Source organism: Streptomyces sp. NPDC031100, from assembly GCF_055570785.1.
In genome coordinates this window covers 1-55,438 of record NZ_JBVIGN010000025.1, presented here as the reverse complement: position 1 = coordinate 55,438, position 55,438 = coordinate 1, and the positions used below count along the sequence as shown (strand labels likewise).

49 protein-coding genes, 1 tRNA gene, 3 pseudogenes and 1 riboswitch (1 of these 54 cut by a window edge) are annotated in these 55,438 nt (G+C 71.0%); of the genes and pseudogenes, 19 read left to right on the top strand and 34 right to left on the bottom strand.

The window, feature by feature from the left end:
- Positions 1 to 624, top strand: partial view of an RNA polymerase sigma factor SigF gene (locus tag ACZ5DS_RS41680; RefSeq protein WP_468249498.1) — the 3' portion only. The gene continues 282 nt to the left of window position 1, outside the view; only the last 624 of its 906 coding nucleotides appear in the window; the start codon falls outside the window, past its left edge; its stop codon occupies positions 622 to 624.
- A gap of 275 nt (positions 625 to 899) precedes the next feature.
- The gene (locus ACZ5DS_RS41675; RefSeq protein WP_468249496.1) at positions 900 to 2,432 is read left to right on the top strand and encodes a ricin-type beta-trefoil lectin domain protein; all 1,533 of its coding nucleotides are present in this window, start codon (positions 900 to 902) and stop codon (positions 2,430 to 2,432) included.
- Positions 2,433 to 2,494: 62 nt separating this feature from the next.
- On the opposite strand, the gene hutI is transcribed toward ACZ5DS_RS41675, so the two are convergent.
- From hutI to hutU, 4 genes are read right to left on the bottom strand one after another with little or no spacing between them, the layout of a single operon-like run.
- Positions 2,495 to 3,670: an imidazolonepropionase gene (gene hutI / locus ACZ5DS_RS41670; RefSeq protein ID WP_468249494.1), complete on the bottom strand. Its 1,176-nt coding sequence runs from the start codon at positions 3,668 to 3,670 to the stop codon at positions 2,495 to 2,497.
- Between the two features lie 38 nt (positions 3,671 to 3,708).
- The gene (locus tag ACZ5DS_RS41665) at positions 3,709 to 5,046 is read right to left on the bottom strand and encodes a formimidoylglutamate deiminase (RefSeq protein ID WP_468249492.1); all 1,338 of its coding nucleotides are present in this window, start codon (positions 5,044 to 5,046) and stop codon (positions 3,709 to 3,711) included.
- On the bottom strand, positions 5,043 to 6,263 hold the full coding sequence (locus ACZ5DS_RS41660) for an allantoate amidohydrolase (protein WP_468249489.1): 1,221 nt from the start codon (positions 6,261 to 6,263) through the stop codon (positions 5,043 to 5,045). The genes ACZ5DS_RS41665 and ACZ5DS_RS41660 overlap by 4 nt, the downstream gene beginning before the upstream one ends.
- Complete coding sequence (hutU, locus tag ACZ5DS_RS41655) at positions 6,260 to 7,924, bottom strand: urocanate hydratase (protein ID WP_468249487.1); 1,665 nt, start codon at positions 7,922 to 7,924, stop codon at positions 6,260 to 6,262. Before hutU ends, ACZ5DS_RS41660 begins: the two co-directional genes overlap by 4 nt.
- 94 nt (positions 7,925 to 8,018) lie before the next feature.
- Here hutU and ACZ5DS_RS41650 point away from each other — a divergent pair, with 94 nt between their 5' ends.
- Positions 8,019 to 9,446: a type III PLP-dependent enzyme domain-containing protein gene (locus tag ACZ5DS_RS41650; protein WP_468249484.1), complete on the top strand. Its 1,428-nt coding sequence runs from the start codon at positions 8,019 to 8,021 to the stop codon at positions 9,444 to 9,446.
- 310 nt (positions 9,447 to 9,756) lie between these two features.
- Here the strand turns inward: ACZ5DS_RS41650 and ACZ5DS_RS41645 are convergent, their stop codons facing one another.
- Entirely contained in the window at positions 9,757 to 10,671 is a 915-nt protein-coding gene (locus tag ACZ5DS_RS41645; protein WP_468249481.1) for a MurR/RpiR family transcriptional regulator, read from the bottom strand.
- A gap of 14 nt (positions 10,672 to 10,685) precedes the next feature.
- Complete coding sequence (locus ACZ5DS_RS41640) at positions 10,686 to 12,194, bottom strand: aromatic amino acid ammonia-lyase (protein WP_468249479.1); 1,509 nt, start codon at positions 12,192 to 12,194, stop codon at positions 10,686 to 10,688.
- A 250-nt stretch (positions 12,195 to 12,444) separates the two neighbouring features.
- Here ACZ5DS_RS41640 and ACZ5DS_RS41635 point away from each other — a divergent pair, with 250 nt between their 5' ends.
- From ACZ5DS_RS41635 to ACZ5DS_RS41625, 3 genes are read left to right on the top strand one after another with little or no spacing between them, the layout of a single operon-like run.
- Entirely contained in the window at positions 12,445 to 13,110 is a 666-nt protein-coding gene (locus ACZ5DS_RS41635; protein WP_468249476.1) for a carbonic anhydrase, read from the top strand.
- A 32-nt stretch (positions 13,111 to 13,142) separates the two neighbouring features.
- Complete coding sequence (locus ACZ5DS_RS41630) at positions 13,143 to 14,747, top strand: SulP family inorganic anion transporter (RefSeq protein WP_468249474.1); 1,605 nt, start codon at positions 13,143 to 13,145, stop codon at positions 14,745 to 14,747.
- A 10-nt stretch (positions 14,748 to 14,757) separates the two neighbouring features.
- Positions 14,758 to 15,204 carry a hypothetical protein gene (locus tag ACZ5DS_RS41625; protein WP_468249472.1) on the top strand — a complete coding sequence of 149 codons (447 nt, stop codon included), beginning with the start codon at positions 14,758 to 14,760 and terminating at the stop codon, positions 15,202 to 15,204.
- Positions 15,205 to 15,576: 372 nt separating this feature from the next.
- On the opposite strand, the gene ACZ5DS_RS41620 is transcribed toward ACZ5DS_RS41625, so the two are convergent.
- A complete protein-coding gene (locus ACZ5DS_RS41620) occupies positions 15,577 to 16,968 on the bottom strand; it encodes a cystathionine beta-synthase (protein ID WP_468249470.1) in 1,392 nt (463 codons plus the stop codon).
- 161 nt (positions 16,969 to 17,129) lie between these two features.
- On the opposite strand from ACZ5DS_RS41620, the gene ACZ5DS_RS41615 reads away from it, so the two are divergent.
- The 3 genes from ACZ5DS_RS41615 to ACZ5DS_RS41605 all read left to right on the top strand — a co-directional run bounded on the left by ACZ5DS_RS41615 (position 17,130) and on the right by ACZ5DS_RS41605 (position 20,890).
- A complete protein-coding gene (locus tag ACZ5DS_RS41615; RefSeq protein WP_468249467.1) occupies positions 17,130 to 18,185 on the top strand; it encodes an SGNH/GDSL hydrolase family protein in 1,056 nt (351 codons plus the stop codon).
- A gap of 408 nt (positions 18,186 to 18,593) precedes the next feature.
- A complete protein-coding gene (locus ACZ5DS_RS41610; protein WP_468249465.1) occupies positions 18,594 to 19,814 on the top strand; it encodes an acetyl-CoA C-acetyltransferase in 1,221 nt (406 codons plus the stop codon).
- Positions 19,815 to 20,107: 293 nt separating this feature from the next.
- Positions 20,108 to 20,890 carry a hypothetical protein gene (locus tag ACZ5DS_RS41605; protein ID WP_468249555.1) on the top strand — a complete coding sequence of 261 codons (783 nt, stop codon included), beginning with the start codon at positions 20,108 to 20,110 and terminating at the stop codon, positions 20,888 to 20,890.
- Between the two features lie 9 nt (positions 20,891 to 20,899).
- Here the strand turns inward: ACZ5DS_RS41605 and ACZ5DS_RS41600 are convergent, their stop codons facing one another.
- Positions 20,900 to 21,211 carry a hypothetical protein gene (locus tag ACZ5DS_RS41600; RefSeq protein WP_468249463.1) on the bottom strand — a complete coding sequence of 104 codons (312 nt, stop codon included), beginning with the start codon at positions 21,209 to 21,211 and terminating at the stop codon, positions 20,900 to 20,902.
- Positions 21,212 to 21,310: 99 nt separating this feature from the next.
- Here ACZ5DS_RS41600 and ACZ5DS_RS41595 point away from each other — a divergent pair, with 99 nt between their 5' ends.
- On the top strand, positions 21,311 to 21,541 hold the full coding sequence (locus tag ACZ5DS_RS41595; RefSeq protein ID WP_468249461.1) for a DUF4287 domain-containing protein: 231 nt from the start codon (positions 21,311 to 21,313) through the stop codon (positions 21,539 to 21,541).
- Positions 21,542 to 21,598: 57 nt separating this feature from the next.
- On the opposite strand, the gene ACZ5DS_RS41590 is transcribed toward ACZ5DS_RS41595, so the two are convergent.
- Both ACZ5DS_RS41590 and ACZ5DS_RS41585 read right to left on the bottom strand, forming a co-directional pair.
- Entirely contained in the window at positions 21,599 to 22,459 is an 861-nt protein-coding gene (locus tag ACZ5DS_RS41590; RefSeq protein ID WP_468249458.1) for a Bax inhibitor-1/YccA family protein, read from the bottom strand.
- 125 nt (positions 22,460 to 22,584) lie between these two features.
- A complete protein-coding gene (locus ACZ5DS_RS41585; RefSeq protein WP_468249456.1) occupies positions 22,585 to 23,832 on the bottom strand; it encodes a 4-hydroxybenzoate 3-monooxygenase in 1,248 nt (415 codons plus the stop codon).
- Between the two features lie 189 nt (positions 23,833 to 24,021).
- Between ACZ5DS_RS41585 and ACZ5DS_RS41580 the strand changes: the two genes are divergently transcribed.
- Entirely contained in the window at positions 24,022 to 24,927 is a 906-nt protein-coding gene (locus ACZ5DS_RS41580) for an NmrA family NAD(P)-binding protein (RefSeq protein ID WP_468249455.1), read from the top strand.
- Between the two features lie 41 nt (positions 24,928 to 24,968).
- On the opposite strand, the gene ACZ5DS_RS41575 is transcribed toward ACZ5DS_RS41580, so the two are convergent.
- Positions 24,969 to 25,052: transfer RNA gene (locus ACZ5DS_RS41575), tRNA-Leu, on the bottom strand.
- 392 nt (positions 25,053 to 25,444) lie between these two features.
- On the opposite strand from ACZ5DS_RS41575, the gene ACZ5DS_RS41570 reads away from it, so the two are divergent.
- Both ACZ5DS_RS41570 and ACZ5DS_RS41565 read left to right on the top strand, forming a co-directional pair.
- On the top strand, positions 25,445 to 26,245 hold the full coding sequence (locus ACZ5DS_RS41570) for an ABC transporter ATP-binding protein (protein WP_468249452.1): 801 nt from the start codon (positions 25,445 to 25,447) through the stop codon (positions 26,243 to 26,245).
- Complete coding sequence (locus tag ACZ5DS_RS41565; RefSeq protein WP_468249450.1) at positions 26,245 to 28,773, top strand: ABC transporter permease; 2,529 nt, start codon at positions 26,245 to 26,247, stop codon at positions 28,771 to 28,773. Before ACZ5DS_RS41570 ends, ACZ5DS_RS41565 begins: the two co-directional genes overlap by 1 nt.
- A gap of 65 nt (positions 28,774 to 28,838) precedes the next feature.
- On the opposite strand, the gene ACZ5DS_RS41560 is transcribed toward ACZ5DS_RS41565, so the two are convergent.
- Positions 28,839 to 30,128: a class I SAM-dependent methyltransferase gene (locus ACZ5DS_RS41560; RefSeq protein WP_468249448.1), complete on the bottom strand. Its 1,290-nt coding sequence runs from the start codon at positions 30,126 to 30,128 to the stop codon at positions 28,839 to 28,841.
- 265 nt (positions 30,129 to 30,393) lie between these two features.
- Here ACZ5DS_RS41560 and ACZ5DS_RS41555 point away from each other — a divergent pair, with 265 nt between their 5' ends.
- Positions 30,394 to 31,023 carry a hypothetical protein gene (locus ACZ5DS_RS41555; protein WP_468249446.1) on the top strand — a complete coding sequence of 210 codons (630 nt, stop codon included), beginning with the start codon at positions 30,394 to 30,396 and terminating at the stop codon, positions 31,021 to 31,023.
- 54 nt (positions 31,024 to 31,077) lie between these two features.
- Here ACZ5DS_RS41555 and ACZ5DS_RS41550 read toward each other — a convergent pair whose 3' ends face one another.
- Positions 31,078 to 31,788 (bottom strand): hypothetical protein, encoded by a 711-nt coding sequence (locus ACZ5DS_RS41550; protein WP_468249443.1) that lies wholly within the window; start codon positions 31,786 to 31,788, stop codon positions 31,078 to 31,080.
- Positions 31,789 to 32,025: 237 nt separating this feature from the next.
- Complete coding sequence (locus ACZ5DS_RS41545; RefSeq protein ID WP_468249441.1) at positions 32,026 to 33,402, bottom strand: NAD(P)/FAD-dependent oxidoreductase; 1,377 nt, start codon at positions 33,400 to 33,402, stop codon at positions 32,026 to 32,028.
- A gap of 559 nt (positions 33,403 to 33,961) precedes the next feature.
- Here ACZ5DS_RS41545 and ACZ5DS_RS41540 point away from each other — a divergent pair.
- The gene (locus ACZ5DS_RS41540; RefSeq protein WP_468249438.1) at positions 33,962 to 34,195 is read left to right on the top strand and encodes a hypothetical protein; all 234 of its coding nucleotides are present in this window, start codon (positions 33,962 to 33,964) and stop codon (positions 34,193 to 34,195) included.
- A 77-nt stretch (positions 34,196 to 34,272) separates the two neighbouring features.
- Here ACZ5DS_RS41540 and ACZ5DS_RS41535 read toward each other — a convergent pair whose 3' ends face one another.
- The 12 genes and pseudogenes from ACZ5DS_RS41535 to ACZ5DS_RS41480 form a co-directional block, all read right to left on the bottom strand.
- Positions 34,273 to 35,259 (bottom strand): Ppx/GppA phosphatase family protein, encoded by a 987-nt coding sequence (locus ACZ5DS_RS41535; RefSeq protein ID WP_468249552.1) that lies wholly within the window; start codon positions 35,257 to 35,259, stop codon positions 34,273 to 34,275.
- A gap of 204 nt (positions 35,260 to 35,463) precedes the next feature.
- Positions 35,464 to 35,865, bottom strand: a pseudogene (locus ACZ5DS_RS41530) (DUF501 domain-containing protein); the annotation flags it as partial.
- Between the two features lie 48 nt (positions 35,866 to 35,913).
- Positions 35,914 to 36,390 carry an FtsB family cell division protein gene (locus ACZ5DS_RS41525; RefSeq protein ID WP_468249436.1) on the bottom strand — a complete coding sequence of 159 codons (477 nt, stop codon included), beginning with the start codon at positions 36,388 to 36,390 and terminating at the stop codon, positions 35,914 to 35,916.
- A 122-nt stretch (positions 36,391 to 36,512) separates the two neighbouring features.
- Complete coding sequence (gene eno, locus ACZ5DS_RS41520) at positions 36,513 to 37,799, bottom strand: phosphopyruvate hydratase (RefSeq protein WP_468249433.1); 1,287 nt, start codon at positions 37,797 to 37,799, stop codon at positions 36,513 to 36,515.
- A 367-nt stretch (positions 37,800 to 38,166) separates the two neighbouring features.
- The gene (locus ACZ5DS_RS41515) at positions 38,167 to 38,847 is read right to left on the bottom strand and encodes a transglycosylase family protein (RefSeq protein ID WP_468249431.1); all 681 of its coding nucleotides are present in this window, start codon (positions 38,845 to 38,847) and stop codon (positions 38,167 to 38,169) included.
- Positions 38,848 to 38,851: 4 nt separating this feature from the next.
- A riboswitch (cyclic di-AMP (ydaO/yuaA leader) is annotated at positions 38,852 to 39,020 on the bottom strand.
- A gap of 182 nt (positions 39,021 to 39,202) precedes the next feature.
- Entirely contained in the window at positions 39,203 to 40,249 is a 1,047-nt protein-coding gene (locus ACZ5DS_RS41510; RefSeq protein WP_468249428.1) for a transglycosylase family protein, read from the bottom strand.
- A gap of 150 nt (positions 40,250 to 40,399) precedes the next feature.
- On the bottom strand, positions 40,400 to 41,689 hold the full coding sequence (locus ACZ5DS_RS41505; RefSeq protein ID WP_468249425.1) for a cytochrome P450 family protein: 1,290 nt from the start codon (positions 41,687 to 41,689) through the stop codon (positions 40,400 to 40,402).
- The gene (locus tag ACZ5DS_RS41500) at positions 41,686 to 43,449 is read right to left on the bottom strand and encodes a tetratricopeptide repeat protein (RefSeq protein WP_468249423.1); all 1,764 of its coding nucleotides are present in this window, start codon (positions 43,447 to 43,449) and stop codon (positions 41,686 to 41,688) included. Before ACZ5DS_RS41500 ends, ACZ5DS_RS41505 begins: the two co-directional genes overlap by 4 nt.
- 123 nt (positions 43,450 to 43,572) lie before the next feature.
- On the bottom strand, positions 43,573 to 44,541 hold the full coding sequence (locus ACZ5DS_RS41495; RefSeq protein WP_468249420.1) for a nucleoside triphosphate pyrophosphohydrolase: 969 nt from the start codon (positions 44,539 to 44,541) through the stop codon (positions 43,573 to 43,575).
- Between the two features lie 19 nt (positions 44,542 to 44,560).
- Positions 44,561 to 46,222: a nuclease/transposase family protein gene (locus ACZ5DS_RS41490; protein ID WP_468249418.1), complete on the bottom strand. Its 1,662-nt coding sequence runs from the start codon at positions 46,220 to 46,222 to the stop codon at positions 44,561 to 44,563.
- Positions 46,223 to 46,405: 183 nt separating this feature from the next.
- On the bottom strand, positions 46,406 to 47,047 hold the full coding sequence (locus ACZ5DS_RS41485; protein WP_468249415.1) for a SurA N-terminal domain-containing protein: 642 nt from the start codon (positions 47,045 to 47,047) through the stop codon (positions 46,406 to 46,408).
- Between the two features lie 159 nt (positions 47,048 to 47,206).
- On the bottom strand, positions 47,207 to 48,034 hold the full coding sequence (locus ACZ5DS_RS41480; protein ID WP_468249413.1) for a glycoside hydrolase domain-containing protein: 828 nt from the start codon (positions 48,032 to 48,034) through the stop codon (positions 47,207 to 47,209).
- 261 nt (positions 48,035 to 48,295) lie between these two features.
- On the opposite strand from ACZ5DS_RS41480, the gene ACZ5DS_RS41475 reads away from it, so the two are divergent.
- Both ACZ5DS_RS41475 and ACZ5DS_RS41470 read left to right on the top strand, forming a co-directional pair.
- A complete protein-coding gene (locus ACZ5DS_RS41475) occupies positions 48,296 to 49,042 on the top strand; it encodes a hypothetical protein (protein WP_468249411.1) in 747 nt (248 codons plus the stop codon).
- Positions 49,043 to 49,141: 99 nt separating this feature from the next.
- A complete protein-coding gene (locus ACZ5DS_RS41470) occupies positions 49,142 to 49,504 on the top strand; it encodes a hypothetical protein (RefSeq protein ID WP_468249409.1) in 363 nt (120 codons plus the stop codon).
- 33 nt (positions 49,505 to 49,537) lie between these two features.
- Here the strand turns inward: ACZ5DS_RS41470 and ACZ5DS_RS41465 are convergent, their stop codons facing one another.
- Positions 49,538 to 49,735, bottom strand: coding sequence for a DUF397 domain-containing protein (locus ACZ5DS_RS41465; RefSeq protein ID WP_468249407.1), 198 nt, complete (start codon positions 49,733 to 49,735; stop codon positions 49,538 to 49,540).
- 8 nt (positions 49,736 to 49,743) lie between these two features.
- Positions 49,744 to 50,364 (bottom strand): annotated as a pseudogene (locus ACZ5DS_RS41460) (DUF5753 domain-containing protein); the annotation flags it as partial.
- On the opposite strand from ACZ5DS_RS41460, the gene ACZ5DS_RS41455 reads away from it, so the two are divergent.
- The gene (locus ACZ5DS_RS41455; RefSeq protein ID WP_468249405.1) at positions 50,354 to 50,626 is read left to right on the top strand and encodes a hypothetical protein; all 273 of its coding nucleotides are present in this window, start codon (positions 50,354 to 50,356) and stop codon (positions 50,624 to 50,626) included. The pseudogene ACZ5DS_RS41460 and the gene ACZ5DS_RS41455 sit on opposite strands and share 11 nt — an antisense overlap.
- Here the strand turns inward: ACZ5DS_RS41455 and ACZ5DS_RS41450 are convergent.
- The 3 genes from ACZ5DS_RS41450 to ACZ5DS_RS41440 form a co-directional block, all read right to left on the bottom strand.
- On the bottom strand, positions 50,614 to 51,111 hold the full coding sequence (locus ACZ5DS_RS41450; RefSeq protein WP_468249403.1) for a hypothetical protein: 498 nt from the start codon (positions 51,109 to 51,111) through the stop codon (positions 50,614 to 50,616). The two genes, ACZ5DS_RS41455 and ACZ5DS_RS41450, sit on opposite strands and share 13 nt — an antisense overlap.
- 405 nt (positions 51,112 to 51,516) lie before the next feature.
- A complete protein-coding gene (locus ACZ5DS_RS41445; protein WP_468249401.1) occupies positions 51,517 to 52,056 on the bottom strand; it encodes a DUF4262 domain-containing protein in 540 nt (179 codons plus the stop codon).
- A gap of 302 nt (positions 52,057 to 52,358) precedes the next feature.
- On the bottom strand, positions 52,359 to 52,847 hold the full coding sequence (locus ACZ5DS_RS41440) for a DUF4265 domain-containing protein (RefSeq protein WP_468249549.1): 489 nt from the start codon (positions 52,845 to 52,847) through the stop codon (positions 52,359 to 52,361).
- Positions 52,848 to 52,868: 21 nt separating this feature from the next.
- Here ACZ5DS_RS41440 and ACZ5DS_RS41435 point away from each other — a divergent pair.
- A pseudogene (locus ACZ5DS_RS41435) lies at positions 52,869 to 53,009 on the top strand (IS5 family transposase); the annotation flags it as partial.
- Here the strand turns inward: ACZ5DS_RS41435 and ACZ5DS_RS41430 are convergent.
- The 3 genes from ACZ5DS_RS41430 to ACZ5DS_RS41420 form a co-directional block, all read right to left on the bottom strand.
- Positions 52,993 to 53,388 carry a hypothetical protein gene (locus tag ACZ5DS_RS41430; RefSeq protein WP_468249398.1) on the bottom strand — a complete coding sequence of 132 codons (396 nt, stop codon included), beginning with the start codon at positions 53,386 to 53,388 and terminating at the stop codon, positions 52,993 to 52,995. The pseudogene ACZ5DS_RS41435 and the gene ACZ5DS_RS41430 sit on opposite strands and share 17 nt — an antisense overlap.
- A gap of 51 nt (positions 53,389 to 53,439) precedes the next feature.
- Positions 53,440 to 54,537, bottom strand: a complete 1,098-nt coding sequence (locus ACZ5DS_RS41425; protein WP_468249396.1) for a hypothetical protein — start codon at positions 54,535 to 54,537, stop codon at positions 53,440 to 53,442.
- Positions 54,538 to 54,641: 104 nt separating this feature from the next.
- The gene (locus ACZ5DS_RS41420; protein WP_468249393.1) at positions 54,642 to 55,163 is read right to left on the bottom strand and encodes an SMI1/KNR4 family protein; all 522 of its coding nucleotides are present in this window, start codon (positions 55,161 to 55,163) and stop codon (positions 54,642 to 54,644) included.
- Positions 55,164 to 55,438 lie beyond the last annotated feature (275 nt).

Here is a 55,438-nt window from a genome sequence, read left to right as displayed (position 1 = left end):
TTCCGCTCCCGCAGCGAGCCGATGGAGGACATCATCCAGGTCGGCACGATCGGCCTGATCAAGGCGATCGACCGCTTCGAACTCGCCCGCGGTGTGGAGTTCCCCACCTTCGCGATGCCGACCATCATCGGCGAGATCAAGCGCTTCTTCCGTGACACCTCGTGGTCCGTGCGCGTACCGCGCCGCCTGCAGGAGCTGCGGCTCGACCTGGCCAAGGCCGGGGACGAACTGGCCCAGCGACTGGACCGCGCCCCCACCGTCCCGGAACTCGCCGAACGCCTCGGCATCTCCAACGACGAGGTCGTCGAGGGCATGGCCGCCTCGAACGCGTACACCGCCTCCTCCCTGGACGCCCAGCCCGAGGAGGACGACTCCGAGGGCGCGCTCGCGGACCGCATCGGGTACGAGGACCACGGGCTCGAGGGCATCGAGTACGTCGAGTCGCTGAAGCCCCTGATCGCCGAACTCCCGCCCAGGGACCGCAAGATCCTCTCCCTGCGCTTCGTCGCGGGCCTGACCCAGTCGGAGATCGGCGAGGAACTGGGCATCTCCCAGATGCATGTCTCCCGGCTGCTGTCACGGACGCTGGTACGGCTGCGCAGGGGGCTGACCGTTGAGGACTGATCCTGGAGGAGTGCCCGGGGAAGAGTGACTCCGGAGGAGTGACCCGGGAGGCGTCACCCGGGAGGCGGCACCCGGGAGGCGGCACCCGGGAGAAGTGTCCTCCGTCCCGCTCATGAGGCGGCTCGGCGACCGCGCCGGGCCGCTTCGCCGTGTTCGGCCACCCGAACCGTTATGCGGTTACCCGGGGAAACGTCTTTCCCGAACGGCACCCCTCCACCACGATGGGCCCCCAAACCGGCTGGTACGCCGGATACTTCGGGGACGGAGAGTGCGGGATGGCTCAGGGCGGCGACCGGGCGGGGGCGGACCACGCGGACACGCCGGACGCGCGACTGACGGAACTGCTGCGCGCCCCCACCCCGACGGCCTACCCGGCCCTGCAGGAACTGCGCCGCCGGCACCACCCGGCGGTCCTCGCCCACGCCCGGCTGTGCGCCGCGAGCGAGTCCGCCGCACGCCGGATGGCGGCGGAGGCCTTCACCACGGCGGCCCGCGAGACGGCCCGGGGGTGGGAACCGGGCGGCCCCCTGCGCCATCAACTCCTGCTCCTGACCGTACGGTTGGCGGCGACCTGGGCGGCCGACGAACGCTCCGCGGGCGTGGACCCCGCCCTCCTGCTGGTCCTGAACGCCACCGGCCTGCCCGACGGTCCGACGCCTCCCCTCCTCCCGGCGTTCCAGACGCTCCCGTCCCGCGCCCAGGGCCTGATCTGGTACGGCGTCCTCGAAGAGGAACCCCCCGAGCGCACCGCCGTCCTGCTCGGCCTCAGCCCGGCGGACGTCGCCTACGGCACCCCGGGCGCCCTCAAGGCCCTGGCCCAGGCGTGTCTGAGAAACCGGCTGGCCGCCTCGTACGACCCGCGCTGCGCCGACTTCCGCCGGCTGATCGAGGAGGCGGTACGGCAGGACGGCCCCCGTTACAGCGCCGACCTGGACGCCCACAGGACCCGATGTCCGCACTGCACGGCCGCCGTCGAGGACCTGACCGCGCTGCGGGACACCCCGAGGCAGACCCTGGCCGAGGGCCTGCTGCCCTGGAACGGAGCGGCGTACATACGCCCCGACGTACCGACCCCGGCACCCACACCATCTGCGCATCACGGCAGTTGGCCGCCCCGGCGCCGCTATCTGCTGGCGACGGCGGCCCTGGGCGTGGCCCTGCTCCCACTGCTGGTGTTCCTCCTCGCCCCAGCGGACGGATCCGACGGGCAGCCGACGGCAGCGACACCCCCGCCCCCACCGGTGACGGTCACGGCGACGGTCTCCGTGTCCCCGACCCCGTCCCCCTCCCTGACTCCTTCTCGCACCCGTAAGTCCCCGTCCCCCACCCGGACTTCGCGGCGCCCGACCAAGTCCCCGCGCCCCAGCCGCACGCCGAGCCCGTCCCCCACACCGCCCTCGCCCCCGGGCACGGCCTACGCCCAGGTCGTGAACGCCGCCACGGGCCGCTGCCTGGACGTCCGGGACGCCTACTTCGACAACGGCACCGACGTCATCACGGCCCCCTGCACGTCCTCTCCCACCCAACGCTGGCGCGTCGACACCTACCGAGGCGTCCTCCAGTCCTTCGCCGACCCCGACTTCTGCCTGGACAGCCGCGGCTCCGTCGATCGGGGCGTGGGCATCTGGACGTGCGACTCGGTCTACAGCCCCAACGGCCAGAACCTCCGCTTCACCGTCGACCCCGACGGCACGATCCGCCCGGCGATCGCCATCGAGACGGCGGTGACACCGGAAGGCGGGGACTGGGTGGGGCTGGAGCCGTTGGACGGGGGGTTGGGGCAGCGGTGGCGGGCCGGGGCCCGCTGAACACGATCCCGGGCCGGCCGCGGCGGGCCGGGGCCTTGTGAACACGGCCCCGGCCGGCACGGTCAGACCACCCGCACGCCCCTGCGCCAGACCCCGCTGACCAGCGGCACCCCCGGCCGGTACGCCAGGTGGACGTGGCTGGGGGCGTCCAGGAGGGTCAGGTCGGCGTACGCGCCGGGGGTGAGGTGGCCGATGTCCGTGCGGCGAAGGGCTGCCGCACCGCCCGCCGTGGCTGACCAGACCGCCTCGTCCGGGGTCATGCGCATGTCCCGTACCGCGAGCGCGATGCAGAAGGGGACGGAGGAGGTGAAGGACGAGCCCGGGTTGCAGTCCGTGGAGAGGGCGACCGTCACGCCTGCGTCCAGCAGGCGGCGGGCGTCGGGCCACTCGGCCCGGGTGGAGAACTCGGCGCCGGGCAGGAGGGTGGCGACCGTGTTGCCGTTCGCGAGGGCGTCGACGTCCGCGTCCGTGAGGTGGGTGCAGTGGTCGGCGCTCGCCGCGTCCAGCTCGACGGCCAGCTGGACGCCGGGGCCGTAGGAGAGCTGGTTGGCGTGGACGCGGGGGTGCAGGCCCTTGGCCTTGCCCGCGGTCAGGATCGCCCGCGCCTGGTCGCCGTCGAAGGCGCCCTTCTCGCAGAACACGTCGACCCAGCGGGCGTGCGGCGCGCAGGCGTCCAGCATCTCGCCGGTGACCAGGGCGACGTAGGCCGCCGGGTCGTCGGCGTAGTCGGGGGAGACGATGTGGGCGCCGAGGTACGTCACCTCGTCGGTGTGCCGCGCCGCGATGCGCAGGGCGCGGGCCTCGTCCTCGACCGTCAGGCCGTAGCCCGACTTCGTCTCGAAGGTCGTGGTGCCCTGGCGGAGGGCCTCGGCCAGATAGTGGGTGAGGTTCGCCTCCAGTTCCGCGTCGGTCGCGGCGCGGGTGGCCGCGACCGTGGTGCGGATGCCGCCCGCGGTGTACGAGCGGCCGGACATGCGGGCGTTGAACTCCTGCGTGCGGTCACCGGCGAAGACCAGGTGGGAGTGGGAGTCCACGAAGCCGGGCAGCACCGCCCGGCCGCCCGCGTCGACCCGGTTGTCAGTGGCGGGTGCTTTGCTGGATTCACCGGTCCACGCGATGCGGTCGCCGTCGATGACGACGGCCGCGTCCTGGATCAGACCGAGGGGGGACCTGTCACCGAGGGAGGGGTCGTTGGTGACCAGCGTGGCGATGTTGGTGACGACGGTGCTGCTCATCATGGTGTCCTCAGGGATGGCCGGGTGGGGTTCGACGGTTTTCAGCCGCGCAGGGCGTCGATCGCGTCCGCCAGCGCCGACGGCACGTCCGGTACGAGCTGGTGGACGCCGTCCCGTACGACAGGGCGGCCGCCCACGATCGTGTGCCGTACGTCCGCGGCGGTCGCCGCGAATACGGCCGTCTCGGCGCCCAGCCTGGGCAGCGGCCCGGCCGTCCTGACCGAGTCGAGGGCGATCGTCGTCAGGTCGGCGAGCGCACCGGGCTCGATGGTGCCGGCGTCCGACCAGCCGAGGGCGGCGTGGCCGTCGGCGGTGGCAGCCCGCAGCAGCGCGGCGGCGGTCCAGTGGCCCCGGGTGCGGGTGCGCAGCCGCTCGTTCAGCTCCATCGCGCGCGCCTCTTCGAGCAGGTCGATGACGGCGTGGCTGTCGGAGCCGAGGGAGAGCGGGGAGCCCGCCCGCTGCAGGGCGACGGCCGGGCCGATGCCGTCCGCCAGGTCGCGCTCGGTCGTCGGGCACATGCAGGTGCCGGTGCCGGAGCCGCCGAGCAGCGCGATGTCCTCGTCGGTGAGGTGGGTGTTGTGCACACCGGTGGTGCGCGGCCCGAGGACGCCGTGGTCGGCGAGCAGCCGGGTGGGGGTGCAGCCGTGCGCCGCCTGGCAGGCGTCGTTCTCGGCGGTCTGCTCCGACAGGTGCACGTGCAGCGGGGCCCCCCGCTCCCCGGCCCACTGCGCCACGGTCGCCAACTGGCCCGCGGGCACGGCCCGTACGGAGTGGATCGCCGCTCCGATCCGTGCGTGATCCCGTTCCTTGAGAACTGCACAGCGTTCGGCCCAGGCCTCCGCGCTGCCGTCGGAGAAGCGGAGCTGGTGGGCGCCTGGCGGCTGGCCGAAGCCGGAGGACAGGTAGGCGGTGTCCAGCAGGGTGATGCGGATGCCGGCCTCGGCGGCGGCCGCGATCAGCGCCTCGCCCATCGCGTTGGGGTCGGCGTAGCGGGTGCCGCCGGGGGCGTGGTGGACGTAGTGGAACTCGCCGACGCAGGTGACGCCCGCCAGGGCCATCTCGGCGTACACCGCGCGGGCCAGGGCGTGGTAGGTCTCCGGGGTCAGGTGGTCGGCGACGGAGTACATCACCTCGCGCCAGGTCCAGAAGGTCCCGCTGCCGACCTGGACCGTGCCGCGCAGCGCCCGGTGGAAGGCGTGCGAATGGGCGTTCGCCAGGCCGGGGAGGGTCAGACCGCGCAGGATCTCGGCGCCGGGCGGCGGGGTGGGCACGCCGGTGCGGACGGCGGTGATGCGGCCGTCCTCTGTGCTCAGGGCCACGCCCGGCTCGATGTTGGTGTCGAGCCAGGCGTGCTCCAGCCAGTACGTCCGTGTGGTCACGTGCAGGCCAGCCCTTCCAGTACGTCGGCGAGTGCGTGCACCCCGGCCATGCAGTCGTCCTCGGCCGCGAACTCGGCCGGGGAGTGCGAGACGCCGGTGGGGTTGCGCACGAACAGCATGGCGGTCGGAATGGTGCCGGAGAGGATTCCGGCGTCGTGTCCGGCACCGGTTCCCAGGACGGGCACCTTCAGGCTGTCACTCGCCGCCCCCAGGATCCGGCTCAGTTCGTCGCGCAGCGCGTGGTCGAACTCGACCACCGGGGTGAAGGACTCCCGGACGACGTCGAGGTCGATGCCGTGGGCGTCCGCGTACTCCCGTGCGGCCTTCTCGATGCCGACGACGACCGTGTCCAGGGTCTCCTGGTCGGCGGCGCGGGAGTCGAGCCAGCCGCGCACCAGGGAGGGGATGGCGTTGACGCCGTTCGGCTCGACGGAGATCTTGCCGAAGGTGGCGACGGCACCGGCGAGTTCGGCCTCCCGGCGGGCCGCGAGCACGGTCTCGGCGTACGACAGCATCGGGTCGCGCCGGTCGACCAGCCGGGTGGTGCCGGCGTGGTTGGCCTCGCCCCGGAAGTCGAAGCGCCAGCGGCCGTGCGGCCAGATGGCACTGGCGATGCCGACCCGGTCGCCGGACAGGTCCAGCGCACGCCCCTGTTCGACGTGCAGCTCGACGAAGGCGCCGATACGGGCCAGCCGCTCCGGGTCGGCCCCGATGGTGTCGGGGTCGTACCCGGCGGCCTCCATGGCCTGCGGGAGGCTGATCCCGTCGCCGTCGGTGAGCCGGTGGGCCTGCTCGACGGTCAGCTGTCCGGCGGTGAGCCGGGAGCCGACGCAGGCCAGCCCGAACCGGGCCCCCTCCTCGTCACCGAAGTTGACGAGGGCCAGGGGCTTGGTGAACCGCACTCCCCTCCCGCGCAGTTCGTCCAGAGCGGCGAAGGAGGAGACGACCCCGAGGGGCCCGTCGAAAGCGCCACCGTCCGGCACCGAGTCCAGATGGGATCCGGTGACGACCGCGTCCCCCGCGGCCGGGTCCCCGAGCCAGGCCCACTGGTTCCCGTTCCGGTCGACCTCGTAGGTGAGCCCGCGCGCCTCCGCCTGCTCCTGGAACCAGGCCCGGCACTCGGCGTCGGCACCGGTCCAGGCGAAGCGGCGGTAGCCGCCGGAGGCGGAGCTGCGGCCGATCGGCAGCAGCTCCGCCCACATGCTGTGGAAGGTCACGCCTGGTCACCCTCGCGCATAGGCACCCGAACCCCGCGCTCCTGCGCAACCGACTCCGCGATGTCGTACCCGGCGTCCACGTGCCGGATGACACCCATGCCGGGGTCGTTGGTGAGAACGCGCCGGATCTTCTCGCCGCCCAGCTTCGTGCCGTCGGCCACCGTCACCTGGCCGGCGTGGATGGAGCGCCCCATGCCGACGCCGCCACCGTGGTGGATGGAGACCCACGACGCGCCGGAGGCCACGTTGACCATGGCGTTCAGCAGCGGCCAGTCGGCGATCGCGTCGGAGCCGTCGAGCATGGCCTCGGTCTCGCGGTACGGGGAGGCGACGGAGCCGCAGTCGAGGTGGTCGCGGCCGATGGCCAGCGGAGCGGCCAGCTCGCCGGAGGCCACCATGTCGTTGAAGCGCTCACCGGCCTTGTCGCGCTCGCCGTAGCCGAGCCAGCAGATGCGGGCGGGCAGGCCCTGGAAGTGGACGCGCTCGCGGGCCATCTTGATCCAGCGGGCCAGGGACTCGTTCTCCGGGAACAGCTCGAGGATCGCCTTGTCGGTCTTGGCGATGTCGGCGGGGTCGCCGGACAGGGCGGCCCAGCGGAACGGGCCCTTGCCCTCGCAGAACAGCGGGCGGATGTACGCGGGGACGAAGCCGGGGAAGGCGAACGCGCGGTCGTAGCCGGCCAGCTGGGCCTCGCCGCGGATGGAGTTGCCGTAGTCGAAGACCTCGGCTCCGGCGTCCATGAAGCCGACCATCGCCTCGACGTGCTTGGCCATCGACTCACGGGCGCGGGTGGTGAAACCGGCCGGGTCCTTGGCGGCGGCGTCGGCCATGTCCTCGAAGGCCACGCCGACCGGCAGGTAGGACAGCGGGTCGTGGGCGGAGGTCTGGTCGGTGACGATGTCGATGGGGGCGTTCATCGCGAGCAGCTGCGGGACCAGCTCGGCCGCGTTGCCGAGGACGCCGATGGACAGCGGGCGGCGGGCGTCACGGGCCTCGGTGGCCAGCTGGAGCGCGTGGTCGAGGTTGTCGGCCTTGACGTCCAGGTAGCGGTGCTCGATGCGGCGCTCGATGGCGCGCGGGTCGCAGTCGATACAGAGGGCGACGCCGTCGTTCATGGTCACGGCGAGGGGCTGGGCGCCGCCCATGCCGCCGAGGCCGGCGGTGAGGGTGATGGTCCCGGCGAGGGTGCCGTTGAACTTCTTCGCGGCGACGGCGGCGAAGGTCTCGTAGGTGCCCTGGAGGATGCCCTGGGTGCCGATGTAGATCCAGGAGCCGGCGGTCATCTGGCCGTACATGGTCAGGCCGAGGGCCTCCAGACGGCGGAACTCCTCCCAGTTGGCCCAGTCGCCGACCAGGTTGGAGTTGGCGATGAGGACGCGCGGGGCCCACTCGTGGGTCTGCATCACGCCGACCGGGCGGCCGGACTGGACCAGCATGGTCTCGTCCTGCTTGAGGGTCTTCAGCGTGCGCACCATCGCGTCGAAGGAGCGCCAGTCACGGGCGGCCTTGCCGGTGCCGCCGTAGACGACGAGCTTGTCGGGGTGCTCGGCAACCTCGGGGTCGAGGTTGTTCTGGAGCATCCGCAGGGCGGCCTCCTGCTGCCATCCCAGGGCGCTCAGTTCCGTGCCGCGCGGTGCTCGTACGGGGCGGGGTCCCGACATCGTCTGCCTCCTTCTGTTACTACGCTTATTCACATCCTGTCTCTCTGAATAGAACTAGTCAATACATCGGCATCCCCCCGTCCGCGCGCCGCGGATGTTTGGCTGGAATCACCCTGAAGACGCAGGCAGGCCGACAGGAGGAGAGGTCGTGGACCACGACACCGACAGCGAGGCCCGGGAGCGGGCCGCCCGGCGGGACGAGGCGGTGCGCGGCGCGGTGGAGCAGGGGCTGCTGGGGCCGGACGCGGCCGTGGCGGGGCTGCTGGACGTCACCGGCATCCGGGAGTCGGCGGCGGCCCTGCGGGCGGCCTTCGACGCGGTCGTGGCGCCGGGGACGCCGGTGCTGCACGCCTTCGCGGTGAAGGCGACCCCGCTGGTGCCGGTGCTGCGGCTGCTGCACGAGGAGGGCATCGGTGCGGAGGTGGCGAGCCCGGGCGAGCTGGCGCTGGCGCGGGCAGCGGGGCTGCCGCCGGAGCGGATGGTGCTCGACTCGCCCGCCAAGACCCCGGCCGAGCTGCGCGAGGCGCTCGCGCTGGGCATCGCCGTCAACGCGGACAACCCCCAGGAGCTGGACCGGCTCGACGCGCTGGCCCGGACGGCGCCCACCCGGTCGCCGCTCGGCATCCGGATCAACCCGCAGATCGGCGGCGGCAGCATCGGGGCGACGTCGACGGCGACGCAGACCTCCAAGTTCGGCGTGGCGCTGCGCGACGAGGGGGCCCGGGAGTGGGTCGTACAGGCCTGCGCGGACCGGCCGTGGCTGACCCGGCTGCACACGCACACCGGCTCGCAGGGCATCCCGCTGTCGCTGCTGGCGCGGGGTGTGGCGGAGACGTACGCGCTCGCGGAGGAGATCAACGCGCGGATCGGGCGGCAGCAGATCGACACGCTCGACATCGGCGGCGGGCTGCCGGTCGATTTCACCGGGGAGGCGACGGCGCCGACGTATGCGCAGTACGCGCGCGTGCTGGCCGAGGAGGTGCCGGGGCTGTTCGACGGGCGGTACGGGCTGGTGACCGAGTTCGGACGGTCGCTGCTGGCCAAGCACGGCACGGTGGTGGCGCGGGTGGAGTACGCCAAGCGTTCCGGCGGACGGCGGATCGCGGTGACGCACGCGGGCGTGCAGGTGGCCACACGGACCGTGTACGTGCCGGGGGCGTGGCCGCTGAGGATCGCCGCGTACGACGCCAAGGGGCGGCCGAAGGCGGGTCCCGAGGTGGTGCAGGACGTCGCCGGCCCGGCCTGCTTCTCGGGCGACCTGCTCGCCGAGGGGCGCGCGCTGCCTCTGCTGGAGCAGGGCGACTACGCGGCGGCGCTGGACACGGGCGCGTACTACTTCGCGCACCACTACGCCTACAACTCCCTGACCCGGCCGGGGATCTACGGCTTCGTGCCGGACGGATCGGGAGGCATGGCCTTCGCGACCGTGCGGGAGCCGCAGACTGTCGCCGAGGTGGTGGCGGAGTCCGGCGGGGCACAAGCGGACGCGCTCGCCTCCCTCAAGAGAGCCGATCGTCGTTGACGCAGTCAGACGTGGCCCAACCCACGGATAGAGACCCGCGCTCCCGCGAAGCAAGAGCTTCGACGTCAACCGCCCGACGCTCAAGGCGCTGGGCTTGCACAGCGGGCATCACTGGCTGCGATGCTGCGCTTGCGTCCAGTCCCACCCCGCCACCACAGCGGTGCGGCCCCGGCCCGTACGACGACGGCCACCCGGGCCAGCCCCTGTCCTCCGCGCGCCACGTCTGCCTCCCGTGTCACGTGTCCTCGATGCGCCTGTGCGCGGACGAAGGTAGTGGCAGAAGGTGAGACGAGTCTGAGAGCGCGGCGGCTCAATCGACGAACAGTCCGCGGGCCGCCGCGTGCGTGTCGAACTCCTCCAACCGGGCCTGGGCCTCCGGCAGGTCGTCGCAGACCGCCTCCAGCAGCACCCGCCCCAGCAGCATGGGCGCGCACGCGGTGTCGAAGGCGAGCCCGGTGCCGACGGCGGCGGGCAGCAGCAGGTCGGAGTACTTGGCGACGGGCGCGAAGGCGGAGTCGGCGACCGTGACGACGGTCAGGCCCGCGTCCTTGGCATAGGCGAGGGTGTCGACGACCTCGCGCGGATGCCGGGGCAGCGCGAAGCACAGCAGGGCGGAGGCGCCCGCGCGGACGGCCGCGTCGATGCGGTCCTGGATCATCGTGCCGCCCTCGTTGAGCAGCCGGACGTCCGGGTGGACCTTGGCGGCGAAGTACGCGAAGCCGTACGCCTGGGAGGCGGCCGCGCGCAGCCCGAGCACCGGCAGCGGGCGGGAGGCGGCGAGGATCCGGCCGGCCTTCTGCACCGGGCGGGGGTCGGCGAGCAGCTCCGCGAGGTGCTTCAGGTTCTCGATCTCGGCCTCGACGGCCTGCTGGTACTCGTTGTACGAGCCCGTCTCCGCGGCCGGCTCGGCGGGGACGACCTCGCGCAGGTGCCTGCGCAGGGCGGGGTAGCCGTCGAACCCGAGGGCGACCGCGAAGCGGGTCACCGACGGCTGGCTGACCCCGGCCAGCTCGGCCAGCTCCACGCTGGACAGGAAGGGCACGTCGGCGGCCCGCCGCACCATGCTGTGCGCGATGCGGCGCTGGGTGGGCGTGAGCCGGTGCCCCTCGAAGAGCGCCTGCAGCCGGGTGGCCGGGCTGTCCAACGCCCCGGACGTCGCCCCGGACGTCACGGCGACAGCCGGTTCCGACGTCACGCCGGACGCCGCCCCGGACGTCGTACTCATACTCCTGTCCACACTCATGACGTGCTCCCCCTCCAGATGTCCGTGAACCGGTCGAGCAGGTGGGCCGCCGCCTTCACGTCGTCCGTGAGCGGCCGGTCGGCCGGGTCGGCGTCGAGGACCGGCTCGGCGAGCGCGAACGCCCGTCCGGCCGGAAGCTCCGGGTCGGGCCTCAGGTCCCGCTGGCGCAGCGCCCGGACGGCGGCGACGAGTTCGCAGCCGACCACCAGACGGTACGCACCGCACGCGCGCAGCGTCTGGCGCGCGGCGAGCGAGGCGAAGCTCGCCTGTTCCTCGACGCCCCGGGAGAGTACAGCGTGACCGAGCGACGCGGGGGCCGAGAAGGCCCGCAGATCGCCGAGGGCCGCGCCGGCCGCGTACTCCAGGATCATCACGCCGGACGAGGCCGGTTCATGGTCGGCGAGGAAGGGGCGCAGCCGGGTGTAGGCGGGCTCGTTGAGGGTGGACAGGCGGGAGGTCGACAGGCGTGCGACCTGCATCAGGGCGAGCCTGAAGTGGTCCAGGGCGAGGGCGAGTTGGGCCTGGTAGAAGCCGCCGTGGTGGTAGGCGGCCCGGTCCTCGGGGGCGATGAGCGGGTTCTCGGCCGCGGCGTTGATCTCCACGGTCAGGACCTGCTCCAGGGCGTCCGCCGCGTCGTGCGCCGGCCCGTGTATCTGGGGCAGGCAGCGGAAGCCGTACGGGTCCTGGATCCGGCCGAGCGGCGGGGTCGGCCGGTCGGCGGCGCCGATCAGCTCCCGCATCCGCCGGGCCACCTCGGCGCTGCCCCGGTGCGGGCGGGCGGTGTGCACGGGGGCGGCGAAGGCCTCGTGGGAGCCGTCGACGGCGAGCAGGGACAGCGCCGCGACGACCTGGGTGGCGCCGATCAGCCCGCGCAGTTCGTGCAGGGCGAGCGCGGACTGGCCGAGGGTGAGGGCGTTGCTGCTGATCAGGGCGAGGGCGTCGTTGTTGTCGAGGGGCTGCGGCTCGGGGGCGCCCGCGCCCCGCCACGGGTGCTCCCCGGCCAGTGCGAGACCCACCTGGGCCAGCGCCGCGATGTCGCCGGTGCCGACGGAGCCGAACTCGTTGACCACCGGGTACGCGCCCGTCTCCAGGGCCTCGCACAGGGCGGTGACGACGCCGGGCCTGAGGCCGGCGCCCCCGGCCAGCAGCTGGTTGGCGCGGACGGCGAGCATCGCGCGCACCTGCCGGGCGGGGAGTTCCTCGCCTATGGCGCCGGCGTGGCTGCGCAGCAGGCGCAGGCCGTGTCCGGCGACCGAACCGGCGGGCACGGACTCGTTCCGGTTCGCGCCCACGCCGGTGGTGCGGCCGTAGACGCGCCCGGTGGCCGCGAGCTGCCGGGCGGCGTTCCAGGACCGCTCCGCCCGCCGCATGGCGTCGACCCCGGGGACGGGCCGCGCGACCCCGTCGGCGAGGCGCACGACGTCCTCGACACCGAGCCGGGTCCCGTCGAGGACCACCGCCCCAGAGCACACGGAGTCCGGAGCGTCCAGGATGCGAGACGGCATCAGGCCCACACTCTCCTCGCATGGACAACCTATTCAGACAGCAAGAACTCTGCATGACGTTATGCAGCCAGGCAAGGGACATCTGCCGGGACCGGCGGCGTAACGGTCCTTCCGCGACCACCGCCCAAGGGGCGGTATCGCCGTGGCGATGATCTGACGACGAATCAGCCAAGCCAAACCGCCACTCAGGGTGACCGGGCGACTGCTTACGGTGAGAGTGCGCTACTGGCACGACACCTGAGGAAGCGTCATGGCCTCCAACCGCAGGGCCTTCCTGGCGGCCGCCGCCGTCACCGCGCTGACCGCCGCCCCGGCGACGGCCGCGCCCGGTCCCTGTCCCCGACCGCCGAACACCGCGTGCGCCGCCCTGGACGAACTCCTCGCGGGCAACCGGCGCTACGCCGCCGGCCACCCCCGCCACCCGAACGACTCCCCCGCCCGGCGGCACCTGCTGGCCGCAGCCCAGCACCCGTTCGCGGTGATCGTCGGCTGCATCGACTCCCGGGTGCCGCCGGAGCTGGTCTTCGACCAGGGACTGGGCGACCTGCTGTGCATAAGGACCGCCGGCCAGGTGCTGGACGAGGCCGTGCTCGGATCCATCCAGTACGGCGTGCAGGAGCTGGGCGTCCCCCTGGTGCTGGTGCTCGGGCACGAGCGCTGCGGAGCCGTCGCCGCCACGCTGGAGCATCTGCGCACCGGCGCTCCGGTGCCGGGCCACCTGGAACTCCTGGTGGAGGAGATCGCCCCCGCCGCCCGCCGCACCCGGGTGCTGCCCGGCGACTGGGCCGAGCACACCGTGCGCGCCCACACCGCCTGGGTCCGGGACGCGATCCGCGCCGACCCGGCCTTCGCCCCCGCCCACATCGCGGCCGCCCGTTCCGACCTCGACACCGGGCTCGTGTCCCTGCTGCCCTGAACACCACCCCCCATGAAGCCCCTGAAGAAACCATGAACCTGACCCGCGCCCTGTCCGTCCTGCCCTCCCCCGCCGACCTGAAATCCATGACCCGCGCCCCGCGCCGCGACCTGCTGTGCGGGCTGACCGTGGCCGTCGTCGCCCTGCCCCTGGCCCTCGGCTTCGGCGTCACCTCCGGGCTCGGTGCCGCCGCCGGGCTGACCACGGCCGTCGTCGCCGGTGCGCTGGCCGCGCTGTGCGGCGGCAGCGCCCGCCAGGTCACCGGTCCCACGGGTGCGATGACCGTGGTCCTCGTCCCGATCGTGCACCGCTACGGCGCCGACGGCGTCCTCACCGCCGGGCTGCTGGCGAGCCTGATCCTGCTCGTCCTCGCCTTCGCCCGGGCGGGGGCGGCGATGGCGTACGTGCCGGCGCCCGTGATCGCCGGCTTCACCCTCGGCATCGCTTGTGTGATCGCCCTCCAGCAGGTGCCCGCCGCGCTCGGCGTGCCCACCCCGCGCGGCGAGCAGGTCGCCGTGGTCGCCGCGCGGGCGGGCGAGGAGTTCGGGCGCGCACCGCACTGGCCGGCCCTGCTGCTCGCGGCCGGTGCGGCGGCGGTCGTGCCGGCCGGTGCCCGCTGGAAGCCGGCCGTGCCCTTCTCCCTCGTGGCCGTCGCGGCCGCCACCGTCGCGGCCGAGGCGCTGCACCTGCCCGTCACCCGCATCGGCAGCCTCCCCGCGTCCCTGCCCGCGCCCTCCCTCTCCTTCCTCGACCTCTCCCGCGTGCCCGCCCTGCTCGCCCCGGCCGCCGCGGTGGCCGCGCTCGCCGCCCTGGAGTCCTTGCTGTCGGCGTCGGTGGCCGACGGGATGCGGCCGGGCGAGCGGCACGACCCCGGGAAGGAGCTGTTCGGGCAGGGCATCGCCAACCTCGCGGCCCCGCTGTTCGGCGGGGTCCCGGCGACCGGCGCCATCGCGCGCACGGCGGTGAACGTCCGTACCGGCGCCGCCTCCCGGCTGGCCGCGCTCGCGCACGCGGTGGTCCTCGCCGGGATCGTGGCGGTCGCCGCCCCGCTGGTGGGCCGTGTCCCGCTGGCCGCGCTGGCCGGGGTGCTGCTGGCGACGGCCGTACGCATGGTGGAGCGGGACGCGGTCCGGGCGATGACGAAGGCCACCCGCGGCGACGCGCTGGTGCTGATCCTCACGGCCACGGCCACCCTCGCCCTGGACCTGGTGCGGGCGGTGCTGATCGGCCTCGGCGTCTCGGTGCTGCTGGCGCTGCGCTCGGCGGTGCGCGGCACCCGGCTCACCCCCGCGGCCGCCGACGAACTGCCGGGCGAGGCGGGCACGGTGACGTACCGGTTCGACGGCCCGCTGCTGTTCGCCGCCGCCCACCGCTTCCGGTGCGGCCTCGCCGACCTCCACGACGGGGTCACAGCGGTCGACCTCAAGCTGTCCGGCCTCACGGCCGTGGACGCGACGGGCGCGCTCGCGCTGAAGGAGGCGGTCGCCGAACTGCACGGGCGGGGCGTCGAGGTACGGATCAGCGGGGTGGACCTGGCCCACCGCCGGGTCCTGGAGTCCTGCGGGGTCCTCACGACGGCCGGAGCCGGTACGAAGAGGGGGGTTGTCCCCAGTGCGGCGGGCGTGACCGCTCCCTAGGGTGGGGGTCATGAGCACTACGGACTCACGGGACGTCGACCTCGAGAAGGACGACATGGACCTCAAGAAGGATCTGGACGCCACCGTTCGGGCCCGCAGGGAACTGGGCGACGAGTACGACTCCGCACTCGTCGAGTCCTTCCTGGAGAAGGTCGAGCAGCGGATCGACGACGGGGTGGACCGCCGGGTGCGGCGGCACCTGGCGGAGCAGCGGATGGCGGACGCACGCGGCACCCGGCGGCCCAAGGGGACCGACACCTGGGCCGAGCGGTTCGGCTTCGCCATCACCTCGTTGGTCCTCGCGATCCCGCTGTCCTCGATCGGCGGGGGCATCGCGGGGCTGCCCGGGATCGTGGCCACCTGGGTCGGCATCGTCGGCGTCAACGCGACCCAGGCGATACGGCTCAACCCGGAGATCCTCGCCGGCCGCCGCGCCCGGTCGTCCGAACAGGACTGAGGCGACCGCCGGTTCAGGCCTGCATGTTCAGCCCGTCCGGCGTGTGAAGAATTGCGCGGGGACCGCCGCACCCCCGTTGCCGGGGGGCGGGACGACGGCGGTCCCCGCGAGGGACGCGGGCCGGGTCAGGGCCGGGCTTGCGCGTCCGTGGCGTCCATGGAGGTCCGGGAGCCGCTCCGGAGGTCCTTGACGCCGTTCGGCGCCGGCCGGGGCGGGGAGCCGCTCCCGCCCTGCCGACACCCACCAATCTGCCGGACCCGTGTTAAGCGGGTGCTGCGCGCACGTGACACGCTCGTACCACTTCCGAGACGGCTCGATCGGCCGAGGTCACCGCAAGTTCGCCGCCGCCACGGGCCGTTCACCGCAGATTTGCTACTTGTTCCCGCCCTTGGCCAGGAAGGCCAGCAGGTCCTGCCGGCTGACCACACCGGTCGGCTTGCCCTCGACCAGGACGATGGCCGCGTCCGCCGAACCCAGCACCGACATCAGGTCGGCGACCGGCTCGCCGGAGCCGACCTGCGGCAGCGGGGCGCACATGTGCTTCTCCAGCGGGTCGTCCAGCGACGCCCGCTTGTTGAACAGAGCGTCGAGCAGCTCCCGTTCCACGACCGAGCCGACGACCTCGGCGGCCATCACGTCCGGGTGACCGGCGCCCGGCTTGACGACCGGCATCTGCGAGACGCCGTACTCGCGCAGCACCTCGATGGCCTGACCGACCGTCTCCTCCGGGTGCATGTGCACCAGGGAGGGGATGGCGCCGTGCGCCTTGTCGTTGAGGACGTCGGCGACGCGGGCGCTGGGGCCCTCGTCCTCCAGGAAGCCGTAGTCGGCCATCCACTCGTCGTTGAAGATCTTGCTGAGGTAACCACGGCCGCTGTCCGGCAGCAGGACGACCACGACGTCGTCCGGCCCGAGCCGCTCGGCGACCCGCAGCGCCGCCACCACGGCCATACCGCAGGAGCCGCCCACCAGGAGGCCCTCCTCCTTGGCCAGGCGGCGGGTCATCTGGAAGGAGTCCTTGTCGGAGACCGGGACGATCTCGTCGGCGACGGTCCGGTCGTAGGCGGTGGGCCAGAAGTCCTCACCGACACCCTCGACCAGGTACGGCCGGCCGGAGCCGCCGGAGTACACGGAGCCCTCGGGGTCGGCGCCGACGACCTTGACCTTGCCGTCGCTGACGTCCTTCAGATAGCGGCCGGTGCCGGAGATGGTGCCGCCCGTGCCCACGCCCGCCACGAAGTGGGTGATCTTCCCCTCGGTCTGCTCCCACAGCTCGGGGCCGGTCGAGTGATAGTGCGAGAGCGGGTTGTTGGGGTTGGAGTACTGGTCGGGCTTCCAGGCGCCGGGGGTCTCCCGCACGAGCCGGTCGGAGACGTTGTAGTACGAGTCCGGGTGCTCGGGGGCCACGGCGGTCGGGCAGACCACGACCTCCGCCCCGTACGCCCGCAGCACATTGATCTTGTCGGTGCTCACCTTGTCAGGGCAGACGAAGATGCACTTGTAGCCCTTCTGCTGGGCCACGATCGCGAGGCCCACGCCGGTGTTCCCACTGGTCGGCTCGACGATCGTGCCCCCCGGCTTCAGCTCCCCGCTCTGCTCGGCGGCCTCGATCATGCGCAGGGCGATGCGATCCTTCACGGAGCCGCCCGGGTTGAAGTACTCGACCTTGGCCAGAACGGTCGCCTGGATGCCCTTGGTCACGCTGTTGAGCCTCACCAGCGGGGTGTTGCCGACGAGGCTGATCATCGAGTCGTGGAATTGCACCGTTGTCTCCGGTTGCTTGCAAAAAACAGTGGTCGTAGTTGTGTCGCCAGCCTACGGCCCCGGGGTGAAGCGGGACGGGCGTTCACTCCCTGTTGAGATTGGCGCACGGGCCGTACGGGGCAAGGAGTGGATGTACGGCTACGAGGAGGTGGCGGCGACGCATGACGAGCATGTCGAGGGCGCGAGTGGCCCGGCGCATCGCGGCCGGAGCGGCGTACGGCGGTGGCGGGGTCGGGCTGGTCGGGGCGGCCGCCGTCGGCCTGCTGCTGGCAGAGGTCCGGCTGGCCCGGCGCCATGTGGGCAACGGCAGCGGCGGCCGGGTGCCGATGGCCGACGGCCTGTACGGATGGGAGTCCCACCGCTCGCGCGGAGCCGGGAGCGGGGGAGGGTACGACGTGCCGGGCGAGCCGCCCCTGCGGATGACCCTGCTCGGCGACTCCACGGCGGCCGGGCAGGGGGTGCACCGGGCGGGACAGACTCCGGGCGCGCTGCTGGCGTCGGGGCTGGCGGCGGTGGCGGAGCGCCCGGTGGAGCTGCGGAACGTGGCGCAGCCGGGCGCGCAGTCCGACGATCTGGACCGCCAGGTGGCGCTGGTGCTCTCGTCCCCTCATCCCCTCCCCGACATCTGCGTGATCATGATCGGCGCGAACGATGTGACGCACCGGATGCCGCCGACGCGTTCGGTACGGCATCTGTCGTCGGCGGTACGACGGCTGCGCACGGCCGGCGCGGAGGTGGTGGTCGGCACCTGTCCCGACCTCGGCACGATCGAGCCCGTGCAGCAGCCGCTCAGGTGGCTGGCCCGCCGGGCCTCGCGGCAGCTGGCGGCGGCGCAGACGATCGGGGTGGTGGAGCAGGGCGGCCGGACGGTGTCGCTGGGCGATCTGCTCGGGCCCGAGTTCGCGGCGAACCCCCGGGAACTCTTCGGCCCGGACAACTACCACCCCTCGGCGGAGGGGTACGCCACGGCGGCGATGGCGGTACTGCCCACGGTGTGCGCGGCGCTGGGGCTGTGGCCGGCGGAGGAGGAACGGCCGGACGTGTCCCGCCGCGAGGGCTTCCTGCCTGTCGCCCGGGCTGCGGCGGAGGCGGCGTCGGAGGCAGGCACGGAGGTGACGGCAGCGATGCCGACGGGGCCTCGGGGGCCGTGGGCGCTGCTGAAGCGGAGGCGGCGGCGCCGGGTACCCGAGGCAGAACCGGCAGCCCCGTCGACGTGACCCCCTGGGGGCTCCGCCCCCAGACCCCCGCTTTCCCACCCACCCACCCGTCTCGGTTGGCAGAAAGGGCGACGACTCGGTGGGCAGTGATACGCCGGCTCGGTAGACCGACAGGCGGGAGCGAGGCCTGGCGGCCCAGCATGCCCGGGCGCCCACCCCCTGCGATGACTTCTCGACCTACCGAGTCGGGTGGGAGGGTGGGAAAGCGGGGGTCCAGGGGGCGGAGCCCCCTGGGTCGGCAAGCTCTGCCCACCCGCGCCACCCTTCCAGCCAAACCGCCGGAGGCCCAAGCAAGCGCTTAGAAAACTGCGGTCAGGGTCACACCGCCACACCGGTGACCTGGACCATACGGGCGGGTAACTTCCCAACCGGCATGCCCGAAACCCCCGTAACGCCACTGGAGCCGTGATGCCCGAAGCCGTCATCGTCTCGACCGCCCGCTCCCCCATAGGCCGCGCCGGCAAGGGTTCCCTCAAGGACCTGCGCCCCGACGACCTGACCGCGACCATCATCCAGGCGGCGCTCGCCAAGATCCCCGAGCTGGACCCCAGGGACATCGACGACCTGATGCTCGGCTGCGGTCTCCCCGGCGGCGAGCAGGGTCACAACCTCGGCCGGATCGTCGCCGTACAGATGGGCATGGACCACCTGCCGGGCTGCACGATCACCCGTTACTGCTCCTCCTCGCTCCAGACCTCCCGCATGGCCCTGCACGCCATCAAGGCCGGCGAGGGCGACGTCTTCATCTCGGCCGGTGTCGAGACGGTCTCCCGCTTCGTCAAGGGCAGCTCCGACGGCCTGCCGGACACGCACAACCCCCTCTTCGCCGAGGCCGAGGCCCGTACCGCCGCCGTCGCCGCCTCCGAGGGCTCCACCTGGCACGACCCGCGCGAGGACGGCCTGATCCCCGACGCGTACATCGCGATGGGCCAGACCGCCGAGAACCTCGCCCGCTGGAAGGGCATCACCCGCCAGGAGATGGACGAGTTCGGCGTCCGCTCCCAGAACCTCGCCGAAGAGGCCATCAAGAACGGCTTCTGGGAGCGCGAGATCACCCCGGTGACCCTCCCGGACGGCACGGTCGTCAGCAAGGACGACGGCCCGCGCGCCGGCGTCACCCTGGAGGGTGTGTCGGGCCTCAAGCCGGTGTTCCGCCCGGACGGGCTCGTCACCGCCGCCAACTGCTGCCCGCTGAACGACGGCGCCGCCGCACTGGTCATCATGAGCGACACCAAGGCCCGCGAGCTGGGCCTGACCCCGCTCGCCCGCATCGTGTCGACCGGCGTCTCCGGCCTCTCCCCCGAGATCATGGGCCTCGGCCCGGTCGAGGCCAGCAAGCAGGCCCTGCGCCGCGCCGGCCTGACCATCGACGACATCGACCTGGTCGAGATCAACGAGGCCTTCGCCGCCCAGGTGATCCCCTCCTACCGTGACCTCGGCATCGACATCGACAAGCTGAACGTCAACGGCGGCGCCATCGCCGTCGGCCACCCCTTCGGCATGACCGGCGCCCGCATCACCGGCACCCTCATCAACTCGCTCCAGTGGCACGACAAGCAGTTCGGCCTGGAGACGATGTGCGTCGGCGGCGGCCAGGGCATGGCGATGGTCATCGAGCGCCTCAGCTGACCCACCCTCGGTGACCGAGCGGGCACGGCAGGTCAGGAAACGGCCCGGAACCCCGAAAACCCCAGGGTTCTGGGCCGTTTTGTGATCCAATCTCCCTCAGGATGTGACCTATCTCCCTAGCGGGGGGTATCGCCGCAGGTCAGCGCAGGTCAGAGCGGGTGCACGCGAAACCGCAAGGCCAAAGTCCTGTCCGTTTCGTGACGTTACGCACTGACAGCTGCTTAGTCCGCCCTTCAAGCTGATGTAGGAAGTCGGGGGTCGACTTTGAACCTGGGAGTACGTCAGTGAGCGCCATGCCGATCGCCCTGCTGCTCACCACGGCCGCCACGGGCGCCGTGGGCGTCGCCGTCCTGCGCACCGTGCTGAAGCTGCGCCGCCAGCTCACGGAGCTGCAGGCCCAGCTCGCCACGAACCAGGCGGCCGCCGTGAGCGCACTGCTGCCCGCCGCCCGCACCACCCCCGACACGGACGAGATACGCGCGGCCGTGACCGAGGCGCTCGCCGAGGAGCGGGAGCGGGAGCTGGCCGAGGCCCGTGCGTTCTGGGCCGCCCAGGAGGCCCGTGACGCCTCCGACACACCCTCCCTGCTGGGCCTCCCCGACGGCGACATGTACCTGCCCCGGCAGACCGATTTCGCGGGTCTGGAGCCCCTGGAGCCGGTCTCCGAGCCGACCACCGAGGCCGACGAGTTCGCCGGGGACTCCCCCGAGCTGGCCGCGGCCCGCCGCCGTCACCCCTCGCACCCCGACTTCGTCCCGGTGCAGTCGCCGGCCGTGAACGACCACGAGCGCACGGTGACCACCCTGGAGGAGCTGGCCACCGGCCAGGTCGAACTCTCCGACGTCCGCCCCGGCCCGCTCGGCACCCTCGACGTCTACGTCTTCGCCGACGGCACCACCCTGTGCATGACCCCCGGCCACCGCGAGACGGCCGAACGCCTCGCAGCGGCGCTCCGCGCGGGCGAGACCCCGTACCTCCTCGGCGGCTCGGGCATCTCCGGCGCCTACACCCTGACCTTCGCCTGTGGCGAGGACACGGTCTACATCCTGGCGGACCGGGTCATAGCGTCTCTCTAGGAGCCGCTCTCAGACCCCCGCCCTCTTCCGCGCCTCCTCCACCAGCCGCACCGCCTCGCCGACCTCGTCCTCGCTCGTCAGCACCAGAGCCAAGTCGTGCGCGGCCACCAGAATTTGGTCGGCGGCCGCGAACATCCCCGCGTCCGGCATCTCCCGGGGCTCGGTTCCCGGCTCCTCAACACGCTGCGTCCACCGCGCCAACTCCCTGGCCAGCGCCAGCGCCTCCGCGGCAGCGCCTCGCTGGAGCCGGCTCTGCGGAGCCGCCCGCAGCCGGTCGGCAAACTGATCCACTGCTCGGGTCAAGGGCGTCGTATCAACCACGCGCCGAGCGTAACGCGCCGCACTGTTGCCAATACGCGAACGCTCAGGCACGGTGACGTGAAGGACCGGCTTACAACCCCTTTTCGTTCGGAGGCGCCGATGTCCCAGCTCTTCTCCGAGGAGACCCACCGCAACCTGCTCGCCCGCATCCCCCACTGCACCGGTCGTGACATCTCCGACTGGCTGCGCACCGTAGAAGAAGGCCCCGCCCTGTTCCGCTTCGAGGAGAAGGTCAGCTGGCTCCGGCACGAGTACGACCTCGCGTACGGCCACGCGAAGGCGATCGTCCACGAGTACGACCTGAGGAGGGCAGCACGCAAGCTGCTCTGAGACGCCGAGAGGGCCCCAGGACGAACCCGGGGCCCTCTCGCACGACCGGCGTGTCGGCTAGTCGTTGTTGCTGAAGATCGCCACCAGCCGCAGCATCTCCACGTAGATCCACACCAGGGTCATGGTGAGGCCGAACGCGGCGAGCCAGGACTCCTTGCGCGGGGCGCCGTAGGCAATGCCGTCCTCGATCTGCTTGAAGTCGAGGGTCAGGAAGAACGCGCCGAGCACGATGGCGATGATGCCGACGATCGCGCCGAGCGGGCCGAGGCTGCGCAGGCCGCCGTTCCCGGCGACGCCGAACACGACCAGCAGCAGGTTGACCGCCATGACGAGGACGAAGGCGATGGCGATGGCCGTGCCGATGCGCGCGTAGCGGGCCGTGACACGGACCCAGCCGGCCTTGTAGATCAGCAGGGTGGCGGCGGAGACCGCCATGGTGCCGAGCACCGCCTGGAAGGGAGCGCCGCTCCAGCGGCTGTTGTACACCTCGCTGATGACGCCGAGGAAGACGCCCTCGAAGGCGGCGTACCCGAGGATCAGGGCGGGCGACGGGGTGCGCTTGAAGCTCTGCACCACTCCCAGGACCATCGCGACGATCCCGGCGCCGAAGGCCAGGCCGTAGCTGGTCGCCGAGACCGGCAGCAGGACCCAGGCGAGGACGGCGCCGACGGCGACCGTGCCGAGCGTGAGGGCCGACCGCGTGACGACGTCGTCCATCGTCATCCGGTCGGTGGTGGCCGGGGCCTGCGGCGGAGCGCCGTACTGCACGCCCTGCTGGGCGTAAGGGTTCTGCGCGTACGGATTCTGCGCGTAGGGGTTGCCCTGTGCGTACCCGGCCTGCGGTGCGGTGTTGAAGCCGGCGTAGCCGTTGTCGCGGCTGAACCCCCGTCGCGAGAAGACCGGGTTGCTGCTCCTCATTTCACTCCTCCATGGCCACCCTGCGCGGCCTTGGGCTCAAGAGTAATGGATTGGCAAAGGATCGACCGTAATACCTGGGGAGGATCTTTCCCGTGCCGTGCTGCGCAACACGCTAACCGGAGGGCTCATTCCCGGCGAGGGGCGGGCCACTCCAGGGGGAAGCCGGTGTAGGCCTCGGCGAGGTCGGTCTCGGCCGCGCGGGAGGAGGCGATGCGTTCCAGCCGGGCCCGCTGGAGGCGGGCGTCGAACTCGGTGGCGTCCGGGGCGCGGTGCAGCAGGGCCGTCATGTCGTAGGAGAACCGTTCGGCCTGCCAGATGCGGCGCAGACAGGTCGCGGAGTAGGCGTCGAGGAGGTCCGGGGACCCGGTCTCCTGCTCGTGGACGAGCGCGCGGACGAGGGTCACGACGTCGCCGACGGCCAGGTTCAGCCCCTTCGCGCCGGTCGGCGGCACGATGTGGGCGGCGTCGCCCGCGAGGAACAGCCGGCCGTGGCGCATCGGCTCGTGCACGAAGGACCGCATGGGGGTGACCGACTTCTGGGTGACCGGCCCGCGTTGCAGGGTCCAGTCGTCGTCGGTCTCGAAGCGCCGTTCCAGTTCGGCCCAGATCTCGTCGTCGGTCCACTCCTCCGCCTTGGTGTCGGCGGGGACCTGGAGGTAGAGGCGGGAGACGAAGGATTCAATCGGGAGCGAAGCGACTTCCTTGGAAGGGTGGTGGCGGGTGACGGGCGGGCGCATGGACAGCAGGGCGAAGCCGCGGTCGTGGCGGGCGTAGACGAGTTCGTCGTGCGAGGGGGCGACGTCGGCGAGGATGCCGAGCCAGGCGTAGGGGTACGACCGTTCGAACACCCGGGAGACGGCGGCCGGGAAGGCCTTCCGGGACACCCCCCAGAAGCCGTCGCACCCGACGACGTACTCGCACTCCAGCACGTCCACGCGGCCCTGGTACCGGAAGGGGATCCGCGGCCGGTCGCCGTCCGCGCCCTCGACGGACAGGGCCTCCGCCTCGAACAGCAGCGGGCCGCCCTCGCCCAGCTGGAGGGCGATGAGGTCCTTGCAGACCTCCGTCTGGGCGTAGACCATGACGGACCGTCCGCCGGTGAGCCCGGGGAAGTCGACGCGGTGGCGGCGCCGGTCGAAGCGCAGTTCGATCCCGTCGTGCCGGAGCCCCTCGCGGTCCATCCGCGCCCCGGCTCCGGCCGCGCGCAGCACGTCCACCGTGCCCTGCTCCAGGATCCCGGCACGCTGCCGGTGCTCCACGTAGGCACGGTCGCGGCTCTCGAGGACGACCGAGTCGATGCCGGCACGGTGCAGCAGCCGTGCGAGGAGGAGCCCGGCGGGTCCGGCTCCGATGATGCCGACGGTGGTGCGCATCGGTGTGTCCTCCCGAATGAATCCTCGTTCGTGTAGTGAAATTTCCTTCACTTTCTGCGACGCGAGTCTCCGGCCGCGAGCGCCGGCTGTCAACGGTGGCACGGCGGTGCCGCCGCGCGCCCGCAGGCGGGACCCCGCCCGCCTCCATAGATTGGGGAGACCGCCGCCGGCCCGGAAGGAGATCGACCGATGGTTTCCAGCAACCTCGTTCTCATCGCCAACGTCGGTGACGTCGGCCGCGCCGCCCTGGAGCAACTGCGCGCGCAGGACGTGCCCGTGCGCGCGATGGTCCGCCGCGACGACGAGCGTGCCGCCGGGCTGCGGGCGCTCGGCGCGGAGGTCGTCCTCGGCGATCTGACCCGGCCCGAGACCGTCGCGGACGCCCTGCAGGGTGTCCGGAGCATGTACTTCGCGATGCCCGTGTCGCCGGACCATCTGCTGGCGACCACCGTGGTGGCCAGCGTGGCCCGGGAGTACGGGAAACTGGACGGCCTGATCGACATGTCCCAGATGACCGTCTCGCAGATGACCGCCACCAGCACGACGGAATCGCACCAGCAGCGGCTTCACTGGCTGGCGGAGCAGGTGCTGAACTGGTCGGGACTGCCGGTGGTGCACATCCGGCCGACGTCGTTCCTGGACAATCCGCTGTTCACCACGCTGGCGGCCCGGTCGATCCGGGCGAACGGCACGCTCGCGCTGCCGTTCGGCACCGGGCGCACCTCGCCGGTCGCAGCGGAGGACGTCGCCCGGGTGGTCGCCACGGTGCTCCGCGACCCGGCGCCGCACATCGGGAAGGTCTACGAGCTGACCGGGCCCCGCACGCTCGACATGACGGAGATGGCCGAGGAGTTCTCGCGGGCGCTGGGGCGTCCGGTGACCTACACGGACGTACCGCTGGACCGGTGGAGGGACGAGGTGCTCGCGAAGGCGGGCCTGCCGCCGCACACCGAACAGCACATCGCCACGATGGCCCGGCTGCACCGCGAGAACCGCTACGACCGGGCGTCCGACGACGTCGAACGGGTGACGGGTGCCCCCGCCCGGTCGGTCGAGGCGTTCGTCGCCGCTCGCAAGGACCTCTATCTGGGCTGAGCCCGAGGGTGGCTCGCAGCCGGTGCTGGGAGGCGGAAAAGTGCCCGGAGCCGGACTTGAACCGGCACGCCCGCGAAGGGGCAGCGAGGTTTAAGCTCGCCGTGTCTGCATTCCACCATCCGGGCAGGCCATGGGCACCGCTTCGAGGGTCCGAGCCTATCGGGACGCATCCCTCGATCAGCGGAAGGGACAGCCCGATGTTGTCTTATTTTATTGACGTCTGAGGGTGCATCAGCACATGGAACGGGCCATCCGCACTTGCCAATAGCGTGACGTGACGTGGGCGCACACGTACGCGGAATGACGGAATTTCACCTACCGAAGGAGGGCGGTCCACCTGTTATGGACGGCGTCGGTCTGAGGGTTCGCCGTCCTCCCCAGGTATGACACGGGCCCGCTCCGTCCGACCGGAGTCGCCCCTCGGAACCGGATCAGCGACTGACTACACGGGCGCCGGCGGCCGAGACGATGGATCCGTCCCCACGAAGATTCGTCGTCTTGTCAGGAGCACCTTCCCGTGACCACCACACCCACCGCCGGCCGGACCACGGCCGTGGCCGCACGCGCCACGGAGCTGTCGAAGATCTATGGGCAGGGCGAGACCCGGGTGGTCGCCCTGGACCGGGTCTCCGTCGACTTCCGGCAGGCCGAGTTCACCGCCATCATGGGCCCGTCCGGCTCCGGCAAGTCCACGCTGATGCACTGCGTGGCGGGCCTGGACAGCTTCTCCTCGGGGTCGGTGCGCATCGGCGAGACCGAGCTGGGCTCCCTGAAGGACAGGCAGCTCACCAGGTTGCGCCGGGACAAGATCGGCTTCATCTTCCAGGCGTTCAACCTGCTGCCGACGCTGACCGCACTGGAGAACATCACCCTTCCGATGGACATCGCTGGCCGGAAACCGGACAAGGTCTGGCTGGACCAGGTGATCTCGATGGTGGGCCTGTCCGGACGGCTGAGCCACCGGCCCTCGCAGCTGTCCGGCGGCCAGCAGCAGCGCGTCGCCGTCGCCCGTGCGCTCGCCTCCAAGCCCGAGATCATCTTCGGTGACGAGCCGACCGGAAACCTCGACTCGCGCTCCGGCGCCGAGGTGCTGGGCTTCCTGCGCAACTCCGTGCGCGAGCTGGGCCAGACGGTGGTCATGGTGACCCACGACCCGGTGGCCGCGGCGTACGCGGACCGCGTGGTCTTCCTCGCGGACGGCCGGATCGTGGACGAGATGTACGGCCCCACGGCCGACTCCGTGCTCGACCTCATGCGCCATCTTCCTGGGGGGAACCCCCAGACCCCCGAGTTCGACGCGAAGGGCCGTACCAGCTGATGTTCCGCACCGCCCTGCGCAACGTGTTCGCGCACAAGGCCCGGCTCCTGATGACCGTGCTCGCCGTCATGCTCGGCGTGGCGTTCGTGTCCGGGACCCTGGTCTTCACCAACACCATCTCCGACGCCTACCAGAAGAGCTCCGCCAAGGGCGTCGACCACGTCGACGTCGCCGTCACGGCCAAGTACCAGGACTCCAACGGCGACCGGGTCGGCAAGACCCCCGAGCTGACCCAGGCGCTGCTCGGCAAGGCCGCGAAGGTCCCGGGTGCCGCCTCCGCCACCGGTGTCGTCACCGGCTTCACCGCGATCGCCGACAAGGACGGCAAGCTGCTCGGCGGCGACTGGCAGTCCGCGGGCGGCAACTACTGGGGCACCAAGGACGCCCGCTACCCGCTGGTCAGCGGCCACGCGCCCCACGGCAAGGGCGAGGTGCTGATCGACTCCAGGACCGCCGAGCGCGCCGGTTACAAGGTCGGCGACACCGTGCGCATCTCCGTCGACGGCCCGGTCCTCACCCCGACCGTCAGCGGCATCTTCACCACCGACGACGGCAACGTCGCCGCGGGCGGCAGCCTCGCCCTGTTCGACACACCGACCGCACAGTCGCTGTTCGGCAAGAAGGGCGCGTACGACGAGATCGACGTGCGGGCAGCGGCGGGAACCAGCCAGAGTGCCCTCAAGGCCGGCCTGGACACCGCGCTGCCGGCGAAGCTGGTGGAGACCACCACCGGCAAGCAGCTCGCCGACGACCAGGCACAGATGATCTCCTCCTCGATGAGCGGTCTGAAGCAGAGTCTGCTGGTGTTCGCCGGGATCGCCCTGTTCGTCGGGACGTTCATCATCGCCAACACCTTCACCATGCTGGTCGCCCAGCGCACCAAGGAGCTGGCCCTGATGCGGGCGGTCGGCGCCTCCCGCCGTCAGGTCACCCGCTCGGTGCTGATCGAGGCGTTCGTGGTGGGCACGGTCGCCGGTGTCACCGGTCTCGTCGCCGGCGTCGGCATCGGCGCCGGGCTGCGCAGCCTGCTGGGCTCCTTCGGCGCGAGCATGCCGGACGGGCCGCTGGTGATCACGCCGGGGACCGTGGTGACCGCGCTCGCGGTCGGCATCCTCGTCACCGTGCTGGCCGCCTGGCTGCCGGGCCGACGCGCCGCGAAGATCCCGCCGGTGGCGGCGATGAACAGCGTGCACGCCCAGGCGACCACCAAGTCGCTGGTGCTGCGCAACACGCTCGGCGCGCTGTTCTCGGCGGCCGGCATCGCGGTGGTCCTCGCGGCCACGACGATGAACGGCTCCGACGGCCAGGGCCCGATGGGCCTCGGCGCGGTCCTGCTCATCATCGGCGTGTTCATCCTGACCCCGCTGCTGTCCCGCCCGCTGATCGCGGCCGCCGCCCCGGTGCTGCGCGCGTTCGGCGTCTCGGGCAAGCTGGCCCGCCAGAACTCGGTGCGCAACCCGCGCCGTACGGCGGCCACGGCGTCCGCGCTGATGATCGGCCTGACCCTGATCACCGGTATGACGGTGATGGCGGGCAGCCTGCAGACGTCGATCGACAAGATGGCGAGCTCGGCGATCCGCGCGGACTACGTCGTCTCGATGGCCAACCGCGGCCCGCTCTCCCCGGACGTGGCGAAGAAGATCGCCGCCACCGACGGCGTCACCCTCAGCAGCCCGCTGCGCGACGCCGAGTCCCGCATCGACGGACAGACCGAGTTCCTGATCGGCGTCAACGGCTCGTCGATCGGCGAACTGACGGACCTGAAGGTGGTCGACGGCACCTTCAAGGTCGGCGGCAGGCAGGTCGTCGTGGACCAGGACACCGCCAAGGCGCATGGCTGGAAGGCCGGTTCGGACTTCACCGCCCACTTCGAGGACGGCAAGGCGCGGAAGCTGACGGTCGCCGGGGTCTACGAGGGCAACGACATGATCAACCGGATCATGCTCGACAACAGGACCCTCACCCCGCACCTGAGCGCCCCGGCCGACCTGCAGATCATGGTCAAGACGGCGAACGGCGCCTCCGACACGGCCAAGGACAAGCTGGAGAAGGCCCTCGACACCAACCCGGCGATCAAGGTCCAGGACAAGCAGGACATCTCCAACGACATCGCGAAGATGTTCACGCTGATGCTGAACATGGTCTACGGCCTGCTCGGCATGGCGGTGATCGTCGCGGTCCTCGGCGTCATCAACACCCTGGCCATGTCGGTCTTCGAACGCTCCCAGGAGATCGGCATGCTCCGCGCGATCGGCCTGGACCGCAGGTCCGTCAAGCGGATGGTCCGCCTGGAGTCCCTGGTGATCTCCCTGTTCGGCGGCGTGCTGGGCATCGGCCTCGGCGTGTTCTTCGGCTGGGCGGCCGGTGAGCTGCTGGGCACGAAGATGCCGACGTACGAACTGGTCCTGCCCTGGGGCCGGATGACGGTCTTCCTGCTGCTGGCGGCGGTGGTCGGCGTCCTGGCCGCGCTGTGGCCGGCCCGCCGCGCGGCCCGGCTGAACATGCTGGCGGCGATCAAGGCCGAGTAGCCGTACGACCCTCAGGGGCCCCGCTCTGCCGATGCAGGGCGGGGCCCCTTGCCGTGTGAGCCGTGTCAGCCGTGCCAGGTGCGCGGCCGCAGCGGCACACCGGACGTGCCGGACTCCGGGGTGCGGACCGCCAGGACCTGGTTGACGCCGATGCGGTTGCGTTCGAAGGCGAGCGCGCAGGCGGCCATGTACAGGCGCCAGACGCGGGCGCGGCCGGGGCTGGTGAGGCGGACCGCGTGGTCCCAGTCGGCCTCCAGGCGCGTGACCCACCGGCGCAGGGTGCGGGCGTAGTGCTCGCGGATCGACTCCACGTCCCGGACCTCGAAGCCGGCGCGCTCCAGCTGGGTCACGGTGGTGCCGATGGGGGCGAGTTCGCCGTCCGGGAAGACGTACGCGTCGATGAACGGGTCCACCTCGTACGTCGATTCGTCCCGCTGCGGGCGGCGGGCGATCTGGTGGTTGAGCAGCCGTCCGCCGGGCTTCAGCAGGCCGTACAGGCTGTGCGCGTACTCCAGGTACCGTTCGGCGCCGACGTGTTCGGCCATGCCGATGGAGGAGATGGCGTCGTAGGGGCCGTCCAGGACGTCCCGGTAGTCCTGGACCCTGATCTCCACCCGGTCGGTCAGGCCCTCGTCGGCGACCCGCTTGCGGGCGTACGCGGCCTGCTCCTGGGACAGGGTGATCCCCACGACGTTCACGCCGTGCTCGCGGGCCGCGTGGATGGCCATCGAGCCCCAGCCGCAGCCGACGTCGAGCAGCCGCTGACCTTCACTCAGACCGAGCTTGGCGCAGACGAGTTCGAGCTTGTCGCGCTGGGCGGACTCCAGGGTGCCGTCCTCCTCCCAGTAGGCGCACGAGTACACCATTGACGGGCCGAGGACCAGTTCGTAGAAGTCGTTGCCGACGTCGTAGTGGTGGCTGATGGCCCGCTTGTCGCTGTGCCGGGTGTGCAGATGGCGGCGTTTGCGGACCTCCTCGCGCGGCGGGGCGGGCGGGATCGGCGGCCCGACGAGCTTCAGCAACTCCCGCCCGGCGGCGCGCACCTCGGGGTCGCGCAGCGCCTGGACGAGGCTCCGGCTGTCCTCGCCGCGCTCCCAGACCAGCCCGGCCATGGCGTCAAGCGTGGTGTACAGGTCGCCCTCGATGTCCAGGTCTCCCGCGACCCAGGCGCGGGCGAGGCCCAGTTCGCCCGGCTTGAACAACAGATGGCGCAGGGCGCGGCGGTTGCGCACGACGAGGGCCGGCGCGTCCGGCGGCCCCGCCTGCGAGCCGTCCCAGGCCCGTACCCGTAGCGGGAGCGGCACTCCCAGCATCTGCTCGGCAAGACTCCTCAGCCGCGACGCGGCATCGGCCATGGCGCACCTCCGGTGAAAGGAATGGGCTCGCTGGATCGTCTCCATCCGGCTGGCAGGGGAAACGACCGCGCACGCCGACGTCATTCCCCTCCGCGCGTTCCTGCCGACAGGTTGGCCGATCCGTCACACTCCCGCGCTACCCGCTCCGGCCGCGCCCCGTCAAGTCACGACATCCAGGGGCGTGTGCCGTCCGGCGCGAGAGGCCCTAATGGAGGCAGAACGTTCCGTTCGACTTCCCCCCACAACTCCCTGAATGTGAACTCCCATGACTCGTTTCTCCACGTTCCAGCGCGTTGCCCTGCTCGCCGCCTCGACCACGGTGATCACCGGAGGTGTGCTGCTGCCGGGTACCGCGTTCGCCGCCACGGCGCCGCAGACCGCCACCGTGGGCTCGACGCACAGCAGCGAAGCCGCCGCGCAGTGGGCGGTGACCACCGACGACAAGAGCGGCATCACGGCCGAGCTTCCCGGACGGCCCCAGATGCAGAAGATCACCGAGAGCGGCAACGAGGCCCGTATGTACTTGGTGACGACCGACTACGGAACCGTCGGCTTCGTGGTCTACGACACCCCGCAGGGGGGCGAGAAGGACCTCAAGGGCTGTCTTCAGAACTTCCTGGACGGCTACAACGAGGACTCCCGGTCCGACGACGAGATACTCACCAGTAAGGATCTCAAGGAGGACACCACGGCCGACGGTCAGCCCGCCGTCGAATCGGCTCTCTCCTCCGGTGACGGCGCCAACGGCCACACCCGTTTCGTCGACATCGGCGACCACATGATCCAGATGCTGGCCATCGGCGACGAGGACAGCGGGCAGGCCGTGGACGCGGACTACCAGCAGCTCCTCAACGGCATCCAGCTGCCGGGCAGCGGCACCGAGCAGGCCCTCTGAGCGCGGAACGCCCCCGGGGCCCGGTCCGCCCAGGCGGATCGGGCCCCGGGCCTGTCACAGGCGGCTCAGCATCAGCGCGAGGGCGTTCACCGCGTTGTCCCGGTTCCGCCCCTTGCCGCCCGAGCGGGCGACGGTCGTCTGCATCAGGACCTGCCCTTTGCGGCCGGTGAGCTGCGTGTAGTAGTTGTCCACCGTGCGGCCGCTCTCGTCGACGACCTGGCGGCCCTCCTCGGCCGCCACCTCGTCGAAGCCGTGCAACGCCGGGACGTCGACCGCGCGGATGTCCTCCCAACGCTGTCTGCTGCCGGAGTCGTTCTCCGTCCGGCAGCGCTGTGCGCCCGCGCGGAACCGGGCGATGTCCGCCGTGGCCGCTCCGCTGTCCCGGTGGACGACGACCATCGAGGTGCCGACCACGGACCGATCCGTCGTCTGGGAGCTGCGCGACAGCGCGGCCCGCGCGGCCACCGGGGGCCCCGCCACGAGGTTGCAGTCGTCGTCGGCGACCGCCTCCGTGACCTCGTCGGTCTCGTACGGATCACTGCGCACATAGCCGGGGCCCCAGTCCGCGGGGGCGAGGGCCAGGCGCTGGGCGACAGTCCGGGCCTGCGCCGTGGTGCTGATCGGCGCCTGTCCCTGGTCACGGCCGCCGAGAACGCTCACGAGCACCGCCGCGACCCCGATCGCGACCACGGCGGCAGCGGCACCGATGAGCGCGGGAGGCCTGCGCCACCAGGGGCCTCGGGGAGGCGGGCCGGAGTCCGGCATCCCGTGCAGAGGGCCGGGCGGCGGGCCTGCCGGAGGACCGGGCGGCGGGCCGGGCGGCGGTGCGGTGTTCACATGCGTCCTGTACCACCGGCGATCGGAAGGCCGCGGCGCCGCGTGCCGAGATCACCTGACCGAGGGCGGAAATCGGCCGCTCCGGAACCGCCCCGGGTACGGCGAAGGGGCCGCCCGCACCACGGATGGCAGGCGGCCCCTTCGGGCTGACCGGGTGACCTGAGGTCAGGAGGCCTTGGCCTTCTCCTCGGTCTTGGCGGCGACCGGCGCCGGCTTGGCGGCCTCGTAGAACTCCTCGCGGGGGTTCTCCATGGCGCCCAGGGAGACGACCTCGCGCTTGAGGAACATGCCCAGGGTCCAGTCGGCGAAGACGCGGATCTTGCGGTTCCAGGTCGGCATCGCCATGCCGTGGTAGCCACGGTGCATGTACCAGGCGAGGCGGCCCTTGAGCTTGATCTTCACCTTGCCCATGACGATCATCGCCACGCCCTTGTGCAGGCCGAGACCGGCCACCGCACCCTTGTTGGCGTGCTCGTACTCCTTCTGCGGGAAGCCCCGCATACCGGAGATCACGTTGTCGCCGAGGGCCTTGGCCTGGCGCAGCGCGTGCTGGGCGTTCGGCGGGCACCAGGCGTTCCCGTTGCCCGCCTTGCGGCCGACGAGGTCCGGGACCTGCGCGTTGTCGCCGGCGGCCCAGATGTAGTCCGTGCCCTTGACCTGGAGGGTCGGCTCGCAGTCGACGTGACCGCGGGGGCCGAGGGGCAGGCCGAAGCGGGCGAGTGCCGGGTTCGGCTTGACGCCGGCCGTCCAGACGATGGTGTTGGAGTCGACCTCGAGGCCGTTCTTCAGCACCACGTGGCCGCCGACGCAGGAGTCCATGGAGGTGGAGAGGTAGATCTCCACGCCCCGGCTCTCCAGGTGCTCCTTGCCGTACTGGCCGAGCTTGGGGCCGACCTCGGGAAGGATCTTGTCCGCGGCGTCGACGAGGATGAAGCGCATGTCCTCGCGGGACACGTTCTTGTAGTACTTGGCCGCGTCCCGGGCCATGTCCTCGACCTCGCCGATGGTCTCCGCACCCGCGAAGCCACCGCCGATGAAGACGAAGGTGAGCGCCTTGCGGCGGATCTCGTCGTCGGTCGTGGAGTCGGCCTTGTCCAGCTGCTCGAGGACGTGGTTGCGCAGGCCGATGGACTCCTCGATGCCCTTCATGCCGATGCCCTGCTCGGCGAGGCCGGGGATCGGGAAGGTGCGGGAGACCGCGCCGAGCGCGATGACGAGGTAGTCGAAGGGCAGCTCGTACGCCTCGCCCACGAGCGGGGCGATCGTGGCGACCTTGCGGTCCTGGTCGATGGTGGTGACCCGGCCGGTGAGGACCTCCGCCTTCGGCAGCACGCGTCGCAGCGGGACGACGACGTGGCGAGGGGAGATGTTGCCGGCGGCGGCTTCGGGGAGGAAGGGCTGGTAGGTCATGTACGACCGGGGGTCGACGACCGTGACGGTCGCCTCTCCGTAGCGCATCTTCTTGAGAATGCGCCGAGCTGCGTACAGGCCTACGTACCCACCGCCTACTACGAGGATCCTGGGACGCTCCGTGGTGCTCATGGCATCGAGTATCCACCCGCTCAAGGAGGGGTGCTCGTGCGCCCCTTCACAAGCTTCGGTAGGGCCTGTGCTAAACTCCGCGGCCCGCGTGACGCAGGTCATGCCGGCGAGGGGGAACCACGGGGCGGTCCGACCCGTTGTCAAGGCCGCGTGAGCTGCCTCTCTGGGTGACCACGGGGTCGGTGAGCACCTCGCAACACCGCCGGAGCACCCCGGTCCAGGTCCCTCCCGCACCCACCATCTGAACATGTTCAAACGGGCTGGAAGCCCCCGGAAGGGCCAACCGGCCCCTCTTTGCGGTTCCGCAAGGCGGAATTCCTTGTGAAGAACTTCACGAAGTTTCCCGACGCGGTGTCGCCAGGCGGCGCATCGACGCCCCAGGAGGGCGCTCATACGGTATCCGGACTGCTCAGCCGCAGGCTACTGATCGGTAATAAAAGAGGCCTGAGCCACGACCCGGACCGCCGGACCGCGCGCTGTTCACCCGGTCGGCCACGCGTCTCACCCGGTCGGCCACACACCGCGCGATATTGGACACAAGGGTGCATAGCGTGCCTGCATGAACACTTCACAGTTGGCCTTCAAGAAGGCCACCACGCGAATACGCGCGGCCAGCACAGCCCTGGGTATTGCTCTCGCGGTGGGGGCGGCTACGGCCGGATCCGCCGTGGCCGCGACGCCCGCCCCCCACGACGCCGCCAAGCCGGCCGCCAAGTCGAGTCCGGCCGACGGGTACGGCTACGGCGACGACGACTATTTGGAATGCGTCGGCCTCATCGTCCTCCTCTGCTGACGGACAGCCCCACGGGCTGAAGCGACGGTCCCGGCTCCTCCCCGCGAGGAGTCGGGACCGCTCCACGTCAGCGCAGGTCAGGCGCGGCGGTTGCCCTCCGCCGCCGCTTGTGCCGCCTTGAAGGCGATGCCGTCGAGGATGTCGTGCTCGCTGACGACGACCTCCGCGGCACCGGTCCGCTCCATGATCGCGAGCAGGACGAGGGCGCCCGCGCCGATGACGTCGACCCGGCCCGGGTGCATGGACGGGATCGAGGCGCGCTCGGCGTGCGTGGAGCGCAGCAGCCACTCGGTGATCTGGCGGACGCGGCCCTGGGAGATCCGGGAGTGGTGGATGCGCTCGGAGTCGTACTCGGGCAGCTCCTGGGCGATCGCGGACACGGTGGTGACCGAGCCGGCGAGGCCGACCAGGGTGTGCGCCTCGCGCAGCGGGACCGTCTCCTCGGCGAGGTCCAGGGCGGCCTCGATGTCGGCCCGCATCGCGGCGACCTGCTCCGCGGTGGGCGGGTCGCTCACCTTGCCCTCGTGCACCAGGTGCCGTTCGGTCATCCGCACGCAGCCGACGTCCACGGACCGCGCGGCCCGTACGTGGTCGTCGCCGACGACGAACTCGGTGGAGCCACCGCCGATGTCCACGACGAGGTAGGGCCGGGTGAGGTCCTCACGGCCCTTCAGTTCGTTGGTGGCACCGGTGAAGGAGAACTCGGCCTCCTGGTCGCCGGTGATGACCTCGGGCTCGACACCGAGGATGTCGACGACCCCGCGCACGAACTCGTCCCGGTTCTCCGCGTCCCGGGAGGCGGAGGTGGCGACGAACCGCACCTTGGTGGCGCCCAGTTCACGGATGACGTCCGCGTACTCACGGCACGCCGCGAAGGTCCGCTCCAGCGCCTCGGGCGCCAGCCGGCCGGTGCGGTCCACGTCCTGGCCGAGCCGCACGATCGTCATGCGCCGGTCCAGCTCCAGCAGGTCGCCGGTGGTCGGATTGACGTCGGCGACGAGCAGCCGGATGGAGTTCGTACCGCAGTCGACGGCGGCGACACGGGAGAAGCCCTCGGGGACCAGCGGCTTGTAGGCGAAGAAACCGCTGCGGGTCTCGGCGAGGTCGAAGACCACGCCCTCCTCCCCCGGGTGCTCGTCCGCCGGGTCGGGCGCCACGAGCGGCTGCACGCACGGCCCCTTGCGCCACCACTCCGGCAGCATGGCGATCGCCTCGTCGCCGAGCGGGTTCACCCCCGGGCCCGCGGCCAGCGAGTGGGCCACCAGCACGTGCAGGCACTTCACCCGGTCCGGCATGCCGCCCGCGCTCGGGAAGCCCTCCAGGACCTCGATCTCGTCCCGGCGCCGGATGTAGTCCTCGTGCGCGGCCCGGTAGGCGGCGGCCAGCTCGGGGTCGCTCTGCAGCCGCTCGGTCATCTCCTTCATGACGCCGTCCGCCTCCAGCGTGCCGATCGCGGAGGCGGCGCGCGGGCACGTCAGGTAGTACGTCGTCGGGAAGGGCGTGCCGTCCGGCAGCCGCGGGGCCGTCTCCACGACGTCCGGCTGCCCGCACGGACACCGGTGCGCGATCGCCCTCAGCCCGCGCGGCGGACGCCCGAGCTGCTGCTTGAAGGCCTCTACGTCCGCGTCGGTCGGCTCGGTACGCGGAGTGGGCGGCGGAGGCGTTTCCATGACTGTCTTCAGCTGTCTTTCTGTCGGTTCACTGGTCGGAGGCGCGGTTCACTGGTCAAAGGCGTCGGACTTGTCGACCCCGTCCCAGACGTTCGCGTACCAGGGCCGGTGGGCGGCCCCGAGGTCGGCTCGGGACTGCTTGGCCGCGCCCGGGTCGACCACGATGTACCCGGTCTCCCCCGGCATCACATAGTGCAGCCGGCGCCGGATCTCCTGCTCGGCGTAGGCGTCGTCCTGCCAGCGCGCCTTGAGGTCGCGCAGCTGCTCCACACGCTTGCGGGCCCGCTCCTGCTGCCGCTGCTGGTCGGCGATCTCGGCGCGCTGGGTGACGTACTGACGCATCGGATAGGCGAGCGCGACGATCATCGAGCACAGCACCAGCGCGAGCAGGGCGGCGCGGCCGGTGAGCCGCGAGCGGCGGGCCTGCCGCCTGGTCTGGGAGCGGTAGACGCGGGCCGCCGTCTGCTCGCCGAGCAGCCTGAGCCTGGTCGCGGTGGAGAACCGGTCCCGGTCCTTCACGGCCATGTCCCGCCTCCCCTTCACGTGCGTACGTCCCCGCACACGGTACGGGACCGGGTACGGGGACGTACGTACGACTGGCTATGCGTTAACCCGCTGCGCTTATTGGTCCGCAGAGCGGAACGTGCTCAGCCCTTGAAGCGCGGGAACGCGCTACGGCCGGCGTACACCGCGGCGTCGTCGAGGATCTCCTCGATGCGCAGCAGCTGGTTGTACTTGGCGACACGCTCGGAGCGGGCCGGGGCGCCGGTCTTGATCTGGCCGCAGTTGGTGGCGACGGCCAGGTCGGCGATGGTGACGTCCTCGGTCTCGCCGGAGCGGTGGGACATCATGCACTTGAAGCCGTTGCGCTGGGCCAGCTCGACGGCGTCCAGGGTCTCGGTCAGCGAGCCGATCTGGTTGACCTTGACCAGCAGGGCGTTGGCGGTGCCCTCCTCGATGCCGCGGGCGAGGCGCTCGGGGTTGGTGACGAACAGGTCGTCGCCGACCAGCTGGACCTTGTCGCCGAGGCGGTCGGTGATGACCTTCCAGCCGGCCCAGTCGTCCTCGAACAGCGGGTCCTCGATGGAGACGAGCGGGTAGGCCGCGACGAGCTCCTCGTAGTACTCCGTCATCTCGGCGGCGGAGCGCTCCTTGCCCTCGAAGAGGTACTTGCCGTCCTTGTAGAACTCGGAGGCGGCCACGTCGAGCGCGAGGGCGATCTGCTGGCCGGGGGCGTAGCCGGCCTCCTTGATGGCCTCGAGGATGAGGTCGAGGGCCTCGCGGTTGGAGCCGAGGTTCGGGGCGAAGCCGCCCTCGTCGCCGAGGCCGGTGGACAGGCCCTTGCTCTTCAGGACCTTCTTCAGCGTGTGGTAGACCTCGGTGCCCCAGCGCAGGGCCTCGGAGAAGGACTCCGCGCCGATCGGGGCGATCATGAACTCCTGGATGTCCACGTTGGAGTCGGCGTGCGAGCCGCCGTTCAGGATGTTCATCATCGGCACCGGCAGCAGGTGCGCGTTCGGGCCGCCCAGGTAGCGGAAGAGCGGGAGGTCGGACGCCTCGGAGGCGGCGTGGGCGACGGCGAGCGAGACGCCGAGGATGGCGTTGGCGCCGAGGGAGCCCTTGTTGTCGGTGGCGTCCAGGTCGAACATGGCCTGGTCGATCAGGCGCTGCTCGGTGGCGTCGTAGCCGACCAGCTCCGGGCCGATCTGCTCGATGACGGCGAGGACGGCCTTCTCGACGCCCTTGCCCTGGTAGCGGTTCGGGTCACCGTCGCGCAGCTCGATGGCCTCGAAGGCGCCGGTGGAGGCGCCGGACGGGACGGCGGCACGACCCGTGCTGCCGTCGTCGAGGCCGACCTCGACCTCGACCGTGGGGTTGCCTCGGGAGTCCAGGATTTCCCGGGCTACGACGACGTCGATGGACGGCACGAGCATCTCCTTCGTGGATGTGACGCTGGTTGTGCGGGGCTGGTGTGCCTTGCGACTAGAGCCTAACCGTCCCGGGGGCGTCGGCCACCGACCGACCGTCCCGTGGACAGGGAGAGACAGGGAGACCGTACCCATTGTTCAGGCGCGGAACAAAGGGGCTCCCGGATGAGGCCCGGCCGAAGAGTGGGGAAACAGGACGGGAAGACAGAGGCGGGGGCACCGGAGCCGTGGACACGAACAACCCCGCCCCGGCGCGTACGGGGGAACACGCGCCGGGGCGGGGAGCCCGTGGGGACGGGGGGTGACCCTCACGAGGCCTTCAGTCTGGGGGCAGGCCTTGTGAGGGCGCTGTGGTTCTGGCGGGAGCCTGATGTCACTTCAGGTGCAGCTGCTGGCCCGGGTAGATGAGGTTCGCGTCCTCGACGATGTCCTTGTTCAGCTCGAAGAGCTTCTTCCAGCCACCCTTGACCTTGTGCTTCTCGGCGATGGTGCTGAGGGTGTCACCCTTGACGACCTTGTACTCGCCGTCGCCCTTCTTGACCTTCTTGCCGGTCGGGGTGGTGACGGTCTTGCTCGGGGCCGGGCGCTCGGCGGAGCGGGAGGCGGCCTGCTGGTCGGAGCGGGTGGTGGTGCTCGGCGCGGTCGTCTTCGACGAGGTGGAGGGGGCGGCGCCGTTGTACGGGGTGCTGGACAGGCCCGTGCCGCACACCGGCCAGGCGCCCTTGCCCTGGGCGGCGAGGACCTTTTCGGCGACGGCGATCTGCTGCGCCTTGGTGGCCTGGTTGGCCTGCGGGGCGTAGGCGGTGCCGCCGTACGCGGCCCAGGTGGAGGCGGAGAACTGCAGGCCGCCGTAGTAGCCGTTGCCGGTGTTGATGGACCAGTTGCCGCCGGCCTCGCACTGGGCGACCGCGTCCCACTCGGAGGCGGTGGCGGCGGAGGCGTTGCCGGCCGCCATCAGCGGGGCGGCGACGGCGGCGCCGGTGACACCGGCCAGCGCGATGACACGAGTGGCCTTGGACGGACGGCGGTGCTTGCCCTTGCCGGAGAACAGCATGGATCGATCCCCTCACCGACGCCTGCGAGGTGAGCTGTCGGGTTCGGGCCGGTTGAGTTGCCCGGCCGCGCCCCTTTCGGGACACGGCTTCACCCCAAGCCGGTTGCGGCATCAACTGCCGGTTCCGGCACCTACCTTGGGTCCCCCGCTCCTGCCTACGGCGCATGACGCGACGACTGTTCCCGGGCAACCGCTGGCAGGATTCGGCGTTGCGACTGCCGGGGCTCGTGGTGACGAGCGGCCTTGACCGTAGACACGCGATCGCCGGATTTTCAAAGACGATCAGGGCTTCTGAGACTCATCCCACACTTTCGCCAAAACGGACATTAGGCATGAAGTGGGGCGTCAACTCCCGCTACTCGCCACCCTCTTCGCCGCCGACTTTCAGGTCCTGACCGGCGTGAATGTGATTCGGGTCGGCGCCGACGGTCTTCTTGTTCTCGGCGTAGAGCGCGCGCCATCCGCCGTCGATGTCAAGGGAGTCGGCGATGGAGCAGAGGGTGTCGCCCTCGCGGACGGTGTAGGTGCTCGCGCCACGGGCGGCGTGACGGCCGGACGGAGTGGCACTCTGTCCGTTTGCAGTGCTTTCGTCCGCACTGCCACCGCGGTGACGTCCGCCACTGCTGAGCGCGCCGGTGTCGACCAGGCTCCAATAGCCGCCGGTCTGCCGCGAATTGTCCGACTCCTCCGTGGCGGGCTCCGTGACGGCGGCCTCGCTTCCCTGCTCCTTCCCGGAGCCGGGCGATGCGGAGGTGTCGGACTTGGGAGCGCCCTTGCCCTTGTCCTTGTCCTTGCTCTCGCCGGAGCCGGAGCCGGAGCCCTTGTCCTTGCTCTCGCTCGGGGACGGCTTGGCGGTCGTACCCGGGGAGGAGTCGGACGACGGCGACGAAGACGACGAATCCGGCAGGTCGGACGAGTCAGGCGTACCGGTAGAGCCGGACGAGCCCTGGGAACCGGAGGAGTCGGAGTCACCGGAGTCCGCCGAGCCCGAGCCCCCGACGCCCGTGTCGACGTCCACGGAGCCGGAGTTCGAGGACAGGCCGGAGAGCAGGGCGCAGGTGGCCCAGGGGGTGGTGCCCTGGTCGGCGAGGATCTTCTCGGCGACGGCGATCTGCTGCGAGCGGCTGGCCTGGTCGGCACTGGAGGCGTACTGCCCGCCGCCGTACTTGTCCCAGTCGTTCTGGGATATCTGGAGGCCGCCGTAGTACCCGTTGCCGGTGTCGGCGCTCCAGGAGCCGCCGCTCTCGCACTCGGCCACCTTGTCCCAGGTGGTGCCGTCGGCCGCGTTGGCGCTCGCGGCGCCGAGGAGCGGGATGGCGATGGCCGAGCCGGTCACCCCGGCCGCGACGAGGAGGGCCGGAGCCTGACGGGGGCGACGGTGACGACCGTTCCCGGAGAGCATGCAGAAGCCTTTCGTGCGACAGCAGAACCGGCGCGGCGAACTGGTACCCCTCGCCACACTGATGGGTGAACGTATCGGCAGACGATCACTTGTCACAAGTTAATGCCGCGCAGATCACGTGAAGATCACGAAGTTGAACGTCCTTCACGTCTACCGGTCTACGGCCTTTCCGGCGGCCGGTGTGAACTCCACCGGCAGGGTGCGCAGGCCCCGCATGATGAGCCCGCCGCGCCAGCGCAGCTCGGCCGGATCGACGGCGAGCCGCAGATCGGGCAGGCGGGTGAGCAGGGTGGCGAGCGCGGTCTGGCCCTCCAGGCGGGCCAGCGGGGCGCCCAGGCAGTAGTGGATGCCGTGGCCGTACCCGAGGTGCTGGTTGTCCCGGCGGGACAGGTCCAGCACGTCCGGATCGGCGAACCGCTCCGGATCCCGGTCGGCGGCGGCGAGGACGACGAGCACCGGGTCGCCGGCGGCGATGTCCTGCCCGCCGATGGTCAGCGGCCGGGTGGCGAACCGCCAGGTGGCCAGCTCCACCGGTCCGTCGTAGCGCAGGAGTTCCTCGACGCCGGTCTCCAGGAGGTCCCGCTCCCCGGCGGCCAGGGACCGCTGCAGCCGGTGGCGCTGCTCGGGGTGGGTGAGCAGGGCGTAGGTGCCGTTGCCGATCAGGTTCACGGTGGTCTCGAAGCCGGCGAACAGCAGGATGAAGGCCATGGCGGCGGCCTCGTTCTCGGTGAGGTGCTCGCCGTGGTCGGAGGCGCGGATGAGGCCGGAGATCAGGTCCTCGCCCGGGGTCGGCTCGGCGGGCAGCGCCTCCCGCTTGCGGTGGATCAGCTCGGCGAGATAGCCGCGCATCTTCTTCACGGACCGGGCGACCCCGCCCCTCGGTCCTCCCCCGTGCCGGATCATCATGCCCGCCCAGTCGCGGAAGTCGTCCTGGTCCTCGCGCGGGACGCCGAGCAGGTCGCAGATGGCGTAGATGGGGAGCGGGAAGGCGAACTCGTGGATGAGGTCGGCGGAGCCCGTCTTCGCGAACCCGTCGATGAGGTGGTCGGTCAGCTCCTGCACCCGGGGCGCGAACTCGGCGACTCTGCGGGGCGTGAACGCCTTGCTGACCAGCCGGCGCAGCCGGGTGTGGTCCGGCGGGTCGATGTTCAGCAGGTGCGTCATCAGCTCGGCCTTGCGCTCGCCCGGGATGCCCGTCTTGCCCTTGGCGTGCGCGGGCTCGTCGTGATGCGCCGGGTTCTTGCTCAGCCGCTGGTCGGCGAGGGCCTGCTTGGCATCGCCGTACCGCGTGACCAGCCAGGCCTCGACCCCGCTGGGCAGCCGCGTCCGGTGCACGGGGGCGTGCTCGCGGAGCCAGGCGTAGGCGGGGTAGGGGTCGGTGGCGAACTCCCAGGTGAAGAGGTCGGGGGCGGAGTCGTCGGAGTGGAGCTGGTCGGTCACTTCTCGACCGTATCCGGATCGGAGCCCAACTCCTCCATCGCGGTCCGATGCCCTTCGGCTGCCGCCCGCCGGAGCCAGTGGTCGGCGCGGTCGCGGAGGGCCAGGCTGAGCCGGTACGCGGCGCCGGCGTCCCCCTGCTCGGCGGCGGCCTTCAGGTGGGGCAGCGCGGCGTCGATCTCGCCCGTCTGTACGAGCAGGTCCCCCAGCTCCATGTTCAGGTCGCTCAGCAGCTGCACGTCGTCGATGCCGGCTTCCAGCGCCTTCCTGAACCAGACGATGGCCTCCGCGGGGTTCTCGCTCCCGGTCGCTATGCCGCCGAGCACCACCATGGCTTCGGCCACTCCCGCCTCCGCCCGCGGAGTCAGGAGCCTGACCGCTGTCTCGACCACGGCCGCCTCGGCTTTCTCGTCCTCAGCGGCGTCCAGCACCTGGAACCACACGGTCGCCGGTACGTCCGCCGGTTCCCCGGAGGCCGGAAGGTCCGCCACCAGCGATCCGTACGCCTCGAAGGTCCCCTCCTCCGTGCCCGGCACCAGCAGGCCCGTCACCCCGTACCGGCGCCTGGCCGCCCAGGCCACCGCCTCGTCGAGCGGCTCCCATTCGCTCTCCGGCACCTCGTGGCCGTACTCCTCGGCGATGCTCCCGAGCACCCGCACCGGCAACGGGCCGCACAACCCGCAGCGCCTGGCGTCGACGGCTGCGCGGACCAGGAGGTGTCCGTGGGGGTGCGCTCCGGGCCGCCCCGCGCGGCGCCACTCGTCCCACAGTTCCGGTCCCACCGCCAGATACTCCGGCACCGTGAGGCTGCCGCGTCCCTGCCGGGCACCGCACAGCCGGGGGTCGTCGGCCTCCGCCAGCCGGGCGAGTTCCGCTCCGCTCCAGGCGCGTCTCAGCTCGACGGTCTCGGCACGGCTCAGCACGCGTGCGGCCGGGCCGCCGCCGAAACGGTGCGTGTCGTACGCGTCGTCGCTCATCGTCGCGACGATCGGCACCCCGAGACCCGCGAACTGGGCCAACAGGCCGGTGTCCAGGCCTCCTTCACCCATGTGTGAGTCCAGTTCGTCGAGCCACAGGACGTACGGGCCCGGGTGCTCGCGCAGCACGCCCGGCAGCATGTGCAGGTCGGCACCCCGTGCGGGGGCGTGCAGCCGCGTGTCCGGGGACAGTGCGGCGGCCACGGCGGCCCAGGCCGTACGGCTCTTGCCGGAGAGCGGCCCGCCGGTCACCACGACCAGCCCGCCCCCATGTATCGCCCGGATCAGCCGGTCGTCCGCGTCCCGCCCGACATACGGTGGAAGCTCGCTCTCCTCGCCGAAGCGCCGGGTCCGGTGCACGCCCAGGGCGATGCGGTCGGCGGTACGGACGGTGGGCCAGGTGCCGGGGTCGGGGAGGGCGACACCCGCACCGTAGTGATGGTGCTGCACTCCGGCGACCGGCCCGTGGAAAGTGCTCCGCCGGAAGTCGACCGTGTCGCCCGGGGGCGGGAGGAACTCCCCCAGGATGTCCCTGAGTTCCTCGGCCGCCGCGTCCGGCGCGTCCGCGAGCACCTCACGGAGCCGGGCGCGCCAGTGCTCCTGGGGGCTGCCTGCGTCGGTGTGCGGCCCGGGCGAGGTGGCGAGACGGGCGAGATCCTCGGCGTCACCGTCCCATCCACGACGCCGGAACCACGCGGCGACCCGGCTCTGCGTCTGTTCCCAGCCCGCCGAGGCCGCCGCCCGCACGAGCGCCTCGGACGCGACGATCTCGAGCCCAGTCACCATCCGGCCCCCCAGTCCACGCTTTCCACCGGTTCCCGCCCAACGGTACTGATACGAGGGCCTCCTGACGCCCCGTATGATCCTCCTCCCCTCACTCCTTCCCGTGCCCGGCGGGCCCTGAGCCGGTCAGCCCTCCACCGCCCTGATGGCATCCCGGTACACCCGCGCCGCCGCCCGCAGTGCCGCCTCCGGGTCGACGCCGTCCGCCTCGGCCCGCACCGCCAGCGCCAGCAGCTCGTAGCCGATGCCGTCCCCCTGCGGCAGCGGCACCTCGAGCCCCGCCGTGCGGGCGCGGGAGGCGAGCTTGGCGGCGAGGGCGAGGCCGGGCTGGCCGAGGGGGACGCCCTCCGTGACCGAGGTGCGCCGCTTCTCCTCGGCCTTGGTGCGCAGCCAGTGCTCCTTGACGTCCTCGGGCGTCTCGGCCTTCTCGTCGCCGAAGACGTGCGGGTGGCGGTGGATCAGCTTGGCGACGATGCCGCCGGCCACGTCGTCGATGGAGAACGGCGCGTCCGGGTCCTCCTCGGCGATGCGGGAGTGGAAGACGACCTGGAGCAGGACGTCGCCCAGCTCCTCCCGCAGCTCCTCGCGGTCGCCGGCCTCGATCGCCTCGACGAGTTCGTACGCCTCCTCGATGCCGTACTTGGCCAGGCCCGTGTGGGTCTGCCGGGACGACCAGGGGCATTCGGCGCGGATGCGGTCCATGACCTGGACGAGGTCGAGGAGGCGGGCGCCGGGCAGGTCGTAGGAGGCGGGCAGCAGCTCCAGCTCCGGCATCCGCACCCTGCCGGAGCCGGCCAGGCGGGCCAGGCCGTCGGTGAGGGCGGGCTCTCCCTCGCCCGTGGCCACGACCACCACCGTCCGGCCGCCGGCGCAGGCGTCGACCAGCTCCTGGGCGGAGGGAGACGCCTCCGCCACGGATATCCCGGCCTCCCGCAGATAGGGCAGCTGCGGATGCGCTCCGTCCGCGCACAGCACCGCGTCGGCGGCGCGCAGCGCCTGCCAGGCGGGCCAGGACAGCAGGCCGGGCGCGACACGGTGGCTGGTGGTGAGCAGGACGATGCGGCCGGGGGCGGCCTCGGGGCTGGTTGCGTTCACGAACCGAACGTAACCGTTCCTAGCGTCGTTGGTCGATGTTGGCCAACTCGCTGTTATCCGGATCAATAGTCCGGTGACCTCGCGAACGGTCTTCGAGGTCGGGAAACAGCGCGAGCTGGTCACCTCGGCACAGTCGGGTCTTGCCGCCCTGCTTGGTCGTGCCCGCTGTCCTGGGTGGGCTCGCGGTCCCACACCCTCTCGGGAGGGGCACGGCCTGGCCGGTAGCTCTCCGCTCCACCATCCTCCGGTGATGGGCGGTCACACCTGGCCGACGCCGGACCCCGTGCCCGAGAGCGCGTCGTCCGATGGCCACCGCGGCACCGTGGTGCCGGGTAACTATGGTCTTCGATTGATTTTCGAGCGGCTTCTGCCAGTGCTGCCCGCCCCAGCGGCTGGTGTAGGCCGGATCGACCGCAACAACGACCAGACCCTGGTGGTGGGCCATGGCGCGCAGCCGCTCCCGGAAGCGGGCGGTGGGGATGCCAGCCACGGTGCGGCGAAACGTCTTGCCGCGCCTACCGCGGCCCATGGTCTCCCGTCCGGTGGTGCGAGTGTCTTTGAAGCCCAGGTTCTCAATAGCAATGCCGACACAACCGTGCTCCTTGGCCAGGGCGATCAGGTGGCTGATCGCGGCGCGCAGTCGCCCGTCCCGCGTGGTCGACGAACCGGTCAGTACCAGCGGCACGGTGACAGGTTCGCCGACCGGGTTGCCATGCGGGTCGAGGACGCAGACGGCCAGATGATCGGCGTTGAGGTCCACCGCAAGGAGCCTCTCGCCCCACGCCCGGATCTCCTCCGGCGACGGCAACATCGCGGTCTCGGCCGCCCAAGACGCGTCCAGATACCAGCGCTCCCGGACCGGATCGAAGACGACGTCGTAGCGCACGGCCCGGTGCACCGTCACCCGGTCCAGCCACTCCGCGCGGCGATGGTGAAAGGCGACAGCGCAGCTCAGCCGGTAGCGGCCGCGCGGCGCGTTCGCCAGGTGTCGCAACGGCTGGGGCAGGGCCAGGGTCACGGAGCCGTCGGCCGGGTCGACGGTGATCGTGTAGTTGCCGTGCGGTGCACCGGACTCGCCGTCCGCGGTCAGGAACAGCCTGGCGGCCTCCCACCGCCGGCGCCACTCGGCCTCACCGAGCCGGGCATCAGCCAGGTTGTGCCGCAGCCGCGCAAGCTGCCTGCCACCGTCAACGATCGACGGACGACCCTGCTCAATACGCCGTTCCACCACCATCCGGCGGGCCTTGAGAACCTGCAGGCGACGCTGCTTCTCGCAACGTTCCGCCCGATCGGCATAGCCACGCACCTTGCCTTCGCGCTGCCCGCACGGCACCGCAAGACGCTTCTCGATCGTGCGGATGACGCGGGACAGCCCGGCCCGCTCGTCGTACAGACACCGCATCGACAGCTGGTACTGGTCCTCGCTCGCCCTGGTCATCGCCCCGGCCCAGCGGGAGGAGGACACCGCCGTCAGCTTCTTCTTGCGCTCGGCCCGCCGGGCGTCCTGCGCCCGTACGTGCCCGATACGGACACGTACGGCGAGGTCGGCCCGCTGGTGGCGGCCGAGGTGCTCGCCCACCAGGCGCAGCACCTCGTCATCGGCCGAATCCAGACGCAGCCGGTCCCTAATCCGCGCCCCCGACGGCGCGGTGACGGTGAACGGGGCGGCCAGCACACGCACCTCACACTTCCTTCTGCGCTTGTGTGCCACCAGCCAGCCCCCTCCCCCTGATCTCGCCGAACTCCGCCGCTGCTATCGACCATGCCTACCGAACGCCCGCATGATCAGGAGAACTAACCCCGTTCACTCGCACGAGGGACACACAGGCCCACCGACGGGCACCCGCCGTGCCGTGCCTCCTGCTTATGCCGTCTGCTGCGCCGCCGTGACCTCGCGCACCCACGGCGTCTTCGCGTCCACGCGGCTGCTCTTCTGTACGTCCCAGGAGCCGTAGCGCGGGTTGAGGTCGACGTGGAGTTCCCCGGAGGCCTGGGACAGGGCCTTCCAGAAGGCTGGCTGGGAGGTGTCGGTGCCGAGCTTCGCGGCGAGCTTCTGGGCCTCGATCTGGAGGCGGAGGTTCTCGTCCAGGCGCTCGGGCGCGATGCCGTACTTCTGCAGCCAGGCCGTCTCCAGCCCCTTGGCGCCGCCCGCCTGCTGCTCCAGGCCGGTGCGCATCCCCAGGATCTCCTTGCGGGTCACCGAGATGTCCTGGTCCTGCGCGGCGCGGTGCAGCACCCGGTCGAGGACCATGTTGTGCAGGGTGTCGCGGGTGAGGCTGCTGGTGGAGGCGAGGACCTGCTGGTACTGGGTCTCGTCCGGCACCGCGGCCCGCTGTGCCCTGCGTACCTCGTCGACCCGCTTCTCCAGCTGCGAGACGGTGATCCGCTGCCCGCCCACGACGGCCGCGGCACCGGCGTGCGCATCGCTTCCGCAGGCGGTGAGGAGGGGTGCCGCGGCGGCGATCGCGGCGGAGAGGACGAGCGCGGTGCGACGGCGGCGGTGCAAGGGAACCTCCAAGGGAGATTGTGCGACGGTGCACAAAGTCTTGCGGTGATCGATGGTAGGCAGTGGGCAGGCTCCGGCCAACCCATTCGACCAACGATTCGCGCGCGCTTTCGGTACCGCCGCACTGCCCCACGCGGGGGTACGGCTCGTGCGCTCCGGTCAGCCGGTGATCGCCACCGGCGCGTCCCACGCGTCACGGTCGACCGTGATCGTGTAGCCGCCGCGCGTCTCCTTGCTGTTGACCATGTACTGGTGGGCCCGGCTGTGGCCGGTGAACTGGGTGGGGCCCCACGGCCAGTCCGCGGTGGTGGTGTTCTGCTTGTCCCACAGCGCGTACCAGAGGTTGCCCGGCAGGTCCGTCTTGTCGGAGGCGGTGGCGACGGCCTTGGCGCTGGAGCTGGTGAAGCCGTAGTAGCCCGTGCGGTACGTCTTGGCGTGCAGGCCCTTGTCGAAGGCGCGCACGTAGGTCAGCACGGCGTCGTTGCACGCCTTGTTCGTGCTGTCGTACGCCTCCATGTCGAGGTAGATCGGGCTGCCCGCCTTCATCCCGAGCGCGGAGGCCTTGGCGACGGCGTCGGCGGCGTCCTGCGCGCCGAGGGAGGCGGCGGTGGAGGCCGTCAGCTTCTCCGGGTTGGAGCCGGACTGGCAGGGCGGCTGGGCGCCGACGTAGATCGGGATGAGCTTCCAGCCCATGGCGGTGACGTTCTTGACCCAGGTGGAGGTGAGGTTGGGCTGGTTGCAGCCGCGGTTCTTGCCGCCCACGTAGACGGCGGCGGCGCCGTAGAAGCCGGTGTGCCAGGCCTTCATCGCGGACTGGGAGGGCGCGGTGCAGGTGTCGAAGGCGCGGCCGGTGAAGGTCTTCTGGGCGGGCCAGGTGGTGGCCGCCATGGACTGCTGCGCGGCGATCCCGCCCCCGCCGACGACGGCGGCCCCGGCCACGGCCCAGGCGATGTAACGACGCTTCTTGGACTGCCGGTGCTCGGCCATCCCCCACCCCATCCAATGATCACGGCACACGGCGCAGGGCGCGCCGGAGCGGATCGCACCGTAACTGATGCCGTCACCGCGACCGTGAACCGACCTCCGCGATCGTCACAAGAGTCACTTTTGCCATAATAAAAACGTGAATCACGTCAGTTGCTTGACTTCCCCTTGGGCGACCTGAGACCGCTTCGCGACCTGGGCCTCTCTACATTCACTACGCCCCTCACGCGCTCTTTACTCTCTCCGCTTCCCGCGAGGATCTCGATGCGTCTCCCCTCCCGTGCCCGCACGGCGTTCGCCGTCGTGGCACTGCCCCTGGCCCTCACTCTGGCCGCCTGCTCCTCCGGCTCTTCCGGCTCCTCCGCCGGCGAGTCCGCGTCCGCCAAGCCGAGCAAGAGCAAGGACCCCAACGCCGGTCTGCTGACGGGCACTCAGCTGAAGCATGCGCTGGCGCGGGCGTCCTACTTCCCGGACGGGTTCAAGCCCGTCGCCGAAGGCGCGGCGGACAGTGGCGACGAGTTCATCGCCCCGCCCGCCAAGAGCTCGGCGAAGCCCGACTGCACCAAGCTGGAGGCCACGGCCTGGATCGGCGTCACCGGCCGCAAGGGGGGTGTGTCGTTCGCGCAGGACGACTACATGAACAAGGACCAGACGCAGGAGATCGCACAGGAGATCGACGTCTTCCAGGGCACGACCGCGAAGTCGGTGATGCAGGACGTGCGGACCGTCGCCACTGAGTGCGCGGCGTTCACGGACACCGATGCCCACGCCAAGGTGAAGGTCACCGGCAAGAAGACCGCCGGGCTCGGTGACGAGGCCTACACGATGACGCTCACCAGTGGCGCCTGGGACAACGGCACCACCCTGATGGCCGCGCGGGTGGGCACCGCCGTGATCACCGTGATCTCCACGGCCGGCACGGACAACGGTGCGGCCACCGCGCAGAAGGTGACGGCACAGGTCGTGAAGTCGCTGCAGGCGAAGACGGCCAAGGCGAACCCGTCGGCGTAAGGCCCGCCGAGTCCGGCAAGGGGCAACTGCCCTAGGCTTCTTCCGCGCTCCCACTTGTCTGCCACACCGGCGGGGAGCGCGGAGGGGGCAAGGGGCGACATGGAAAAGCGTCTTGAGGCGGGCTGGGGCCAGCGGTTCGCGTGGGCGGTCCTGGTCTGGGGGTCCCTGGGCTTCCTGGTCTGGCTGCCCTTCCTGTTCGTGGCGATCCGCCGCAACCGGGGCTCGGACTGGGGCGCCTTCGCGTCGTTCGTGCTTTACGAGGTGGTGACCATGATCTGGTCGACGATCCTGCCCGACGGGCACAACAGGGTGCTGCTCGGCCTGATCGCCATCATCACGATGTCGGTGGCGACGCTTCTCCTGCTGTTCGCGGAGTTCGACAAGAAGACGCCGCGGGTGCAGTACGGGGCCGTGCCGGTGCCGCAGCCGGGTCCTTCGTACGGGTATCCGTACGGCCGGTAGGGCGGCGGCGCCGTGCCGGTGACCTGGTGAGGGTCACGCCAGTCCGTCGGGCGCTTCTTTGAGGGCGTCGATGAAGGGGGCGAAGGCTTCGGCCGGGAAGGTGAGGGTGGCTCGGGCGGGGGTCTTGGAGTCGCGGATGGCTATGCGAGCGGAGCGGTTGGCGATCTCCACGCAGTTGTTGCCGTCACCCTCGCCGGAGTAGGACGACTTCCGCCAGTTGTCGGGGGTCACGGGGCGCCTCACAGTTCTTTGGCCAGCCTGTGGATGAAGTCACGCGAACGGTCGGGTGCGAGTGACACTTCTTCCACCTTACGGAAGCGCGTTCGATAGGCGCTGAGCTGTGCCTCGGAGTCGATGAAGATTGAGCCATGGGGCGCGTCGCGTACGACTGTGTCCAGCTTGGCCACGGGGCCATCCATGTACAGCATGGTCGCCGAGGCTCTGGCGAAGCCCTGCAGGTCGAAGGGGATGACACGCACCGTGATGTGGGCCGCTTCGGAAAGCTCAAGGAGCCGGGCGAGTTGAGCCCGTGAGGTGGCGCGGTCGCCGACCTGAATGCGGAGCGCGGCCTCATGGATCACCACGTCGTAGGGGATGGACGAGGGACCCTCGACGAGCGCGCTGCGGGCCATCCGGTGCCCGATCCGCAACTCAAGCTCGTCCTGGGTTAGTTCGGGGATCCTGGAGGAGAAGACGGCGTGCGCATAGCCCTCCGTCTGCAGCAGGCCCGGCACAAAGAGGATGGCCACCTCACGCCGGAACGAGCTGTGGTGATCCAGCTCCGACAGGTCAAGGAACGACGTGGGCAGTAGCCCCCGGTACTCCTCCCACCAGCCTCGCGTCCGGTCGATGGCCATTGACTGGAACGGCAGCGAAGAGGAGATCAACCGGCGTGACCAGCAACTGCTGGCCATCCCCCGGCCGGTTACGGTGGAGGAAGCAACGGCGTTGGCGTCCTGCTTCGGCCCCGACGACTGCTACGGCGTCGCCTGGACCCTTGTCCACCTCATCGAGACGGGCCCCGGACCGGTACCAGCCCTGTCAAAACCCGGTCCGGATGCCGGCGTCTGGCATCAAACCCTCTGGGCACGATGGGGCGACCCCGACGATCAGTCGGATTGACCGGTTCGGGCCTGTATGGATTCTCCCTGGCCTTGACCCACGATCTCCTCGATCAGCGCCAACTGGAGAGCGACCGCCCGGCGGCAGCGGGGATTTTCCCGCTCTGCATCGACGGTGACCGTCCGGCCGAGCGCAGCGAGGGACAGTACCGACTCGTAGCACGAGGAGAGGACTTCCAGGATGTCGTCGGACGTGCCCTCCCCAAGCAGGAATTCGGCGTACTGCACCAGCCCCTGGCACAGCGAGGCCGCCGCGAACGGGGACGTGCGATCCTGCCAGTCATAGGCGTCCGCGAACAGCCGATCCCACCTGTCTGAGACCCCCGCAGCAGGCCCCGCGAGGGTGCGGAACTCCTCGACGGCATCCCGGAACAGAGTGACCGTCGCCTCGTCGAACAGTTCCTCCAGGGGCTGTCCGTAGACCGCCGCCGTCTCCTCGATGACCCGCAGGCCGAGAGTCCGCAGCGAGTCGGCTGGGCACTCCAACAGGTCATCCCCGATGGGGGCAACTTCCGCGTCCCATAGAGTCATCGAATCCTCACATCCTCACAAGCTGTGCGAGAACTTCCGTCGCAGGTCGGCATGTTGCTGGGCTGTGGACGGTTGGCTTGGCGTTCGGGTAAGCGTCCCAGGGGCGTGCTGCCGAACGGAATCTGGAAGGCTCAGCTGGCACTCTTGGCGGTCTGGCGGGCAATGCGTCGGGTCATGAGGGTGATGAAGGTCCAGCGCAGATGGGCATCGGCGTGTGCGATCGTGCGTTTGATGTCGGGCGCGTTGCGCCTCGCCCGCATCGTGCACGAAGCGCCTCGGTACGACGGCCGCTACGACGCGACCGGCGCCAGGACCGCGACCAGCAGACCGACGAACCCGGCTCCTCTGCGCGACCAGGAGTCAGATCGCTCCCCAGGGCCCAGGGTTCTCTGACTTGGGAATCCACAGCAGAGGCTGGCTGTCGCGGCAGTATTCAGCCGCCCCGTCCTCCCATGGGAAACGGCCTTCTCCGTCGGGCCAGAACAGCTGGGCCACGGGCAGGGGCGAGACCTGGTAGAAGTCCAGCCCTGCGCCGAAGAAGTCCTTGCACCAGCTCTCGTGCACCGGCCGCAAGATGGCAGGGAAATTGTCGAAAATGTCGTCCCTGCGCTGATCGGGCATGAGAGGAGGCCCGTTGCGCACGGACTCGCCCGCCGCGTTGATCAGGGACATCATGGTGTCGACAGCCAACCCGAAAACGCATATCTCCGGGCTGCGCAGCGTGTGCCACAGACCGATGGAATACGCCCAGCCAGCTGGTACTTCGTCGTCAGCGGCCACCCCCATGACATGCCAGCCGTGGCTCCTCGTACTGGAGGCTATCGCCCGGTCCCGCTGGTCCCACGAAGCCTCGTGCGACGACTGCGTGCAGAGGATGCACGGGCACCCAGATCGTTCCATTCGGCGATGTTAACGCCACGAACGGGCGAGCCTCTTTACAGCTTCACCTGGGGAAAGAGGTCACCGCACAGCTTCTGAGGGTGCGCTTGCCCAACGAGACCCTGCGGGTCGGCGCATGGGACTCGGACCCGGAACGGACTTTCCTGGGGAGTTCACCGAGCCGGCTGATGCGGAGGACAGGCGGGGACTGCTTGTCCTACAGGCTTGTTCCGACCTGTGGGGCTGGCAGCCACTGTCCAGATTCGGCAACCGGGGCGCAAGGACGTGCGGTGCGAACTGGCAACGGCGCCTAAGAGACCACCTCAGGCGTTCCACCACTCGTCAGTGCCGCAACCGACCTCGTAGTGCCACCAGCCTTCCTCTCGCCCTCGGGTCAGAAGGGCCTTGATCCCGGCGAAGTCCGCGCCCGCCGGTGCGGTGAAGGCCACCATGGGGAAGTCCTCACTGAAGACCTCGCCTCCGAGCCCGAACGCCGAAAGACGCTGATGCACCGCCTGCGGACTGCGTCCCAGCGGGCCGGTCGGTACGGGCACCACACGAATCGTGCAGTTCCCGGAGGAACTGACCCGTCCGACAGCCCAGTGGAGTCCGCCGGAGTCGGTCTGGTACCGCACTACGTCCCCCTCGGCCACCCCGTCCTGAAGGAAGGGGGCATTCTGCACCCTGGCCGTGCCATCACCGAGCTTCGTCGCCCACAGGCCCTCGGTGTCCTGCGGGAACCACCCCTCACGAGGGACGAACCGGAACCAGACCTTGATCTTCTCGACCGCCTTCTCCATGACAGACATCATCAGCCCATAGACGTCGACGGAGATTTCAGAAAGGCCCGCCACGCAGTCGAGTGCGGCATCAATCGTCTCAAGCGCCACCGCGCGGTGGCCAGGACGTACGACAAACTCGCCGTCCGCTACGAAGCAACCGCTCTGGTCGCAGCCATCAGCGAGTGGCTGTGAGGGGGTGGTGGCGGGCGCATCGCTCTGCGGGTGACCAGGGGACCCAGGAGAGAGCCTCACGCCAACCGGGTCGCCCGAAGGCCCAGTCCTGAAGCACCTCAGCCACAGGTTCTACCGCGAAGACCTCGTGTTCGCGGGGTACCCATGCCTGGAAGTGCCTGTCCGGCCCTCCCTCGCGGTACTCCACCTGATAGCTCAGGTCGTCGTTGAGATACACCTGCATGTAGTGCTGGTCGGCGGGTTCCAAATCGAGCCGCCTCACGACGACAAACCGCCACGTAAGACTCATGTCGGCCAGCAGGTCGTGTAGCTGTTCCTCGGACGGGTCGTCCCAGGTCGTCCCGTCCGCCTCGATCGCTTGAAGCACTGGTGCTGCCATGCAGGTGACTCTACTGACCGATCATGCTCTCGACTTCGCTGACGAGAGCCGCTACGCGCCGCGGGCCGCGGTCGCGGACCGCTTACCAGAGCGGAGGACGGCGATGGCGCGGGCGCGGTCGAAGGCGGCGACGGGATCCGCATGGTACGTCCATGGCTGCGCGCCCACCCACGGCTCCAGCAGCCGGAACTGTTCCAGGGCCTCCCGGCCCCGCCCGGCCAGGGTCAGGGCAGCGGCGAGAGTATGCCGGACCAGCGGCAGCCGTGGGTCGTCGGCGGGTGTGGCGGCGACCGCGTTCAGAAGGGCACTGATCTCGGACTTCGGGTTCCGACCCGCCAGCGGCGCCGGGCCGGGGCCTCGAAGCGACTGCTCGAACGAGGCCTCCAGCGGCAGCACTGCCAAGAGCGAGTGTGCAGGGGCGGAGGCAGCGGCCTCCTTCGCGAAGCGGTGGGCCAGCCGGTCCGAGCCGCACCACTTGGCGCACCAGTACTGAAGGGCTTCGAGGTGCCCGACGAAGTGGTGCGGGGCGCGGGCGGTCAGCTCGCTCCACAGGCGGCGGAACTCCTCGTGCGGCAGGGCGAGTCCGCGGGCCGCGGCGACCATCGTGACCCAGGGGGACGGGTCGCGCGGCGCCAGCGCGGCGGCCTCCTGGGCGGCGTACAGGGACGCCGGCAGCAACTGCTGGAACCGGGCCATCCGTTCGGCAGGGGTGTGCTTGGCCCACGCCTCGCCGCGGGCGTCCCAGGCGCGAAAGAGCAGAGCATGTGCGTGAACGGCCGCCGCGTCGGGGTCGTCGGGCCGCTCGGCCCGCCAGTCGCTCAGCCACCGCTCGTCCTGGGAGGCGGCGGAGGCGAGCGCGGAGAGCCGGTGCCACCGCAGGTCCCAGTCCTGGCCGGCTGCGGCGAGCAGGGCCGCGCCCGGGCGCCAGTCACCCTCCTGGGCCGCCCGCACTGCTTCGGCCACCTCCGGCACGGGCGGCCCGCCCCGCGTCGGATCCAGCTCCTCACGCGGCAGGAGCCCGTACGCGGCGACGTCGATCCCGGTCGTGCCCCTCCGGTTGGCCCGGGCCAGCCTGGTCGTGTTCCACAGGGCCCAGATGAGGACAGGAATCCCCACGGCGATGGACAAGTACTGGAGCATGGGGGGCATGGGCCTGTGGTGCTTTCGGATCGGCGTGCGTAGGGACGACGTACGAGATCATCCAGGACGGCTGATCACAGGAAGCGCACGGGGCCATAAAGATTGCATACGAACTATCCCTGCGTGCGAAGATCATTCGCTTCGCTCAGGTTTTCGTTGATCATCGCCCGGAAGAACTCAAGGAACGAGGAATACCGTTCCACCTCCGCACCGGCGATCCAGATCACAGGAACCGGGCCGCTTCCCTCTGTCACCGGCATCACAAAGAAGTCGATGGTGGTCGTGGAGGCCGCGATCGGCAGGAGAGCGTCCCGGTCGAGTCGAGAGCGCTGCAGCCCCTCGGGTTCGAGGGTCTTCAGCAGCTCCCGCGCCATGTCCATGCGCGCGCCCAGCAGCTCCTCGGCGCCGAACAGGTCCACGTCCTGCATGAGCGAGGGCCAGCCGTCCGCCTGGAGCAGGAACGAGGCGTACTCGCTGTCCAGACCGTGGCCCAGTCGATCGGCAACCTCCCGCAACCGCTCCGGACTCGCCGGCGGCCTGGGCTCTTCGTGACGCCACAGGCTGTCGGCGTCGGCCTCCCGGACCAGTTCCCTGGCGGCGGTCATCCGTTGCATTTCAGCGGGCCAGTCGATCATTGGTCCCTCCGTCGACAACGATCTCTGCATCTGGAGTAGCTGGTAACGCGCGAACGCCTCCCATCGCCAAAACGAGTGGCGACGGGAGGCGCTCATTGCCTGCGTGACATCCCAGAAGAGCACATGGGAGAGATCGGGGTAAGTAACGGCTACGCCGCTCAGCGCAAGGTATAGCGGGTAGTGGGGGGGGGGGGGGGGGGGGGGGGGGGGGGGGGGGGGGGGGGGGGGGGGGGGGGGGGGGGGGGGGGGGGGGGGGGGGGGGGGGGGGGGGGGGG

Coding starts and splice junctions, on each gene's coding strand:
- ACZ5DS_RS41675 (WP_468249496.1), top strand. CDS start 900: ATGGCTCAGGGCGGCGACCGGGCGGGGGCGGACCACGCGGACACGCCG.
- hutI (WP_468249494.1), bottom strand. CDS start 3,670: ATGATGAGCAGCACCGTCGTCACCAACATCGCCACGCTGGTCACCAAC.
- hutU (WP_468249487.1), bottom strand. CDS start 7,924: ATGTCGGGACCCCGCCCCGTACGAGCACCGCGCGGCACGGAACTGAGC.
- ACZ5DS_RS41650 (WP_468249484.1), top strand. CDS start 8,019: ATGTTTGGCTGGAATCACCCTGAAGACGCAGGCAGGCCGACAGGAGGA.
- ACZ5DS_RS41645 (WP_468249481.1), bottom strand. CDS start 10,671: ATGAGTACGACGTCCGGGGCGGCGTCCGGCGTGACGTCGGAACCGGCT.
- ACZ5DS_RS41640 (WP_468249479.1), bottom strand. CDS start 12,194: ATGCCGTCTCGCATCCTGGACGCTCCGGACTCCGTGTGCTCTGGGGCG.
- ACZ5DS_RS41635 (WP_468249476.1), top strand. CDS start 12,445: ATGGCCTCCAACCGCAGGGCCTTCCTGGCGGCCGCCGCCGTCACCGCG.
- ACZ5DS_RS41630 (WP_468249474.1), top strand. CDS start 13,143: ATGAACCTGACCCGCGCCCTGTCCGTCCTGCCCTCCCCCGCCGACCTG.
- ACZ5DS_RS41625 (WP_468249472.1), top strand. CDS start 14,758: ATGAGCACTACGGACTCACGGGACGTCGACCTCGAGAAGGACGACATG.
- ACZ5DS_RS41615 (WP_468249467.1), top strand. CDS start 17,130: ATGACGAGCATGTCGAGGGCGCGAGTGGCCCGGCGCATCGCGGCCGGA.
- ACZ5DS_RS41610 (WP_468249465.1), top strand. CDS start 18,594: ATGCCCGAAGCCGTCATCGTCTCGACCGCCCGCTCCCCCATAGGCCGC.
- ACZ5DS_RS41605 (WP_468249555.1), top strand. CDS start 20,108: ATGCCGATCGCCCTGCTGCTCACCACGGCCGCCACGGGCGCCGTGGGC.
- ACZ5DS_RS41595 (WP_468249461.1), top strand. CDS start 21,311: ATGTCCCAGCTCTTCTCCGAGGAGACCCACCGCAACCTGCTCGCCCGC.
- ACZ5DS_RS41590 (WP_468249458.1), bottom strand. CDS start 22,459: ATGAGGAGCAGCAACCCGGTCTTCTCGCGACGGGGGTTCAGCCGCGAC.
- ACZ5DS_RS41585 (WP_468249456.1), bottom strand. CDS start 23,832: ATGCGCACCACCGTCGGCATCATCGGAGCCGGACCCGCCGGGCTCCTC.
- ACZ5DS_RS41580 (WP_468249455.1), top strand. CDS start 24,022: ATGGTTTCCAGCAACCTCGTTCTCATCGCCAACGTCGGTGACGTCGGC.
- ACZ5DS_RS41565 (WP_468249450.1), top strand. CDS start 26,245: ATGTTCCGCACCGCCCTGCGCAACGTGTTCGCGCACAAGGCCCGGCTC.
- ACZ5DS_RS41560 (WP_468249448.1), bottom strand. CDS start 30,128: ATGGCCGATGCCGCGTCGCGGCTGAGGAGTCTTGCCGAGCAGATGCTG.
- ACZ5DS_RS41555 (WP_468249446.1), top strand. CDS start 30,394: ATGACTCGTTTCTCCACGTTCCAGCGCGTTGCCCTGCTCGCCGCCTCG.
- ACZ5DS_RS41550 (WP_468249443.1), bottom strand. CDS start 31,788: ATGCCGGACTCCGGCCCGCCTCCCCGAGGCCCCTGGTGGCGCAGGCCT.
- ACZ5DS_RS41545 (WP_468249441.1), bottom strand. CDS start 33,402: ATGAGCACCACGGAGCGTCCCAGGATCCTCGTAGTAGGCGGTGGGTAC.
- ACZ5DS_RS41540 (WP_468249438.1), top strand. CDS start 33,962: ATGAACACTTCACAGTTGGCCTTCAAGAAGGCCACCACGCGAATACGC.
- ACZ5DS_RS41525 (WP_468249436.1), bottom strand. CDS start 36,390: ATGGCCGTGAAGGACCGGGACCGGTTCTCCACCGCGACCAGGCTCAGG.
- eno (WP_468249433.1), bottom strand. CDS start 37,799: ATGCTCGTGCCGTCCATCGACGTCGTCGTAGCCCGGGAAATCCTGGAC.
- ACZ5DS_RS41515 (WP_468249431.1), bottom strand. CDS start 38,847: ATGCTGTTCTCCGGCAAGGGCAAGCACCGCCGTCCGTCCAAGGCCACT.
- ACZ5DS_RS41510 (WP_468249428.1), bottom strand. CDS start 40,249: ATGCTCTCCGGGAACGGTCGTCACCGTCGCCCCCGTCAGGCTCCGGCC.
- ACZ5DS_RS41500 (WP_468249423.1), bottom strand. CDS start 43,449: ATGGTGACTGGGCTCGAGATCGTCGCGTCCGAGGCGCTCGTGCGGGCG.
- ACZ5DS_RS41480 (WP_468249413.1), bottom strand. CDS start 48,034: ATGGCCGAGCACCGGCAGTCCAAGAAGCGTCGTTACATCGCCTGGGCC.
- ACZ5DS_RS41475 (WP_468249411.1), top strand. CDS start 48,296: ATGCGTCTCCCCTCCCGTGCCCGCACGGCGTTCGCCGTCGTGGCACTG.
- ACZ5DS_RS41470 (WP_468249409.1), top strand. CDS start 49,142: ATGGAAAAGCGTCTTGAGGCGGGCTGGGGCCAGCGGTTCGCGTGGGCG.
- ACZ5DS_RS41455 (WP_468249405.1), top strand. CDS start 50,354: ATGGCCATTGACTGGAACGGCAGCGAAGAGGAGATCAACCGGCGTGAC.
- ACZ5DS_RS41445 (WP_468249401.1), bottom strand. CDS start 52,056: ATGGAACGATCTGGGTGCCCGTGCATCCTCTGCACGCAGTCGTCGCAC.
- ACZ5DS_RS41440 (WP_468249549.1), bottom strand. CDS start 52,847: ATGATGTCTGTCATGGAGAAGGCGGTCGAGAAGATCAAGGTCTGGTTC.
- ACZ5DS_RS41430 (WP_468249398.1), bottom strand. CDS start 53,388: ATGGCAGCACCAGTGCTTCAAGCGATCGAGGCGGACGGGACGACCTGG.
- ACZ5DS_RS41425 (WP_468249396.1), bottom strand. CDS start 54,537: ATGCCCCCCATGCTCCAGTACTTGTCCATCGCCGTGGGGATTCCTGTC.
- ACZ5DS_RS41420 (WP_468249393.1), bottom strand. CDS start 55,163: ATGATCGACTGGCCCGCTGAAATGCAACGGATGACCGCCGCCAGGGAA.